The organism is Pseudomonas lactis (genome assembly GCF_001439845.1).
Taxonomy (GTDB): Bacteria; Pseudomonadota; Gammaproteobacteria; order Pseudomonadales; family Pseudomonadaceae; genus Aquipseudomonas; species Aquipseudomonas lactis.
In genome coordinates, this window is record NZ_JYLO01000010.1 from 109,686 (window position 1) to 167,117 (window position 57,432).

Below are 57,432 nucleotides of genomic sequence, written 5' to 3' on the forward strand. Positions count from 1 at the left end.
GTTGTTCGAGCTCATCATGGCTCCTGGCTATTATTGGGTGGTTCACGGATAGGGTTGATTCTAGCCGCTCCCACAGGGGATTGGCGCGATTGAATCAACCGTGATCAGCCCTTGAGCTTCTCTGCAATCCAGATGGTATGCCGCGTGCCCTTGTTGCCATGGGCAAATACTTGCACTTCCTCGGCCTTGAAGCCGGCCTTGCGCAGTTTGTCACTGAACAGCTTGTCGGCGCTGGCCGACCACACCGCCAGCACACCCTTGGGCCGCAGGGCCTTGGCGCACGCGGCCAGGCCACTGGCCGAGTACAGCCAACTGTTGGCTTTTTGCGTGAGTCCCTCGGGGCCGTTGTCGACGTCGAGCATAATCGCGTCAAAGCCTTGGGGTTCGGCCTGCAGTACCTTGGCCACGTCTTCCTGGCGGACCACGGTGCGCGGGTCCAGCAGCGGGCGACCGGATTTCTCCCCCAGCGGCCCACGGTTCCATTCCACGACGCCGGGCACCAGTTCGGCCACCACCACTTCGGCGCTCTTGCCCAAATGCTTGAGCGCCGCAGCCAAAGTAAAGCCCATGCCCAGGCCGCCGATCAGCACCCGTGAACCCGGGCGACCGGCCACCTTGCGGCAGGGAATCTCCGCCAGGGCATCTTCGGAGCCGTGCATGCGCGTGTTCATTAACTGGCCGCCGTCACCGCCCTGGATCTTGATGACGAAGTCCTCGCCGTATTCGAACAGGCACAAGGCACCGCCGTTGTCGGGGATTGGGGTGGTGTCCAGCAGTACGAAACGTTTCATGGAAATCTCATTGGGAAGGGCATTCTTGCGCGGTTGGGAGTAGCCTTAAGGCATTCCGGTCAGGCCATGGAGCCATCGATGAAGTGCAGCATTCTAACGGTCATTGTGTTGAGCGCGCTCGCATTGGGTACCGCGCAGGCTCAGGAGTTACAAACCGTACCGGTCGCGCCCACGCCAACCCCAGGCGCGCCGGGCACGCCAACGCCCACGTTGTACCCGCAAGTCACGCCGCCCGTTGCGCCCAAGACCCATAATGGCGCGCCACCGCTGGCGCCCATCGTGCTGCCGGCACCGCCCAAGGACCAGACGGTCCCTGGCCTGCAGCAGAACGACAGCAAGCCAAAGACGCCAGGCGGTTAGACCAGGCCGAGGGCCTTGAACACAAAGGCATATTCGAGGGCGACGTCACGTAGCCCCTGATAGCGCCCGCTCATGCCGCCATGGCCGGCGCCCAGTTCGGTCTTGAGCAGCAGCAGGTTGTCGTCCGTCTTGGTATCACGCAGCTTGGCCACCCACTTGGCGGCTTCCCAATATTGCACACGGCTGTCGTTATAGCCGGCGATCACCAGCGTGGCCGGGTAAGCCTGGGCGCTGACGTTCTCGTAGGGCGCGTAGGCCTTGATGCGCGCGTACACCTCGGGGTCTTCGGGGTTGCCCCATTCGTCGTACTCGGTGATGGTCAGCGGCAGTTCCGGGTCGAGCATGGTATTGAGCACGTCGACGAACGGTACTTCGGCAATCGCCGCCTGGAACAATTCCGGGCGCTGGTTGAGCACCGCGCCGATCAACAGGCCGCCGGCACTGCCGCCGCTGATCGCCAGTTGCCGGGAGGTGGTCAGGCCCTGGGCGATCAAATGCTCGGCGCAGGCGATAAAGTCGCTGAAGGTATTCTGCTTGTGTTCCTGCTTGCCGTTGCGATACCAGGCTTCCCCCAGCTCACCGCCGCCGCGCACATGGGCGATGGCAAACGCCACCCCGCGGTCGAGCAAGCTCAGGCGCGCATGGGAAAACCACGGGTCCAGGCTTGAGCCGTAGGCCCCGTAGCCATACAGGTACAGCGGCGTCGGCTTGCCGAGCTGGTCACGTTTGACCACCAGGCTGATGGGCACCTGGGTGCCGTCGGCGGACGTGGCCCACAGGCGTTGGCTGACGTAATCATCGGCGTTGAAGACGCCCAGCACCGGGGTTTCCTTGAGCACAACCTGCGCGCCTGTCGCCAGGTCGAGCTGGCGCACTTGGGCGGGACGGTTCAAGGCTTCATAGCGCAGGCGGATCTTGTCGCTGGGAAACTCCAGGCTGTTCTGCACGTAAAGGCTGTAGGCGGCGTCAGGCAATTGCACCCGATAGGCCGGCACGTTCTCGGGGTGTACTTCGATAACCGGCAGGCCACCAATGCGCAGGCTCAAGGTCATGGCGTTGGCGTTCAGGCTCACGCCGTCGAGCATGACCTCATCGCTGTGGGGGATCAGGTTCTGCCAGTCGGCTTCGGTGGGCGGCGTGCCGGTGTCGGCGGCCACGTACAGTGCATGGTTGATGCCGTCGCGGTTGCTGCGGATAAACCAGGTCCACTGGCCATTGCGCTTGCCGTGGTCGACATCGTATTCGTGGTCTTCGACCCGCGGCGCCAGGCAGGCGAAGGCCAGGTGCGGTTGCTCGGCGTCCAGCGCCCAGACTTCGCTGGTGGTCTTGCTGCCCAGGGCCAGCAACAGTTGGCGTTCGGAGCTTGAGCGGTAGCAATGCAGGAAGAAACGGCCGTCGGGCTCGTGGAAGACTTCCTGCGCGGCGGTGCCGTCCAGGCGATAGCGATACAGTTTGTGCGGACGATGGGTGTCGTCCAGCTCACCGAAAAACAGCGTCAGGCTGTCATTGGCCCAGGTCATGCTGCCGTCGCAGTTGTCGAACGCCAGTTCGCTGACCTTGTCGGACGCCAATTCCTTCACGAACAGGGTGTAAATCTCTTCGCCACTGGTGTCGAGGCTGTAGGCCAGGCGTTGGTGGTCGGGGCTGATGCTGAATGCGCCCAGGGAGAAAAAGCCGCCATTGGCCAGTACGTTAGGGTCCAGCAACAGTTCTTCGCTGCTGGCGTCCACGTGGTTGCTGTCATCGGCCGGGCGGCGGCAGCGGTAGTGGCGGGCGTATTCGTCGCCGGCGGTGGTGCGGGTGTAATACAAATACGGGCCCCAAGGGGAGGGCAGGGACAGGTCGGTTTCCAGAATGCGGCCCTTGATCTCGTCGAACAGGGTCTCGCGCAACGCCTGCTGATCGGCCAGTTGCGCTTCCTGCCAAGCGTTTTCGACCTTGAGGTAGTCGAGCACCTCAGGGTTGTCGCGTTCTTGCAGCCAGGCGTACGGGTCTGGGCCTGGGGCCTTGCGGGCAATCGGTGCGGTGGAAATAGGCATGGATAATTCCCTATCTGGCAGACGGTGGCAGGCATTGCAGCCGCGACACGCAAAAGCCGTTATCATAGCCGCCTGTTTGCCAACCTTGCCATGGACACCATGACCGAGAACGACTATCTGACCGCTTGGGGCCTTTACGCCTTCGCCGCTTTGGGCTGCCTGTTGGTGTGGTGGCGCATGACCCGCTGGATCTGGCGCTGGCTGCGCGAGCCCCTGCAATTGCTGATGGCGGTGTTGCTGCTCAGCCCGACCATCGTCGACCCGGTCAAGACCCAGTTTGCGCCGGCCGTGGCCATTACCGCCCTGGACCTGGTGCTCAAGGTCGGCAACAACGCCTGGCGCGCCATTTCCGACCTGTTCATGTACACGATGATCGCGTTTGCCCTGTACATCGTGTTTGTGCTGATCCGCTGGCCCATCGAGCGCGCCGCCAACGCTCGTCGTGAGCGCAAGGCGGCTGCGGATGCGGCTTTGGCCGCCGAGCCGGAAGACGACGAACCGTTCCGTCGCCCGGCGCCTGCCGGTGGTATGCGGGTCGAGCCGCGCCTTTAACGTTGTTTGCCCTGCAGCGAGAGCCCTGGCATGTGTGAATTATTGGGCATGAGTGCCAACGTCCCCACCGATATCGTGTTCAGCTTTACCGGGCTGATGCAGCGCGGTGGGCGTACTGGCCCGCACCGCGACGGTTGGGGCATTGCCTTCTATGAGGGCCGTGGCCTGCGCCTGTTCCAGGACCCGGCCGCCAGCAGCGAGTCGGAAGTCGCGTTGCTGGTGCAGCGTTACCCCATCAAGAGCGAAGTGGTGATCGGCCATATCCGCCAGGCCAATGTGGGCAAGGTCAGCCTGGCCAATACCCATCCGTTCGTGCGCGAGCTGTGGGGGCGTAACTGGTGTTTTGCCCACAACGGCCAACTGGCGGACTTCAATCCCCGCGCCACCTTCTACCGCCCGGTGGGCGATACCGACAGCGAAGCAGCGTTCTGCGACCTGCTCAACCGCGTGCGCGAAGCCTTCCCCGAGCCAGTGGACATTGAGCAGGTGCTGCCCGACCTGATCGCCGCCTGCGCCGAATACCGCAGCAAAGGCGTGTTCAACTGCCTGCTCAGCGACGGCGACTGGCTGTTCTGCTACTGCTCGACCAAGCTTGCGCAGATCACCCGGCGTGCGCCTTTTGGCCCGGCGCGCTTGAAAGATGTCGATGTGATCGTCGATTTTCAGGCTGAAACCACCCCCAATGATGTGGTAACGGTGATCGCCACCGAGCCGTTGACTGACAACGAAAACTGGACCCGCTACGAACCGGGCCAATGGAGCCTGTGGCGACGCGGTGAATGTGTCAGCCAGGGCGTTACCGAGTAAGGAATCGAGCATGTTGCTGAGCTATCTGCGGTTGGTATTGTTTGCCGTTGGCTTGTTGGTCGGCGTGCAGGTGCCTGGGTTTATCAATGACTACGCCAAGCGCGTCGAGGCCCACCTGATCGAGGCGCAGACCGGCTTGCGCGGTTTCGAGTCCACGGCGCAGCAGTTCTTCAACGGTGATATGCAAGCCTTGGTGGCGCATTACCGCGCCAGCGATGACCCGGTGTTCCAGAGCGACGCCAGCAGCCTGGGCGCCATGCTCGACCGCCAGCTCGAGCTGGACAAGCAATTCCAGGCCATGCAGGGTCCGTGGTACATCCGCGCCCTGCAAGTGGCCGTGGCTGCCGACCCGGATATCCGTTCGGAGACCTGGAATGGCTACAGCTACCAGATCTTGCTGACGCCCGAAGCCATGGGCTGGGGCCTGGGCGGGGCGATGCTGTTGTCGTTCGGCATCGAGTGCCTGTACCGCTTGATCGACTGGGTGGTGCTGGGTGGTCGGCGCCTGCGCCAGAGCCGGCCCATCGAAGAGCGGGACCTCAAGGGCCTCTAACGACCCACTGATCGTTCCCACGCTCCGCGTGGGAATGCTTTTTCTGACGCTCCGCGTCGCGCGTGAGGGCGCAGAGCGCCCTGTGCTGCATTCCCACGCAGAGCGTGGGAACGATCAGTCGGGTTTATTCAGTTGCATGCGTTCTGCACCGACTTGCTCGGCATAGCGGGCAACGACTTTCTGGCACAACCCCACAATCTCCTCCACCAACTCCACCCCCACACGCCACGACACCACCACCTGCAAGTTCGGCAGACGCTGGGCCATGGGCAGCATGACCAATTCCCCTCGCTGCAGTTCTTCGCTCACCAGCACCGGTGGCAGCGCGCCGATGCCGAAGCCATCGCGCAGCAACCGGGTGATCGCCGACACCGAGTTCACGCAGTTCATGCGCGGTGCGGCCACGCCATTGGCCTGCATCAAACTCAATACGTCCTGATGCGGGTGAGAGTTTTTCGAGTAGGTGATGATGCGTTCCTGGGCCAGTTCGGCGAGGGAAGCGTAGTCGCGGTTGTAGATCGACTGGCTGGCCACGATCCAGGCCATGGGGTGGCTGGCCAGTTCCAGGCTGCGCACGGTTTCCAGGCGCAGCAGGTCGGTTTGCAGGATCAGGTCGAGGAAACCTTTTTGCAGCTGATCGCTGAGGTTCAGCGCGGTATCGGCGACCAGCTCGATTTCCACCAGCGGGTACAGCTTCATCAGCTCAGCAACCAGGGGGCTGAGCCAGGTGTGGATCACCGTGTCCATCGCGCCAATCCGAATGCGCCCGACCTTGCTGCTGGTGGTCTCCAGGGACTGCTTCAAGCCCTGCATGGTCACCATCATCTGCTCGGCATAGTCGAGCACTTTCAAACCTTCCGGGGTCAGGCTCACGCCACGCGAATCACGCAGGAAAAGTTTCACCCCCAGCTCGCTTTCCAGCACCGCGATGCGGCTGGAGATCGAGGCTTGGGTGGTGAACAGCTTCTCGGCCGTCAGCCGGAAGCTCTTGAGCTTGGCCACCCAGACGAAGGTTTCGAGGAACTTCAAATTCATGGGATCAACTTTTTCTTATGCATGGATCGGTTTTTATTAGTTGGACGTCGCACCGGGTAAGCGCCAAAAATCGAGCTATTCCACGATAAGCGTCGTTGGGGTGTCAGGACAAGTTGCGAGTTCTGCGTAAAAAATCCCACACTACAAGAAAACAAAGCCTACAGGAGCGACCCCGTGAGCCGCATGCTACTGAACTGCGACATCGGCGAAAGCTTTGGCAACTGGACCATGGGTCTGGACGCCGAAGTCATGCCGTTCATTGATTGCGCCAACGTGGCTTGCGGTTTCCATGCCGGCGACCCGAGCATCATGCGCAAGACCGTCAGCCTGGCGTTCAAGCACGGCGTGCAAGTGGGCGCTCACCCGGCCTACCAGGACCTGCAAGGCTTCGGCCGGCGCTCCATGAATTACACGCCGCAGGAAATCCAGGACCTGTTGCACTACCAGATCGGCGCGCTGGACGGCATCTGCCGGGCCCAGGGCGGTCGCGTCAGCTATGTGAAACCCCATGGCGCGATGTACAACGACATGATGGCCAACCCGGCGCAATTGCGTGCGGTGATCCAGGCCGTGGCCGCCTACGGCGACCTGCCGCTGATGCTGCTGGCCACCCGCGACAACCGTGCGGCCCAAGCCTTGGGCGACGAATACGGCGTGACCCTGTGGTTCGAAGCCTTTGCCGACCGTGCCTATGACAGCAACGGCCATCTGGTGTCCCGCCAGTTGCCGGGCGCGGTGCACCACGATGCCGACACCATCGTGCAGCAGGCGCTAACCCTTTCCCGTGGCGAATCGCTGATTGCCAGCGACGGCAGCCCATTGGTGCTACAGGCCAATACCCTGTGTGTGCATGGCGACAACGCCAGCTCGGTTGCTGCCGTGCAGCGTATCCGCGAAGCGTTGAAAACAGCATGAACCCACGCATTGAAGTGGTGGCGATCGACTGCCTGATGGTGCGCCTGTTTGACGTGATCGCCGAAGCCAACATGCCGTGGATGCTCGCGGCTACCGAGCGCCTGCGCAACGGTTTTGACCCGGCCTTGGTGGACCTGGTGCCGTCCTACACCACCTTGATGGTGCATTACGATCTCACGGCGCTGACTCCGGCCCAGGCCCGGGCGCTGATCGACCAGGCCCTCACCGATCTGCAACCCCAGGCTCAGGGGAGTGGCCAGTGCCATGTGCTGCCAGTGTGGTACGACCTGAGTGTCGGCCCGGAACTGACCTTGCTGTCCCAGCGCAGCGGGCTGGCGGTGGAGGAGGTGATCCGCCGCCACAGCGCCCACGAATATCAGGTGTTCGCCCTCGGTTTTGCCCCTGGGTTTGCCTTTATGGGGCTGGTGGACGAAGTGCTCGCCACACCGCGCCTCAACACGCCGCGCAAACGCGTGGCCGCCGGCAGCGTCGGCATCGCTGAACGACAAACTGCCGCGTACCCGGTGGTGTCCCCAGGCGGCTGGAACCTGATCGGCCGCACCCCGGCCAAACTGTTCGACCGTGAGCGCGACGGCTACAGCCTGATGCAGCCCGGCGACACGGTGCGTTTCGCCCCGGTCAGCCACGCCGAATTCGTCAACCTGGGTGGCGATGACACGCCGCTGGAGGCGCAGGCATGAGCCGCTTGATCATCGAGGCCAGTACGCCGCTGTGCCTGTTGCAGGACGCCGGGCGGTTTGGCGTGCGTCATCTGGGCGTGACCCAGGGCGGCGCGCTGGATTGGGTGTCGATGGCCTGGGCCAACTGGCTGCTGGACAATGCCCTGGATGCCCCGGTGGTGGAAATCACCCTCGGCGGCCTTACCGTGCAGGCCGAGGACTATTGCCTGCTGGCCCTGGCCGGTGCGGATCTGGGCGCCTATGTCGATGAGCGTGCGATAAGCCCGGGTCGCAGTTTTATTCTGCAAAAGGGCCAACGCCTGCGCTTCACCCAACCGTTCAACGGGGCACGCGCTTATCTGGCCGCGCCCGGTGGCTTTGATGCGCAGGCTGTACTGGGCAGTTGTGCCACGGTCGTGCGCGAAGCGCTGGGCGGGGTGGACGGTTTCGGCAAGGCCTTGGCCGAAGGCGGGCGGTTGGCCTACTCCGGTACGGGCGGTGCAATGAAGGTGCTGGCCAAGCCGGAGTTGCAGTCCGGTGCCTCATTGGACGTGATCATCGGCGCGCAGATAGGCCAGTTCAGCGGGCAGAGCCTGTTCGATGCTTTCAACACCGAATGGGCTCTGGACAGCCGTGCAGACCGCATGGGCATGCGTTTGCTCGGTACGCCGTTGCAATACCAGGGGCCGTCGTTGATTTCCGAAGGGATTCCATTGGGCGCGATCCAGGTGCCACCGGATGGGCAGCCGATTGTGTTGCTCAATGACCGGCAGACGATCGGTGGTTATCCGCGGTTGGGCGCGTTGACGCCTTTATCCTTGGCGCGGCTGGCGCAGTGCTTGCCGGGGGAGAAGGTGCGGTTGGCACCGGTGGTGCAGGAGGCGGCGCATCGGCAGCACATCAAGTTTTTGCAGCGCTTTGCTGACTGCTAAAAGCATCGCAGGCAAGCCAGCTCCCACATGTTGATTGCATTTCAAAGTTGGAATGCATTCCTCTGTGGGAGCTGGCTTGCCTGCGATGAGGCCGGCCGGGACACCACCGCCTATTTGGAGAGAAAGCGCATACCTTCTTCCAGCCCGCGCAGCGTCAGCGGATACATCTGATCCTCCACCAACTCCCGCACAATCCCCGTCGACGCCGTATAGCCCCAGGTATCTTTTGGGTAGGGGTTAATCCAGATCAGCTTCTTGTACTTTGCCATGAAGCGCTGCATCCACACATACCCCGGCTCCTCGTTCCAATGCTCGACGCTGCCACCGGCCTGAGTGATTTCATAGGGCGCCATGGCCGCATCACCGATAAAGATCACTTTGTAGTCGGCGCCGTACTTATGCAGCAGATCCTGGGTGGACGTGCGCTCCGAGGTGCGACGCTGATTGTTCTTCCACACCGACTCGTACACAAAGTTATGGAAGTAGAAGTACTCCAGGTGCTTGAACTCGGTCTTGCACGCGGAGAACAGCTCTTCGCAGATCTTCACGTGGGCATCCATCGAGCCGCCGATATCGAACAGCAGCAACAGCTTGATGGTGTTACGCCGCTCGGGGCGCATCTGGATATTCAGCAAGCCGGCATCGCGGGCGGTGTGGTCGATGGTGCCGTCGATGTCCAGCTCTTCGGCCGCACCCTGGCGCGCAAACTTGCGCAGGCGGCGCAGGGCGATCTTGATGTTGCGCGTGCCCAGTTCCACCTGGTCGTCCAGGTTCTTGTACTCGCGCTGGTCCCAGACTTTTACCGCCTTGCCCTGGCGCTTGCCGGCGTCGCCGACGCGAATGCCTTCGGGGTTGTAGCCACCGGAACCAAAGGGGCTGGTGCCGCCGGTGCCGATCCACTTGTTGCCACCGGCGTGGCGTTCTTTCTGTTCTTCCAGGCGTTTCTTGAATTCCTCGATCAGCTTGTCGAGGCCACCGAGGGACTGGATCTGCGCGCGTTCTTCATCGCTCAAGGAACGTTCGAACTCCTTGCGCAGCCATTCTTCGGGGATCAGTGCCTGCAGGTGGTCGTCGAGCTTTTCCAGGCCGTTGAAATAGGCGCCGAAGGCCCGGTCGAACTTGTCGAAATGCCGCTCGTCCTTGACCAGGATCGCCCGGGCCAAGTAGTAGAACTCGTCCATGTCGGCGAAGGTCACGCGCTGTTTGAGCGCGTTGATCAGGTCGAGCAGCTCGCGCACCGACACCGGCACCTTGGCGGCACGCATCTCATTGAACAGGTTGAGCAGCATCAGCGATTACCGCGACGGCTCATGAACGCCAGACGCTCCAGCAACTGCACGTCTTGCTCGTTCTTAACCAAAGCGCCGGCCAGGGGCGGGATGGCCTTGGTCGGGTCGCGCTCGCGCAGCACCGCTTCGCCAATATTGTCGGCCATCAGCAGCTTGAGCCAGTCGACCAGCTCGGAGGTGGAAGGTTTTTTCTTCAGGCCCGGCACCTTGCGCACATCGAAGAACACATCCAGCGCTTCGCTGACCAGGTCTTTCTTGATGTCCGGGTAGTGCACATCCACGATCTTTTGCAGGGTGGTGCGGTCGGGGAAGGCGATGTAGTGGAAGAAGCAGCGGCGCAGGAACGCGTCCGGCAGCTCTTTTTCGTTGTTGGAGGTAATAATGATGATCGGGCGTTTCTTGGCCTTGATGGTCTCGTCGATTTCGTAGACGTAGAACTCCATCTTGTCGAGTTCTTGCAGCAGGTCGTTGGGGAACTCGATGTCGGCCTTGTCGATTTCATCGATCAGCAGGATCACCCGCTCTTCGGACTCGAAGGCTTCCCACAGCTTGCCCTTCTTCAGGTAGTTGCGCACATCGTGCACCTTGTCCACGCCCAGTTGTGAGTCACGCAGGCGGCTGACCGCGTCGTACTCGTACAGGCCCTGGTGTGCCTTGGTGGTGGACTTGATGTGCCAGGTGATCAACCTGGCACCGAAGGATTCGGCCAGTTGCTCGGCAAGCATGGTCTTGCCGGTGCCCGGTTCGCCCTTGACCAGCAGCGGCCGCTCCAGGGTGATGGCGGCGTTGACGGCCAGTTTCAGGTCATCGGTAGCCACATAGGCCTGGGTGCCTTCGAACTTCATCGGTCATTCCTCGAATTCATCAATGGCCTGACTATACCGCGCAGCCCCGGCGACTGTGAACGCAGACGGGGCATTCAGTCTCTGAATGGCGGGTCACATCAGCCCTGGCCCATGCAGGACGTGTGGGAGCTGGCTTGCCTGCGATAGCGGTGTATCAGCGACAGATTAGTTAACTGACCCACCGCCATCGCAGGCAAGCCAGCTCCCACAGGGTTAATCAGCGCTGGGCTTGGGCTGTTCGTAACGGGCATTGAACGCCTGGATAAACCCATTGCGCAGAATCGCGATCACCGCCGAAAACGCACTGACATTTTGCTGATGCACGCTACCGCTCAGCTCTACACGGGTGGCGAACTGGTTTTTACGCTGGTTTTTCAGCACGGTTTCGCTGGCGCCCACCACGGCTTCCCAGATCGAGCGGAAGATATTCTTGTCCTGGTTTTCAACGTCTTGTTGCCAGTCGAACACCTCCACATCGCGCAGCAGCGGCTTGATGTAGCCGGTGAGCCGGCCATTTTCCGCCTGGGCTTCGATCACCACATCGCCCGTGCCGGCCTTGAAGTCGAACTTGCCATAGGCCGATGCGAAGTCATTCATGCGCTTGAGTTGCAGGTCGCGGGCGCGGAAGCGGAACTCGAACTCTTCGAAATCGCTCAGCGGATCAAAGGTGGCGTTGGCCTCCAGAGGCGCCTGGCCTTGCAGGAGTGCCTTGCCTTCGAAGCGGGCGTCGCGCTTGCCTTTGACATCCACCACATTGGTCAAGTTATAGAAGCTGGCGTTGACCCCGGTGGCGTTGATATTCACCTGGGGCTTGGAGCTGAAGTTATGGAAGGCGATCTCACCGTCTTCGATGCGCACTTCGTTGAGGGTGATCGGTAACAGTTTGCGCAGTTGCTCCTGCCAGTCGGTGCCTTTACCGGTCTGGGACGCCTGCTTGTTGGCACCGCCATCGACAAAGTTGATCTGCGGGCGCACAAAATGCCCCTCGGCCACGACGGCATGGTCGTACCACAGCGAATGCCAGCTCACCGCGAACTCGATCAGCGGTGCCTTGACGAACGGCACCGGGACCTTGCCGTCCACCTTGACGATTTGCAGGCCATTGATCCGGTAGGCGCCGCGCCATAGCGCCAGGTCCACATCGGCAATCTCGCCACGGTAATCGCCCATGTTGGCGAGTTTGTCGTTCAGGTAGTTGCGCACCAGGTAGGGCAGCGCAAGGTGGATGGCAATCAAGACCAGCACCAGAGCGGCGATGGTCCCTAACGGCCAACTGTAGCGACGTTTCATAGGGCAGTTCTCCTTGCTTGTAGGAGATTGACTGTTCTGATGAACGCAACGTTCCTCCGTCTGGACGCTTGGGAGTACGCGGCATACCCTTGGGGCCTTTCCCAACGCCTCGACAATAGGAACCGCCATGAGCCGTATCTTTGCAGACAACGCGCACTCCATCGGTAACACGCCCCTGGTTCAGATCAACCGCATCGCACCGCGTGGCGTGACGATCCTGGCCAAGATCGAAGGGCGCAACCCGAGTTATTCGGTGAAGTGCCGCATTGGCGCAAGCATGGTCTGGGATGCAGAAAGCAGCGGCAAGCTCAAGCCGGGCATGACCATCGTCGAGCCCACTTCGGGCAACACCGGTATCGGCCTGGCCTTTGTCGCCGCTGCCCGTGGCTACAAGTTGCTGCTGACCATGCCGTCGTCAATGAGCCTTGAGCGCCGTAAAGTGCTCAAGGCTCTGGGCGCCGAGCTGGTGCTGACCGAGCCGGCCAAGGGCATGAAGGGTGCCATCGACAAGGCCGCCGAGATCGTCGCCAGCGACCCGGCCACCTACTTTATGCCGGCCCAGTTCGACAACCCGGCAAACCCTGCGATCCACGAGAAAACCACCGGCCCGGAAATCTGGAACGACACCGATGGCGCCGTGGACGTGCTGGTGGCGGGCGTGGGAACCGGCGGCACCATCACCGGGGTATCACGCTATATCAAGAACACCGCGGGCAAGCCGATTCTGTCGGTGGCCGTGGAGCCCATGGTTTCCCCGGTGATCACCCAGGCCTTGGCGGGTGAAGAGATCAAGCCCAGCCCGCACAAGATCCAGGGGATCGGCGCCGGTTTTGTGCCGAAAAACCTCGACCTGTCGATGGTCGACCGGGTGGAGCTGGCGACCGACGAGGAGTCCAAGGCCATGGCCCGGCGCTTGATGCTGGAAGAGGGCATTCTGTGCGGGATCTCCTGTGGCGCCGCCATGGCGGTGGCCGTGCGCCTGGCCGAGAAGCCGGAGATGCAGGGCAAGACTATTGTGGTGATCTTGCCGGACTCCGGTGAGCGCTACCTGTCGAGCATGTTATTCAGCGATTTGTTTACCGAACAGGAAAACCAAGCCTGAATCGACTGTAGGAGCGAGCTCGCTCGCGAAAAACCTGAGAACGCCACGTTGTATCAGTAAACCCGCGTTATCGTTGACGTTCTTCGCGAGCAAGCTCGCTCCTACAGGTGTTGATACAGGTCAGTCTGGTTTCCTGGGCCTTCTGCATAATGGTTCAAGTGTTTATCATGGCCGGCTGCTACGTCTGGTTTCCCATTGACGGAAATTTGCTGGCCAGGCGCTTATTTCCAGGAGTTGCTGCATGACCTTTTCTTTGGCCGCCAAACTGTCGGTGTTGCTGCTGTTCATCGGCAGCACGCTGTATGTGCACCTGCGTGGCAAGGCCCGTTTGCCGATGTTGCGTCAGTTCGTCAACCATTCGGCGCTGTTCGCCCCGTATAACGCCCTGATGTACCTGTTTTCCGCGGTGCCGTCCAAGCCCTACCTGGACCGCAGCAAGTTCCCGGAACTGGATGTGCTCAAGGACAACTGGGAAGTGATCCGCGAAGAGGCCATGCACCTGTTCGACGAGGGCTACATCCGCGCCGCCGAAAAGAACAACGACGCCGGCTTCGGTTCATTCTTCAAGAAGGGCTGGAAGCGTTTCTACCTTAAGTGGTACGACAAACCGCTGCCTTCGGCCGAGGCGCTGTGCCCCAAGACCGTGGCGTTGGTGAGCAGCATTCCTAACGTCAAGGGCGCGATGTTCGCGTTGTTGCCTGGCGGCAGCCACCTCAACCCGCACCGCGACCCGTTCGCCGGTTCCCTGCGTTATCACCTGGGGCTTGCCACGCCGAACTCTGACGACTGCCGTATCTTCGTCGACGGCCAGGTTTACGCCTGGCGCGACGGTGAAGACGTGATGTTCGACGAGACCTACGTGCACTGGGTGAAAAACGAAACCGAACAGACCCGTGTGATCCTGTTCTGCGACATTGAGCGCCCATTGAGCAACCGCGTGATGACCCGCATCAACCGCTGGGTCAGCAAGCAGCTGGGCCGCGCGACCGCACCGCAGAACCTCGATGACGAGCGCGTGGGCGGCATCAACCAGGCGTACGCCTGGAGCAAGACCTTCAGCGACAAGTTCAGCGGCCAGGTCAAGCAGTGGAAGCGCAAGCATCCCAAGGCCTACCGCATTGCGCGGCCGGTGCTGGCGGTGGTGGTGTTGGTACTGCTGTGGAAGTGGCTGTTCGGCTAAACCGCACACCATAAAAAGGCGCTGTATCGAAAGATACAGCGCCTTTTTTATGCCTGGAATGTGATCAAAACTGTGGGAGCTGGCTTGCCTGCGGTGGCGGAGTATCAGCTATAAAAAGGTTGACTGACCCACCGCTTTCGCAGGCAAGCCAGCTCCCACATTTGATCTGCGTTGCTCTTAAGAGGCGATCAACTGGCGCAGCACGTAGTGCAGAATCCCACCCGCCTTGAAGTACTCCACTTCATTCAAGGTATCAATCCGGCACAGCACCTCAACCTTCTCGCTGCTGCCATCCTCGCGAGTGATCACCAGCGTCAGGTTCATCCGCGGCTCGATCTCGGCAGCGGTCAGCCCGAGGATATCGATCTTCTCCTTGCCGGTGAGCTTGAGCGTCTTGCGGTTCTGATCCAGTTTGAACTGCAACGGCAAGACGCCCATGCCTACCAGGTTGGAGCGGTGGATACGCTCGAAGCTCTCGGCGATCACCGCCTTGACGCCCAGCAGGTTGGTACCCTTGGCCGCCCAGTCGCGGCTGGAGCCGGTGCCGTATTCTTGGCCGGCGATCACCACCAGCGGTGTGCCGGAGGCCTGGTACTTCATGGCCGCATCGTAGATCGCCATTTTCTCGCCAGTGGGGATATACAGCGTGTTACCGCCTTCTTCGCCGCCGAGCATTTCATTGCGGATACGGATATTGGCAAAGGTGCCGCGCATCATCACTTCATGGTTACCCCGGCGTGAACCGTAGGAGTTGAAGTCACGCGGCTCCACGCCCTGTTCGCGCAGGTAGCGCCCGGCCGGGCTGTCGGCCTTGATATTGCCGGCAGGGGAGATGTGGTCGGTGGTTACCGAATCCCCCAGCAGGGCCAGCACGTTGGCGCCCTTGACGTCCGCGATCACCGGCAGCGGGCCGGCGATGTCGTCGAAGAACGGCGGGTGCTGGATATAGGTGGAATCCGGCTGCCACACGTAGGTGGCTGCCTGCGGCACTTCAATGGCTTGCCACTGCTCGTCGCCGGCAAACACTTCGGCATATTCCTTGTGGAACATGCTGGTGCTGACTTGGGCCACCGCCTCGGCGATTTCCTGGCTGCTGGGCCAGATGTCCTTCAGGTACACCGGATTACCCTGCTGGTCATTGCCCAGCGGCTCGCTGCTGATGTCGATGCGCACGGTGCCGGCCAACGCGTAAGCGACGACCAGGGGCGGCGAGGCCAGCCAGTTGGTTTTCACCAGAGGGTGCACGCGGCCTTCGAAGTTACGGTTACCGGACAGCACCGACGCGACGGTGAGGTCGGCCTTCTGGATGGCTTTTTCGATCGGCTCGGGCAGGGGCCCGGAGTTGCCGATACAGGTGGTGCAGCCGTAGCCCACCAGGTCGAAGCCAAGCTTGTCCAGGTATTGGGTGAGGCCCGCCGCCTTGTAGTAGTCGGTGACCACTTTGGAGCCCGGCGCCAGGGAGCTTTTCACCCAGGGCTTGCGGGTCAGGCCTTTTTCCACGGCTTTCTTTGCCACCAGCCCGGCGGCCATCATCACGCTGGGGTTGGAGGTGTTGGTGCAGGAGGTAATCGCGGCAATCACCACTGCGCCGTTTTTCAGGCGATAGGTGTTGCCTTCGTATTCATAATCCGCCTCGCCGACCAGGTCCGCATTGCCCACGGCAACGCCGCCTCCGCCTTCGCTTTCCAGGCGGCCTTCTTCTTTGCTGGTGGGCTTGAATTGCAGGTCGAGAAAATCGCTGAACGCTTGGCCTACATTCGGCAGGGCGACACGGTCCTGGGGACGTTTGGGCCCGGCAAGGCTGGCCTCGACAGTGCCCATGTCCAGAGCCAGGGTGTCGGTGAAGATTGGCTCCTGGCCGGCATTGCGCCACAGGCCCTGGGCCTTGGTATAGGCTTCCACCAGTTTGACCGTCTCAGCCGGGCGGCCGGACAGGCGCAGGTAGTCCAGGGTCACTTTATCCACCGGGAAAAAACCACAGGTCGCGCCGTATTCCGGGGCCATGTTGGCGATGGTCGCGCGGTCGGCCAGGGGCAAATCGGCCAGGCCGTCGCCGTAGAACTCGACGAACTTGCCCACCACGCCTTTCTTGCGCAGCATTTGCGTCACGGTCAGCACCAGGTCGGTGGCGGTGATGCCTTCCTTGAGCTTGCCGGTGAGCTTGAAACCGATCACTTCCGGGATCAGCATCGACACCGGCTGGCCGAGCATGGCCGCTTCGGCTTCGATCCCGCCCACGCCCCAGCCGAGTACGCCGAGGCCGTTGATCATGGTGGTGTGGGAGTCGGTGCCGACCAGGGTGTCGGGGAAGGCGTAGGTGCGGCCGTCTTCCTCTTTGGTCCACACGGTGCGGCCCAGGTATTCGAGGTTGACCTGGTGGCAGATGCCGGTGCCCGGCGGCACCACGCTGAAGTTGTCGAAGGCGCTCTGGCCCCAGCGCAGGAAGGCGTAGCGTTCGCCGTTGCGCTGCATTTCGATATCGACGTTCTGTTCAAAGGCGCTGGTGCTGCCGAACTTGTCGACCATCACCGAGTGGTCAATCACCAGGTCCACCGGTGACAGCGGGTTGATGCGCTGCGGGTCACCGCCGGCCTTGGCCACGGCGGCGCGCATGGCGGCCAGGTCGACCACGGCGGGTACGCCGGTAAAGTCTTGCATCAGCACGCGAGCGGGGCGGTACTGGATCTCGCGGTCCGACTGGCGCGCCTTGAGCCAGGCGGCGATGGCCTTGAGGTCGGTGCCGGTGACGGTCTTGGCGTCTTCCCAGCGCAGCAGGTTTTCCAGCAGCACCTTGAGGGACATCGGCAGCTTGTCCAGGTCACCCAGGCTCTTGGCGGCTTCGGGCAGGCTGAAGTAGTGGTAGGTTTTGCTGTCTATGTGCAGTGTCTTAAGGGTTCTCAGGCTATCAAGGGATGACATTACATGACTCCTTATGGTCCGCACGGCTACGGACCTGACGGGACGAACAGAGCTATCACGTTAGCGCTGTTTTCATTAGCAGGCTAATAACTGGACTCTATCGCTGAGTCCAAGGTTCCGAACTCGGCTATCATGCGCGCGTTTTCATGACAGGTATTGCGATAGCGCAAGGCCAGTTGATTCACCAGGAGATTCAATGAACACCCTTTTTATGCACTGCCGCCCGGGTTTTGAAGGCGAAGTCTGTTCCGAGATCGCGGAGCACGCCGCGCGCCTGAACGTGTCCGGCTACGCCAAGGCCAAGACCGGCAGCGCCTGCGCCGAATTTGTCTGCACCGAAGAAGATGGCGCCCAGCGCCTGATGCACGGCCAGCGCTTTGCCGAGCTGATCTTCCCCCGGCAGTGGGCGCGCGGGGTGTTTATCGACCTGCCGGAAACCGACCGCATCAGCGTGATCCTCGCCCACCTGCGCGAATTCCCCGTGTGCGGCAGCCTGTGGCTGGAGATGGTCGACACCAACGACGGCAAGGAGCTGTCGAACTTCTGCAAGAAATTCGAAGTGCACCTGCGCAAAGCCCTGCTTAACGCCGGCAAGCTGGTGGACGACCCGAGCAAGCCGCGCCTGCTGCTGACCTTCAAGAGCGGCCGCGAAGTGTTCATGGGCCTGGCCGAATCGAACAACTCGGCGATGTGGCCCATGGGCATTCCGCGCCTCAAGTTCCCGCGTGACGCGCCCAGCCGTTCGACCCTCAAGCTGGAGGAAGCCTGGCACCACTTTATCCCCCGTGACCAGTGGGACGAGCGCCTGCACGGCGACATGACCGGCGTCGACCTCGGCGCAGCGCCAGGCGGCTGGACCTGGCAACTGGTCAACCGTGGCATGCTGGTGACCGCCATCGACAACGGCCCCATGGCTGAAAGCCTGATGGATACCGGCCTGGTGCAGCATCTGATGGCCGACGGCTTCACCTTCGTGCCCAAGCAGCCGGTAGACTGGATGGTCTGCGACATCGTTGAGAAGCCCGCGCGCAACGCGGCACTCTTGGAAACTTGGATTGGAGAAGGGCATTGCCGCGAGGCGGTGGTGAACCTGAAGTTGCCGATGAAGCAGCGTTACGCCGAAGTGAAGCGTTTGCTGGAGCGCATCGAAGAGGGCTTCAAGGCGCGCGGCATTCGTGTGGAGATTGGCTGCAAGCAGCTCTACCACGACCGCGAAGAGGTCACCTGCCACTTGCGTCGTCTGATAGACATAAAGAAATCTAAAGGCCGCTGATATTAAATGTGGGAGCTGGCTTGCCTGCGAAAGCGGTATAACAGTCGAAATTTATGTTGAATGTGCCCCCGTCATCGCGGGCAAGCCCGCTCCCACATTGCTGAGCGGTGCCAGTTTTAGGAGTGAAGTATGAGTCTTGAACCTGTTGACGGTACCCTCGACGCCACCGGCCTCAACTGCCCGGAACCCGTGATGATGCTGCACCAGCACATCCGCGACCTGCCGGCGGGCGGCCTGCTCAAGGTGATCGCGACCGACCCGTCGACCCGTCGCGATATCCCCAAGTTCTGCGTGTTTCTCGACCACGAACTGGTGGATCAGCAGGAAGATGCTGGCACCTACCTGTACTGGATCCGCAAGAAAGCCGATTAAGCCTGCGCCTTTTCGGCCCGGATGCGCCGGCGTGCACTGCGCGCCAGGCGCACCACCAGCATCCCCGCCGCACAGCTCAAGCCCACGATCAGCCCTTGCCATAAACCGCTCGGGCCGCTGGGCTCGCCGAGCCAGTTTGTCAGGCCCAGGGCGTAACCCACCGGCAGGCCCACGCCCCAGTAGGCGAACAAGGTCAGCACCATGGTCACCCGGGTGTCCTGATAGCCGCGCAATGCGCCCGCGGCGGTGACCTGGATCGAGTCGGAGAACTGGAACAACGCCGAGAACACAATCAGCATCGACGCCAAGTGGATCACCACCGGGTCAGGGGTGTAGATCGCTGCAATCTGCTCGCGAAACAGCAGCATCAAGCTGCAGGAAAAACACGCGTACGCCAGGGCGGTGCCCATGCCGACGCCGGCGGCGAAGCGAGCTTCCCGGGGTTCGCCGCGCCCCAACGCCTGGCCGACCCGCACGGTGACGGCCATGCTCAGGGAATAGGGGATCATGAACACCAGGGAGCTGACGTTCAGGGCTATCTGGTGACCGGAGACCACCGTGGCGCCCAGGCTGCCAAGCAACAGGGCAATCACCGCGAAAATGCTCGACTCGGCGAAGATCGCCACACCAATCGGCAGGCCTATGCCCAATATGCGCTTGATCACCGTCCATTGCGGCCAGTCGAAGCGCTTGAACAATTCGCTGCTTTGATAGGCCGCGCCCCAGCGCGTCCAGATGGCCAGGCCGATCATCATCACCCACATCGCAATGGCGGTAGCCCAGCCACAGCCCACGCCGCCCATGGCCGGTACGCCAAAGTGGCCGTAGATGAAGATGTAGTTCAGCGGAATATTCAGCGCCAACCCGCACAAGCCCATGACCATGCTCGGCCGTGTGCGGCCCAGGCCGTCACTGAAACAGCGAAACACGTAGTACAACGCAACCGCCGGCATACCGGCGGCGATGCCGTGCAGGTAGCCCATGGACGGCTCGATCAGGTCGGGCTCGACCTTCATGGCATGCAGGATCGGCTCGGCGCACAGCAACAGCAGCGCGCCGCAGAGACCGACCACCACGGCCAACCACAACGATTGGCGCACCAGAGGCCCGATCTCGGTGAGTTTGCCCGCGCCATAACGCTCGGCAACTTTCGGTGTGGTGGCCAGCAGAGTACCGGTCATCAACAGGTACACCGGGATCCAGATCGAATTACCCAGGCCCACCGCCGCCAGGTCCTGCGGGCTCACGCGCCCAGCCATCACCGCATCGACGAAGCTCATCGCGGTGGTTGCCAGTTGGCCAATCATGATCGGCAAGGCCAGCGTCAGCAGGCCGCGCACTTCCCGGCTGATGCGGGCGGGGCGGGAGAGGGTAGCGGTGGCAGTGTTCACGTACAGGTGTCCAATAAAAAGGCAGTCGCAAGGACGGCGGATTCTACGCGTTGACGCAGTGGTCAGGAAAAAACCTGTGTTAGGGATTTGTAAGCAATGCGCCCAGGCCAGCTCCTACACAGGATCTTCTGTACACTGCCAATCCGCCAAAGGAGCCTGCCATGCTGATTGTTGCCGACGAAAATATCCCGCTGCTCGATGCATTCTTCGAAGGGTTTGGCGAGATTCGCCGTGTGCCCGGCCGTTCCATCGACCGCGCCACGGTCGAGCAGGCCGATGTACTGCTGGTGCGCTCGGTGACCAACGTCAACCGCGCCCTGCTCGAGGGCAGTAAGGTGCGTTTTGTCGGCACTTGCACCATCGGCACCGACCACCTGGACCTCGACTACTTCAAGCAAGCAGGTATCCAGTGGTCCAGCGCGCCCGGCTGCAATGCGCGTGGGGTGGTGGACTACGTGCTCGGCAGCTTGCAGACCCTGGCTGAAATCGAAGGCGCCGACCTCAAGCAGCGCACCTACGGTATCGTCGGTGCCGGTGAAGTCGGCGGGCGGTTGGTCAAGGTGCTCAAGGGCCTGGGCTGGAATGTGTTGGTGTGCGACCCACCGCGCCAGGTCACCGAAGACGGTGATTACGTCAGCCTGCAGCAGATCATCGAGCACTGTGACGTGATCAGCTTGCATACGCCGCTGATCAAGTCCGGCAATGGTTCGACCTGGCACCTGTTTGATCGCCAGCGCCTGGAACAGCTCAAGCCGGGCACCTGGCTGATCAATGCCAGCCGGGGCGCGGTGGTGGATAACGCCGCCCTGCGCGAGGTGTTGCTGGCGCGCGAAGACCTGCAAGCGGTGCTGGACGTGTGGGAAGGCGAGCCCGAGGTGGATGTCGAGCTGGCAGACCTGTGCGTGCTGGCCACGCCCCATATCGCCGGCTACAGCCTCGATGGCAAACAGCGCGGCACCGCGCAGATTTACCAGGCGCTGTGCGCGCACCTGGGCCAGGAACCGAGTATTCACTTAAGTGATTTGCTGCCGGCCCCCTGGCTGGCCGAGATGCACCTTAACGCTACGACTGACCCGGCCTGGGCGCTGGCGACCTTGTGCCGCAGTGTGTACGACCCACGCCGTGACGATGCGGATTTCCGTCGCAGCCTCGTGGGCACCGTGCATGAGCAGCGCCAGGCCTTTGACCTGCTGCGCAAGCACTATCCGGAGCGTCGCGAGATCGATGGGTTGAAGGTGCGCATCAACGGGGAGTCGGCGGTGCTGTCGCAGATCGTGGCTGCTCTGGGCGCCGAACACCTATAACTGTAGGAGCGAGCTTGCTCGCGAAAAACGTCAACGATAACGCAGCGTTTCTGATTTAACGCGGCGCCCTCAGGTTTTTCGCGAGCAACCTCGCTCCTACAGGGGGCATAAAAAACCCGGCCACCTGGGCCGGGTTTGAAAGAGCGTGGGCGCTTCAGCCTTGCTGGGCAGGCTTGACCAGTCGCTGTTCCAGTTCGCTGCAGGCTTGCTGGATCATTTCTTCGGTAATCTGCACTTCCTGGCCTTTGGCATCGATATACGAGCAAGGCAGCTGTTGCGGCTGGCGGATCACTTCAATCTTGGCGTCGCTGCTATTTTGCAAGGTCATGGCCTGTCTCCTCATCAGGTTGTGTACCTACTTTAATTCCCCCGCATGAACGCGCCGTTACAACTCCTTACACGCTCATCGGTTTGAACACCCAGTCCACCAGAAACCGGTACATATTTCCAGATGAGGCTTAGACCGATAGCCTCTAGCGGCCTGCATCGGTGGGCATAATTAACCTGACTCATTGTTATTCGCGCAAGTTCCCCCAATGTTGGAGGGTACAGATTCCTCATTGGTGATACCTCCCATGTTCTCCATCCGTCAACGCCGTGCGATTCGCCTGGCCAGCCGCTTTATCGCGCCCTACCGCTGGCAGGCGCTTGGCGCACTGCTGGCGCTGATCGTCACCGCTGGCATCACCTTGTCCATGGGGCAGGGCATACGCCTGCTGGTGGACCAGGGCTTCATGACTCAGTCGCCGCACCTGCTCAACCAGTCCATCGGCCTGTTCATGCTGCTGGTGCTCGGCCTGGCCGTGGGCACCTTCACGCGGTTTTACCTGGTGTCGTGGATTGGCGAGCGGGTGGTGGCCGATATTCGCCGGCAAGTGTTCAACCACCTGATCTACCTGCACCCAGGCTTCTACGAGAACAACCGCAGCTCCGAAATCCAGTCGCGGCTGACCACCGACACCACCTTGCTGCAATCGGTGATCGGCTCATCGCTGTCGCTGTTTTTGCGCAATGCCCTTATGGTCATCGGCGGCATCGTGTTGCTGTTTATCACGAACCCCAAACTCACCAGCATCGTGGTGGTGGCGTTGCCGCTGGTGCTGGCGCCGATCCTGATTTTCGGACGTCGGGTGCGCAGCCTGTCGCGTTTGAGCCAGGACCGTATCGCGGACGTTGGCAGCTATGTCGCCGAGACCTTGGGCCAGATCAAGACCGTGCAGGCCTATAACCATCAGGTGCAGGACGAACAGCGCTTTGCCGTCACCGTCGAGGACGCCTTCATCACCGCACGTAAGCGCATCTTGCAGCGCTCATGGCTGATTACCCTGGTGATCATGCTGGTGCTCGGCGCGGTAGGCGTGATGCTGTGGGTGGGCGGCATGGACGTGATCAGCGGGCGTATTTCCGGCGGTGAGCTGGCGGCGTTCGTGTTCTACAGCCTGATTGTCGGCAGCGCCGTTGGCACCCTGAGCGAAGTGCTCGGCGAGTTGCAGCGTGCCGCTGGGGCGGCGGAGCGGATCGGTGAGCTGTTGCAGTCAGGCAACGACATCCAGGCGCCGGCCACTGGCGGTGTACGTTTGCCGGAACGGGTCAGCGGCCGCATGGAACTGCAAGACCTGCGCTTTTCCTACCCGTCACGGCCGGACAGCTACGCCATCGATGGCTTGAACCTGACCATCAACCCGGGCGAAACCCTGGCGTTGGTAGGGCCGTCCGGCGCGGGCAAATCGACGATCTTCGACCTGCTGCTGCGTTTCTACGACCCCCAGCAAGGCCGCATCCTGCTTGAAGGTCAACCGTTGACCGAGCTTGACCCGTTAGACCTGCGTCGCCATTTCGCCCTGGTGTCCCAGAGCCCGGCGCTGTTCTTCGGCAGCGTCGAAGACAACATCCGCTACGGCAACCCGTCCGCCACCACCGCCCAGGTGGAAGCCGCCGCGCGTATTGCCCACGCCCACGACTTCATCCTGCAAATGCCCGACGGCTACCAAACCCACCTCGGCGAAAGTGGCCAGGGCCTCTCTGGCGGCCAGCGCCAACGCCTGGCCATCGCCCGCGCCTTGCTGGTCGACGCGCCGATCCTGCTGCTGGACGAAGCCACCAGCGCCCTCGACGCTCAGAGCGAACACCTGATCCAACAAGCCCTGCCGCAGCTCATGCAGGGGCGCACCACGCTGGTCATCGCGCATCGTTTGGCCACGGTGAAGAATGCCGACCGCATTGCGGTAATGGACCAGGGCAAGCTGGTGGCGGTGGGCACGCATCAGCAGTTGATTGCGAGCAATCCGTTGTATGCGCGGTTGGCGGCGTTGCAGTTCAACGATGGAGATGAACAGGTGAAATAAAAAATGCCCGCATCTCTCGATGCGGGCAATGGCGCCTCTGTAGGAGCGAGCTTGCTCGCGAAAAACTCACAGGCGCCGCGTTTATCCAGGAAGCACGCGTTAGCGTTGACGTTCTTCGCGAGCAAGCTCGCTCCTACTGGTCGTCGAAGTACCGCTCATGCCAATCCACCAACGGTTGCGGTGAGTTGAGCTTCTGCCCGTAGATCACCGAATAAGACAGCACGTTCTGCACATACTGGCGGGTTTCGTCGAACGGGATGCTTTCCACCCACACGTCGAAACTCAGGTGGTCTGCGCCGCGCAGCCATTGGCGCACGCGGCCGGGGCCGGCGTTGTAGGCAGCGGAGGCGAGCACGCGGTTGCCGTTGAACTGGCTGTGCACCTGGCTCAGGTAGGCAGCGCCGAGCTGGATGTTTTTATCCGGGTCCAGCACTTGGGCCGGGGAGGCCAGGGGGATACTGAATTTGCGTGCGGTTTCCTTGGCGGTGCCGGGCATCAGTTGCATCAGGCCGCTGGCGCCAACGCCGGAACGGGCGTCATCCATAAACGCGCTTTCCTGGCGGGTGATGGCAAAGATCCAACTGGAGTGCAGGCCGCGTACCTTGGCTTCGCGCACCAGGGTGTCGCGGTGGGCCATCGGGAAGCGGATGTCCAGGTCGTCCCAGTACTGGGCCTGGCTGATGGTGCGGATCGCCGGGAAGTACCACTTCATGTCGTAGGCCAGTTTGGCCTGGGCCACCATCTCGTCACGGTTGAAATGACGGCTGACGTGGTACCACTCACGGCGACCGTCGACGATCTGGCCGCGGGCGTAGAACTCCAGGGCCCTGCGCACGCCTGGGGTGTTGCGGACCTTGTTGACCAGGGCCTGGCTCATCACCAGCGGCTTGTTGTTCAACTGATAAGGCGATTTGGAGCGGTCAGCCGCGAGGAAACCGTAGAAGTCCCGCTCCTTGGCGACGTTTTTGTACAGCACCAAAGCCTGCGGGTTTTTCGGCTCGGCCAGCTCCAGGCTGCGCGCCTGCCAGTAGCGCCAGCGGTTGGTGGTGGCCAGGTCTTGTGGGAGCTTGCGGGTCAACTGGTAGGCGTCTTCCCAGCGCGCCAGGCGCAACAACAGGCGCAGGCGCCATTCGGAGACCGTATTGTCGCGCAGTTCGGGGTCGTACTTGGTCATGACCTCCAGCGCGCGCGGGTCGAAGCGCTTGGCCAGGGTCAAGCCGATCTCGCGGGCAATCGACACTTTTTCGTCACGGGAGAAGTGCATGCTGCTGGCGTAACCGTCGAGCAGCGACATGGCTTTGTCCGGATCCTGGCGCGCCAGGCGACGCAGGCCCAGGCCCACGGCGTCAGCCATGGCCTCGGTGGCCGGCTGGAAGCGTGACGGGTCGCTGAGCATGTCGGGCTTTTGCGCAACATCCACCATCAAGCGGCCTTGGGCGCCGAGGGTGGGCAGGGTTTTCACCAGGCTATTGGCCAGCGCGTAGTTACGCGCTTCGGCGGCGAGCTTGGCGCGCTCCCAGATCTTCTGCTCGGTGAGTTGGCCGGCAGCGGCCCATTGGCCAAACGTGACGTCACAGGCGGCGGGCTGGGATTTGCCGGTCATCCACAGCTTTTCGGCAGTCTTGTAGCCTTCGGCTTTCAGGTTGTGGCTGAGCTGGTACTGGCCATGCAGGCAGTCCAGCTCGACGAAATTGAGCTTGGTGTCGTAGTACTTTTCAAAGGTCTGCCAATCGCCGCGTTCGGCCAGCCAGCGCAGCCAACGCAGTTTCATCCAGTTGGCCTGGGGCAGGTCGCCGTGTTTGGCGAGGAATTGTTCGATTTCCTCATTGCTCGCGGTTTTCAGGCGCGCGGTCAGCTCGTCATAGGCCAGGTAGGGCGTGAGCGGGTAATCGGCCAGGGCTTGGCTGTATTGCATGTAGGGGCCGCTGTCGCCCTTGGCCAGGGCGCGTTTGGCTTGATCGTAATACTGGCGTTGAGTGGTGAGGTCCACCGCCTGGGCGGATTGAACGGCAGTGGCGGAAAGAAGCAGACAAGATAAAAAGTTGAAAAGGCGACTGCGCATGAGACGTCCGTGCAGAGAAATCACGACTAGCACCGGCACTGCCGACACTGATTGCCCCTAGCTTAGCCTTTTGCCAGCGGCCCGCGAAAGCTTTGCCGGCTGGTTCGTTCAAGTTCGCCGGAAATGTCCTACAGAACGTGTCAATAGAGAAAATGCCGACCGCATCCCACCCTCACATCAGGTAGAATGCGCGCCCAGTTTTTGGAGAAGCGTATGACCCTGCTCAAATTCAGCGATGTGTCCCTTGCTTTCGGCGCCATGCCGTTGTTGGACAAGGTGTCCTGGCAGATCGCCCGTGGTGAGCGGGTGTGCATCATCGGCCGCAACGGCACCGGTAAGTCCAGCATGATGAAGCTGGTAAAAGGCGACCAGAAGCCCGATGACGGCTCTGTCTGGCGTGCCCCGGGCCTCAAGATCGGCGAATTGCCGCAAGAATTGCCGGTGGCCGACGGACGGACAGTGTTCGACGTGGTTGCCGAAGGCCTGGATGGCGTTGGCGAGTTGCTCGCGCAATACCATCACCTGGCGCAGAACTGCGTCACCGAGGAAGACCTCGACAAGCTGATGCACGTCCAGCAAGACCTCGAAGCCCGTGACGGCTGGCGCTTGCAGCAACTGGTGGACAGCACCCTGAGCCGCCTGCAACTGCCGGCCGACAAGACCCTCGCCGAATTGTCCGGCGGCTGGCGTCGTCGCGTGCTGCTGGCCCAGGCCCTGGTGTCCGAGCCGGACCTGCTGCTGCTCGACGAACCGACCAACCACCTGGACATTGGCGCCATCGCCTGGCTTGAAGAAGCCATCAAGGACTTCCAAGGCGCCGTGCTGTTTATCACGCACGACCGTGCTTTCCTGCAGAGCCTGGCCACGCGCATCCTCGAACTGGACCGTGGCGGCCTGATCGACTGGAACGGCGACTACGCCAGCTTCCTGGTGCACAAGGAAGCCGCCCTGGCGGCCGAAGAAACCGCCAACGCGCTGTTCGACAAGAAGCTGGCCCAGGAAGAAGTCTGGATCCGCCAGGGCATCAAGGCCCGTCGCACCCGTAACGAAGGCCGCGTACGTGCCTTGAAAGCCTTGCGCGTCGAGCGCAGTGAGCGCCGCGAGCGCACCGGCAAGGCCAATATCCAGCTCGATACTGCCGACAAGTCGGGCAAGCAAGTGATGGTGCTGGAGAACGTCAGCTTCCATCACCCGGACGGCCCGTTCCTGATCAAGGACTTCTCCATGGTCCTGCAGCGCGGCGACCGTATCGGCCTGCTGGGCGCCAACGGTACCGGCAAGACTACGTTGCTCAAGCTGATGCTCAGCGGCCTGCAACCGACCAGCGGCAAGGTCGAAGAGGGCACTCGCATCGACGTGGCCTACTTTGACCAGTTGCGCCACCAGTTGGACCTGGAAAAGACCGTGATCGACAACGTCGCCGAAGGCCGCGACTTTATCGACATCGACGGCCAGAGCCGCCACGTACTCAGCTACCTGGGCGACTTCCTGTTCAGCCCGCAGCGTGCACGTACGCCGGTCAAGGCGCTGTCGGGTGGTGAGCGCGCGCGCCTGCTGCTGGCCAAGCTGTTCAGCAAGCCGGCCAACTTGCTGGTACTCGACGAACCGACCAACGACCTCGACGTGGAAACCCTGGAACTGCTGGAAGAGGTCTTGCTGACCTTTAACGGCACTGTGCTGATGGTCAGCCACGACCGGGAATTCCTCGACAACGTGGTCACCAGCACCCTGGTCTTCGAAGGTGAAGGCAAGGTGCGTGAATACGTGGGCGGTTATCAGGACTGGCTGCGTCAGGGCGGCTCGCCGCGCCTGCTGGGCGTAACCGAGAGCAAGTCGGGCAAAGCAGACTTGAACACGGCGGTGGTGGCTCCGGTCGCTGCCGAAGCGCCTGCACCGGCGGCTGACGCTGCGCCGGCCAAGAAAAAGCTGAGCTATAAGTTGCAGCGCGAGCTGGAAGCCTTGCCGGGTGATATCGACGCCAAGGAACAGCAGATTGCTGCGGTCGAAGCGGAAATGGCTGACGCTGGTTTCTACCTGCGCCCTGCGGCAGAGACCGCCAAGGTCATCGCCTCTTTGGAGACGTTGAACCAGGAGCTGGAAGCGTTGGTTGAGCGTTGGGCCGAGTTGGATGCCTGAGTGATCTTGCAGCACTGAAAAGCCTGGCGTTCATTCCTATGAGCGCCAGGCTTTTTAATATGAAATGCGATCCAACTGTGGGAGCTGGCTTGCCTGCGATAGCGGTGTATCAGCCACCTGATGCATCAACTGACAGGCTGCTATCGCAGGCATGCCAGCTCCCACATTAGACCTTCATCGGTCTTACGAACTCTTTACCAGTTTGACGGCCAGTACATCGCACGGCGCGCCGTGCAATACATCATTGGCGGTCGAGCCCAGCAGCAAGGCCAAGCCGTGGCGCCCATGGCTACCCACTACGATCAGGTCACAACCCTGTTCCTTGGCCAAGTGGTGAATTTCCTGGCGCGGTTGGCCGTATGTCAGGTGGCAGTCTTCCTTTTTCAGGTGCGGGTATTTGAGAATCAAACGGTCCAGGCGCTCCTTGGCCTGGTCGAATTGTTGCTGCTGCAGCTGGGAAAGGTCCATCGGCACGTCACCACCAAAGGCCATCGCCATGGGCTCGACGATGTGCACCAGCGACAGTTTGGCGCCATTGGCAATCGCGGATTCCTGTGCGCGCTTGATCACTGGATCGCACTCTTCGGTCAGGTCGACAGCGACCAGAATATGTTTGTAGGGCATGAGGCGTTCCTCCAGGGGACTGCAATAAATTCAGTATGGCTGCTTTCAAGCGGATGGGGTTGCCGCAGATCAAATCCGCTCATCTAGAAATTCGGGAGTACACATATGACGGTCTGGATAGTGGTGTCAATCCTTGCGGTGGTTTTGAGCCCCCTGGTATGGCTGCGTCCTTCGCGCCAGCAGAGCGGGCGCATGGCCCTGCGCATGGAGGCACGCCGCATCGGGTTGGCCATGCAGTTGGCGCCTCAGGAGTGGCCGCACTGGCTCAAACAGGAGCCGCCGAGCCCTTGCGCGCAGTACTGCCGACCACGGCGTGGCAGCATGCCCGCGACCTGGAGTTACTGGCAGCTGGAGCCGGGGCTGTGGGTCAATCAGTGGCGTGAGCCTTGTGTGGATGAGAAGTTGTTGCCGCATTTTGCAACGCTGCCGGCGAACGTCTACAAGGTCGAGGCCGACAAACAGATGATTGCTTTGTATTGGGGCGAGAAGGGCGACGCAAGCGTACTCAAAGACATCGATACGCTGCTCAAGGCCCTGGCCTGACCCAAACCTTGTAGGCGCGAGCTTGCTCGCGAAAATCGCCAACGATAACGCGGATAATCAGGCTATACGCGGCGCTCTCCAGGTTTTCGCGCGGAAGCTCGCTCCTACAAAAAAGCCGAGCAATAAAAAGCCAGAAAAGCCGGGCAATAAAAAGCCCGACATCATCATCGGGCTGGAGGTGGCCAGGCAGGCCGGTAAATCTGTAGGTTGCCGCTAGCCTAGCCGGGTATTCCTTTCTGTACAGCCTTTTCCCACATCTTTTCTATTATTGATCCTGTGAATATTTGAATATTGACGGGTGGCCCGCCTGTGGGCCGGGTTCTGAAATGACTGGAAAGTCGCGTTTTTACTAGCCTTTGGAGCGATTGACAATTGCTCGGAATTGGATGAAGGTGGCGTACCCAAATCAAACGGGCGTATGAATTGAGCGTTTGCCTGTCAGACGACTCATACAAAACCCGACTATCGCACTGGCGGGTGTGCCTGGCGGATTGGCATGAGCATTGATTCAACTGTCAATGTCAAACCAGAGACCAGCGTCCAGTGTGTACTGTTCAGCTTCCATATCGTGGAGATCAGTTGATGATTTACGAAGGTAAAGCCATCACGGTTAAGGCTCTTGAAAGTGGCATCGTCGAACTCAAGTTCGACCTCAAGGGTGAGTCCGTCAACAAGTTCAACCGTCTAACCCTGAACGAACTGCGTCAGGCCGTAGACACCATCAAAGCAGATGCTTCGGTCAAGGGCGTGATCGTCTCCAGCGGCAAGGACGTGTTTATCGTCGGCGCTGACATCACCGAATTCGTCGACAACTTCAAGCTGCCCGATGCCGAGCTGGTGGCTGGCAACCTCGAAGCCAACAAGATCTTCAGCGATTTCGAAGACCTCAACGTGCCGACCGTTGCTGCCATCAATGGCATCGCGTTGGGCGGCGGCCTGGAAATGTGCCTGGCGGCAGATTTCCGCGTCATGTCCGCGACGGCCAAGATCGGCCTGCCGGAAGTCAAGCTGGGCATCTACCCAGGCTTTGGCGGTACCGTGCGCCTGCCGCGCCTGATCGGTGCTGACAACGCGATCGAATGGATCGCCGCCGGCAAGGAAAACAAGGCTGAAGACGCACTGAAAGTCGGTGCCGTCGACGCTGTAGTAGCTCCGGACAAGCTGGCCGAAGCCGCGCTGAACCTGATCAAGGGCGCCATCAGCGGCGAATTTGACTACAAAGCCAAGCGTCAACCGAAGCTGGAAAAACTCAAGCTCAACGCCATCGAACAGATGATGTCGTTCGAAACCGCCAAAGGTTTCGTGGCAGGCCAGGCCGGCCCGAACTACCCGGCGCCGGTTGAAGCGATCAAGACCATCCAGAAGGCCGCGAACTTCGGTCGCGACAAAGCCTTGGAAGTGGAAGCGGCAGGCTTCGTCAAACTGGCGAAAACCTCGGCGGCCCAGAGCCTGATCGGCCTGTTCCTGAACGATCAGGAACTGAAGAAAAAGGCCAAGGCCTACGACGAAATTGCCAAGGACGTGAAACAGGCTGCCGTACTCGGCGCCGGTATCATGGGTGGCGGTATCGCCTATCAGTCGGCGTCCAAAGGCACGCCGATCCTGATGAAAGACATCAACGAACACGGGATCGAGCAGGGCCTGGCCGAAGCCGCCAAGCTGCTGGTGGGCCGCGTTGATAAAGGCCGCATGACCGCTGCAAAAATGGCTGAAGTGCTTAACGGCATTCGTCCTACGCTGTCCTACGGCGATTTCGGCCACGTCGACCTGGTGGTCGAAGCGGTTGTCGAAAACCCGAAGGTCAAGCAAGCCGTGCTGGCTGAAGTGGAAGCCCAGGTCAAAGATGACACCATCCTGGCCTCCAACACTTCGACCATTTCCATCTCGCTGCTGGCCAAGGCCCTCAAGCGTCCGGAAAACTTCGTCGGCATGCACTTCTTCAACCCGGTGCACATGATGCCGCTGGTAGAAGTGATCCGTGGCGAGAAGTCCAGCGAGCTGGCCGTGGCCACCACCGTTGCCTACGCCAAGAAAATGGGCAAGAACCCGATCGTGGTCAATGACTGCCCGGGCTTCTTGGTCAACCGCGTGCTGTTCCCGTACTTCGGCGGTTTCGCCAAGTTGGTCAGCGCCGGTGTGGATTTTGTGCGTATCGACAAGGTCATGGAAAAATTCGGCTGGCCAATGGGCCCGGCGTACCTGATGGACGTGGTCGGCATCGACACCGGCCACCACGGTCGCGACGTCATGGCTGAAGGCTTCCCGGACCGCATGAAAGACGACCGTCGTTCGGCTGTCGACGCACTCTACGAAGCCAAGCGCCTGGGCCAGAAGAACGGCAAGGGTTTCTACGCCTACGAGACCGACAAGAAGGGCAAGCAGAAGAAAGTGGCCGACCCATCGGTGCACGAAGTACTCGCTCCGGTCATCTACGAACAGCGTGAGGTGTCTGACGAGGACATCATCAACTGGATGATGATTGCCCTGTGCCTGGAAACCGTGCGTTGCCTGGAAGACGGCATCGTTGAAACCGCCGCCGAAGCCGATATGGGCCTGGTGTACGGTATTGGTTTCCCTCCATTCCGTGGTGGTGCGCTGCGTTACATCGACTCCATCGGTGTGGCCCAGTTCGTTGCCCTGGCTGATCAGTACGCTGATCTGGGCCCGCTGTACCACCCGACCGCGAAGCTGCGTGAAATGGCCAAGAATGGCCAGAGCTTCTTCGGTTAAGTGCCCAGACGACTAGAGCGAGAATATTTATGAGCTTGAATCCAAGAGACGTCGTGATCGTCGACTTCGGTCGTACGCCGATGGGCCGCTCCAAGGGCGGCATGCACCGCAACACCCGCGCCGAAGACATGTCGGCGCATCTGATCAGCAAAGTGCTGGAGCGCAACACCAAGGTCGACCCGAACGAGGTCGAGGACGTGATCTGGGGCTGCGTCAACCAGACCCTGGAGCAGGGCTGGAACATCGCGCGCATGGCGTCGTTGATGACCCAGATCCCGCACACCGCGGCCGGCCAGACCGTCAGCCGCCTGTGTGGCTCCTCGATGAGCGCGCTGCACACCGCTGCGCAAGCGATCATGACTGGCAACGGCGATGTGTTCGTGGTCGGCGGCGTGGAGCACATGGGCCACGTCAGCATGATGCACGGCGTCGATCCTAACCCGCACATGTCCCTCTACGCGGCGAAAGCCTCGGGCATGATGGGCCTGACCGCGGAAATGCTCGGCAAGATGCACGGCATCACCCGTGAAGCCCAGGACGCCTTCGGCCTGCGTTCCCACCAGCTCGCTCACAAGGCGACTGTGGAAGGCAAGTTCAAGGATGAAATCATCCCGATGAACGGCTACGACGAAAACGGTTTTCTGAAACTGTTCGACTACGACGAAACCATTCGTCCGGACACCACCCTGGAAAGCCTGGCGGCCCTCAAGCCAGCCTTCAATCCAAAGGGCGGCACCGTGACAGCCGGTACTTCCTCGCAGATCACTGACGGTGCTTCGTGCATGATCGTGATGTCGGCGCAGCGTGCCCAGGACCTGGGTATCCAGCCGTTGGCCGTGATTCGTTCGATGGCGGTGGCGGGTGTGGATCCGGCGATCATGGGCTATGGTCCAGTACCGGCCACACAAAAAGCCTTGAAGCGCGCAGGCCTTTCCATCTCCGATATCGACTTCTTCGAGCTCAACGAAGCTTTCGCCGCACAGGCCCTGCCAGTGCTGAAAGATTTGAAAGTACTCGACAAGATGAACGAGAAGGTTAACCTGCACGGCGGTGCGATTGCCCTGGGCCACCCATTCGGTTGCTCCGGTGCGCGTATCTCCGGCACTTTGCTTAATGTGATGAAGCAAAATGGCGGCAACCTCGGGGTTGCAACCATGTGCATTGGTCTCGGCCAAGGCATCTCCACCGTCTTCGAACGCGTCTAAACGTTCGGTTGACGGAAGCCGGGGCCCAGTGCCCCGGTTTTTGTTTTTTGGAACTTTTAAATATTTTTTTTCAACAAATTTTGTACGAGGGCCAGAGCATGAAAGTCGAACCAGGGCTCTACCAGCATTACAAGGGGCCGCAGTACCGTGTTTTCAGTGTGGCGCGCCACTCTGAAACCGAAGAAGAAGTGGTGTTTTACCAAGCGCTGTATGGCGAATACGGTTTTTGGGTGCGCCCTTTGAGCATGTTCCTGGAGACCGTCGAAGTTGACGGCGAGCAGGTCCCGCGCTTTGCTTTGGTCACGGCCGAACCCAGTCTTTTTACAGGGCAATAACGGCAGGTCGCGCAGAATGCTGCGCTTGACCTCATCCGGTTGCCACTATATATAGCGTTGCCGCGTCAGGCGCCAACTGCCTTTCACTTCTCGAATTCAGGAATTTTCCGATCCATGGGCAAATCGCTGGTCATTGTGGAATCCCCGGCTAAGGCCAAGACCATCAACAAGTACTTGGGCAACGAGTACGTGGTGAAGTCGAGTATCGGCCATATCCGAGACCTGCCCACCAGCGGTTCGGCTAGCGCCAGCAAGGAGCCTGCCGCCAAGCGCGGCAAGGCCGCCGCGGGCGAAGGTCCGGTACTCACGCCTAAAGAAAAAGCGCGCAAGCAACTGGTTTCGCGCATGGGTGTGGACCCGGACCATGGCTGGAAGGCCAAGTACGAAATCCTTCCGGGCAAGGAAAAGGTCATCGAAGAGCTGCGCCGGCTCGCCAAAGATGCTGACACCATCTATCTCGCGACGGACTTGGACCGCGAAGGGGAAGCCATTGCCTGGCACCTGCGCGAAGCCATCGGCGGTGATGACAGCCGCTACAAGCGCGTGGTGTTCAACGAAATCACCAAGAAAGCCATCCAGGAAGCGTTCTCCAAGCCGGGCGAGCTGGATATCGACCGTGTCAACGCCCAGCAGGCCCGTCGCTTCCTCGACCGCGTCGTCGGCTACATGGTCTCGCCATTGCTGTGGGCGAAGATCGCCCGTGGCCTGTCCGCCGGCCGTGTGCAATCGGTAGCGGTCAAGCTGGTGGTGGAACGTGAGCGCGAGATCCGTGCGTTCATCCCTGAAGAGTACTGGGAAGTCCACGCCGACCTCGGCACTGCCAAGGGCGCCAATGTGCGCTTTGAAGTGGCCCGTGAGAAAGGCGAGGCCTTCAAACCGCTGAACGAAGCCCAGGCCATGGCCGCGCTGGAGAAGCTCAAAGCCTCCAGCTACAGCATCGTCAAGCGTGAAGACAAACCGACCAGCAGCAAGCCGTCGGCGCCGTTCATCACCTCCACCCTGCAACAAGCCGCGAGCAACCGCCTGGGCTTTGGGGTGAAGAAGACCATGATGATGGCCCAGCGCCTGTATGAGGCTGGCTATATCACGTATATGCGTACTGACTCCACCAACCTGTCGCAAGACGCGGTGGCGATGGCGCGTACCTATATTGAAAGCGAATTCGGCAAGACCTACCTGCCGGAGAAGCCGAACGTCTACAGCAGCAAGGAAGGCGCACAAGAGGCTCACGAAGCGATTCGTCCTTCTGACGCCAACACCACGCCTGCCAAGCTGAGCGGCATGGAGCGCGACGCTGAGCGCCTCTACGAGCTGATCTGGCGCCAATTCCTGGCGTGCCAGATGCTGCCGGCGCAATACCTGTCTACTACCGTCAGCGTGGGCGCGGGCGATTTCGAGCTGCGTGCCAAGGGCCGTATCCTCAAGTTCGACGGCTATACCCGTGTGATGCCGCAGATTGCCAAGCCTGGCGATGATGACGTGCTGCCGGACATGGCCCAGGGCGACACGTTGAAGCTGATCAAGCTCGACCCGTCCCAGCACTTCACCAAGCCGCCGGCGCGTTATTCCGAAGCCAGCCTGGTCAAAGAGATGGAGAAGCGCGGTATAGGTCGTCCATCGACCTACGCGGCGATCATCTCCACCATCCAGGACCGTGGCTACGTTGCGTTGCACAACCGTCGTTTCTATTCGGAAAAGATGGGTGACATCGTGACCGAGCGTCTGTCGGAGAGCTTCTCCAACCTGATGGACTACGGTTTCACCGCGGGCATGGAAGAGAACCTCGATGACGTGGCCCAGGGCGAACGCGACTGGAAAAACGTGCTCGACGAGTTCTATGGCGACTTCAAGAAAAAGCTCGAAGTGGCCGAGAACCCTGAGAACGGGATGCGCGCCAACCAGCCGGTGATGACGGATATCCCATGCACCACCTGCGGTCGGCCGATGCAGATTCGTACCGCCTCCACCGGCGTGTTCCTCGGTTGCTCAGGCTACAGCCTGCCGCCGAAAGAGCGCTGCAAGGCGACCGTCAACCTGGTGCCGGGCGACGAAATTGCGGCTGACGATGAGGGTGAATCCGAGTCGCTGGTGCTGCGCGGCAAACACCGCTGCCCGATCTGCAGCACGGCGATGGACGCCTACCTGCTGGACGAGAAGCACAAGCTGCACATCTGCGGTAACAACCCCGATTGCAACGGCTACGAGATCGAAGAGGGCACCTACCGCATCAAGGGCTATGAAGGCCCGAGCCTGGAATGCGACAAGTGCGGCAGCGAGATGCAGCTCAAGACTGGCCGTTTCGGCAAGTTCTTCGGTTGCACCAATCCGACCTGCAAGAACACCCGCAAACTGCTGAAAAGCGGGGATGCGGCGCCGCCGAAAATGGACCCGGTGAAGATGCCTGAGCTCAAGTGCGAGAAGGTCAACGACACCTACATCCTGCGTGACGGCGCTTCGGGGCTGTTCCTGGCTGCGAGCCAGTTCCCGAAAAACCGCGAGACCCGTGCGCCGCTGGTGATGGAGATCGTGCCGCACAAGGACGAGATCGATCCGAAGTACCACTTCCTGTGTGAAGCGCCGAAGAAGGACCCGGATGGTCGCCCAGCCGTGATCCGCTACAGCCGCAAGACCAAGGAGCAGTACGTGCAGACCGAAGTGGACGGCAAGCCGACTGGCTGGAAAGCATTCTACGACGGCGGCAAGTGGAAGGTCGAGGACAAGCGCCAAGGCGCTTGATCCGCTAGTCTGTTAACGCCAAAAGCCGTCTGTATAGACGGCTTTTGCTTACTGTAGGAGCGAGCTTGCTCGCGAAGATCGTTAACGAAAACGCCGGAAACCTGGCACCCTACGGTGCCTGGAGGTTTTTCGCGAGCAAGCTCGCTCCTACACAGCCAGCATCACGCCTATTCGTTGTGGAGATTGCCGTCATGGCCAACGAACTCTATACCCGTACCAATCAGAAAATTTACTTCGCGGGTTTATCCCTGGAGGCCCTTGGCCGTGCCGAGGAAGGGAAAGAGATGAATGCCATCGCGCTGGTACAGGCGGGGCGCGAAGCGGCGTTGTTCCACCTGTACGGTGCCTTGCTGGGACTGTGCCATGAAATCGCCGGGTTCTACCGCTTGCCCCAAGCGGGCGCGCCTCGGGCGGAAATGATCATGAATCGTGAAGTGTTGGATTCCATGGCGATCCCCGAGTTGGCCGAGTTGGTGGAAATGGCCCAAAGCCCTGACAGTTGGGTGGCGCGGCTGCTCAAGGCCCATGCGGATATGTTTCAGCCACCGCGTATTCCCCATGTGCCCAAGGGGGATGTTACCCAGCCGCTGATCGTCGCCGTGGCATTGGAGCAGGATGAGCCCAAGCCTTTGAGCCGTGAGGAATTGGAAGGCTGGCGCCAGGAACTGAAGAAGATGGCGCTGCGTTTTCGTGAAGGGTTGAACGAGTGCTGAAGGGTTTGCACTAAGCAAATGTGGGGGCTGGCTTCGGAGCGACGCTGAACCTGTGGCGAGGGAGCTTGCTCCCGTGACGACCGGACAGCCGACGCTTATGTACCTGACGCTCTAGGATCCATATGTGGGGGCTTGTCTGAAAGCCGATACCTATCGACCTGACGCCCCGCGATCAAACTGTGGGAGCTGGCTTGCCTGCGATGACGGCCTGCCAGCCGACACCTATCGACCTGATGCCCCGCGTTCAACCTGTGGGAGCGGGCTTGCTCGCGAAGGCGGTCTGGCAGGCGACCCTGTTATACCGAGTACATATCCATTCCTGCGGTTACGGCCACTTAGGGTTCCGCCTGACGGCAGGTCACTTTCGAAAAGCGCGAAAGTAACCAAAGCGCTCTTGCCCCTCCACTCGGCCCCTCGCCTAGGCTCGGTGTGCCCGAACACAGGCTTGAATCCGTGGGCCGCCGCCACGCGCCATCCATGGCGCGGGGCGGCTAACCCGGCGTCCTGCCGGGTTACCCACGAATTCAAGCCTGCGTTCGGCCAGCGTGGTTTAACGGGGCGCCTGAGATCAAGATCAAAAGCAGATCAAGAGCAGATCAAGAGCAGATCAAGAGCATATCAAGAGCTGCTCGCTTCGCATCGTGGTTACCGTTGGCTGCTACGGCTTACAAAGTTGTATAGATACTTATGCTGCGATAGCGGTGGGTCCGTTTGCTGATTATTTGCTGATACTCCGCCATCCCAGGCAAGCCAGCTCCCACATTGATTAGCGTGTTGCCCAGGGCACCATTCATCAAGCCGTCAACAAACCTGTCCATATCCTCTGCGAGGCTGGGTGGATGACTGATATAATCCCAGGCCTTTCGTGGAGAACAGACTTTTATGCCAACGTCCTTTCTGGAAATTGTTGAACTGCCTGACGGCCGAATCGAACTGCGCCGGGCGGAGGACGAGGGTTCTCTGGTTATTCTGGATTTCTCCGAAGACGCCAAAGTCTTCCTGCAAGGCCAGCACGTCGAAGTGGCTAAAGCCATGTTGAGCGTGGGCGTACAGATGGCAGGTCGCCTTGCCGAAGGCGAGCCGGAGAAAGAAGAAGGGCCGCGCGTTCTTCACTGAGTCCTTGGTGAAGGCTGCGTTTGTGGCGCGCCCGTCATTACCCCAATCGAATATTTAAACTCTGCGCATCACCCATGCGCGCAGCGCTGATCAGTTGCTGCTTGGCGCTTGCATTCAAAGGGTTCAACCAGCTCACCACCGTATGGCTACGGCCCAGACGCAAGGCTTCGCAGGTAAGCTGCTGGACGCTTTGCGCGCCGCGTGGTTGCAGCAACAGGATGCGCTCGCGGTTGAGCCCGGCGTCCCGCAGCCAGGCCTGGGTGAGGCTGGCGGGCGGGGCGATCAGTGTCAGCCAGCGGGCGTCCTGATCTTCGCTTAATTCGCGCAGGATAGGTGCCAGCAGGTTCAGGCAGCTCTCAGCCGCACCGCGCAACGACAATTCACTGAACGCCTCAGGTTCGCCGCCCCAGGGGGCTTCGACCGTTTCCTTGAGGATTGGCGCAAGGGGTTGGGCCATGAAGGCCTCGAACAGCGACAGTTGTGCGTGTTGTGGGGTGTGTACGAGCTGCATGATGCCTCCTTTAGCGGCGAATGACGCCGACACTCAAGCCTTCGATCACCAGGTCCTGGTCTTTCAGGTTGACTTCGATCGGGGCAAACTCAGGGTTTTCGGCCAGGAGCCAGACCTTGCTGCCTTCGCGTTTGAAGCGTTTGACCGTGACCTCGTCGCCGATACGGGCCACGACGATCTGGCCATTGCGAGCTTCGCGGGTGGTATGGACCGCCAGCAGGTCACCGTCAAAGATGCCCACGTCCTTCATGCTCATGCCGTGAACGCGCAACAGGTAGTCGGCGCGGGGATGGAAGAAGGTCGGGTTGATGTTGCAGGATTCCTCGACGTGCTGCTGCGCCAGGATCGGCGCACCTGCGGCGACGCGGCCGATGATCGGCAATGTCGACTCGTCGGCCTTGGCTTCGAAGCCAGGGATACGAATACCCCGCGAAGCACCTGGGGTCATCTCGATCGCACCTTTGCGAGCGAGGGCCTTGAGGTGTTCCTCGGCGGCGTTCGGGGATTTGAACCCCAGCTCCAGGGCAATCTCCGCACGGGTAGGCGGGTAACCATTGTCATCAAGGCAGCGCTTGATAAAAGCCAGAATCTCAGCTTGGCGTGGCGTCAGTTTTAGCATGTTGATCGCTCTGTCTTTTTATACAGTGACTGGGATTATATACAGTGAACTGCGCTTGGCAATCATCCTTTTTAGCGGCTCCGCTGGACGGTCATCCGTCAGCCGTCCTACACAGCAGATGCGGCGCTGCCTACAGAGCTGCGAGGATGTGATTAAATAGCGATGAAACAGATGACCGACCAGCCGCAAAGCGGACCTGCAGGCTTGACAAGACACACTCTGAAACGTATGTTTCAAACAAGTGTTTGTCAGGCGGAGTAGCCATGGCCCAGTCGGAAACCGTTGAACGCATTCTCGATGCTGCCGAGCAATTGTTCGCGGAAAAAGGATTTGCTGAAACTTCATTGCGGCTGATCACCAGCAAGGCTGGGGTCAACCTGGCTGCTGTGAACTATCATTTCGGCTCGAAAAAGGCCCTGATCCAGGCGGTATTCTCACGCTTTCTGGGCCCGTTCTGCGCAAGCCTCGACCGTGAGCTGGAACGCCGCCAGGCCAAGGCCGATCACAAGCCCAGCCTGGAAGAGCTGCTGGAAATCCTGGTGGAGCAAGCGTTGGTTGTGCAGCCTCGCAGTGGCAACGACCTGTCGATCTTCATGCGCCTGTTGGGCCTGGCGTTCAGCCAGAGCCAGGGCCACTTGCGCCGTTACCTGGAAGACATGTACGGCAAGGTGTTCCGCCGCTATATGCTGCTGGTCAACGAAGCGGCCCCGCGTATTCCGCCTATCGAACTGTTCTGGCGCGTGCATTTCATGCTCGGCGCCGCAGCCTTCAGCATGTCTGGTATCAAAGCGTTGCGGGCAATTGCCGAGACCGATTTCGGCGTAAACACTTCCATCGAGCAAGTCATGCGCTTGATGGTGCCGTTCCTCGCCGCTGGCATGCGCGCCGAAACCGGCGTCAGCGATCCGGCCATGGCCGCCGCCCAGTTACGCCCACGCAGCAAAACCGTACCGGTCGCCGCCAAGGTTTGATCGCTGCGGGTGGGCGCGGCCGCTTGCATCCGCTAAGCTAGCCGCCATGCCGATTTCAGCTATTTATTCGCAACCCGTCGTCCTTACCGTGCCTGGCAAGGACGACGGGTTGTGTGCGTTATTTAAGGAAGGTTTATGACTGCTGCCCTGCAAGGTTCTTTGATGGTCGACGTCGCCGGTACCTGGCTCACGGCCGAGGATCGTCACCTGTTGCGCCAACCGGAAGTGGGCGGCCTGATCATTTTTGCGCGCAATATCGAGCACCCGCGCCAGGTTCGCGAGTTGAGCGCAGCCATTCGCGCAGTGCGTCCGGATTTGCTGCTGGCCGTGGACCAGGAGGGCGGCCGCGTGCAGCGTCTGCGCCAAGGCTTCGTGCGCCTGCCGGCCATGCGTGCGCTGGCGGATAACCCCAACGCCGAATACCTGGCCGAACAATGCGGTTGGATCATGGCCACCGAAGTGCTTGCGGTGGGCCTGGACCTGAGTTTTGCCCCAGTGCTGGACCTCGACTACCAACGCAGCGCCGTGGTCGGCACCCGCTCCTTTGAAGGTGACCCCGAGCGCGCTGCCGTGCTCGCCGGTGCCTTTATCCGCGGTATGAACAGCGCCGGCATGGCCGCCACCGGCAAGCACTTCCCTGGCCACGGTTGGGCCGAGGCCGATTCCCACGTCGCCATTCCCAACGACGAGCGCAGCCTGGAACAGATTCGCGCCAATGACCTAGTGCCTTTCGCACGCCTGAGCAAGCAACTGGCCGCCGTGATGCCGGCGCACGTCATCTACCCGCAGGTCGATGCCCAGCCTGCTGGTTTTTCGCGTCGCTGGTTGCAGGACATTCTGCGCGGTGAGTTGCAGTTCGACGGGGTGATCTTCAGCGATGACCTGTCCATGGCCGGCGCCCATGTGGTCGGCGATGCGGCCAGTCGTATCGAAGCAGCGCTGACCGCCGGTTGTGACATGGGCTTGGTGTGCAATGACCGTGCGGCAGCCGAGCTGGCGCTCAGTGCAGCGCAGCGGATGAAGGTCACGCCCTCGGCGCGGATTGCACGTATGCGTGGGCAGGCGGTTGCCTCGACGGACTATAAGCATGACCCGCGTTGGCTGACAGCGCTTACTGCGTTGCGGGATGCGCAGTTGATCGGCTGAAGACCGCGGCGCGGCCATCGCAGGCAAGCCAGCTCCCACATTTTGATTTGTGAATACATTCAAGTGTGGGAGCGGGCTTGCTCGCGAAGGCGGCCTAACAGTCAGCGCTTCTCTTGCTTGTTGGGCAACGGCGCAAACAACGCCTCAATCTCATCATTGCCCAACTGCCAGTCCCCAGTCGTCCGCCCATCCAGCACGCCCGCCGCCAGATCGGACTTCTCCTTCTGCAAGTGCTGAATTTTCTCCTCCACCGTGCCTCGGGCAATCATCTTGTACACAAACACCGGCTTTTCCTGCCCGATGCGGTACGCACGGTCGGTGGCCTGGTTTTCCGTGGCCGGGTTCCACCAGGGGTCATAGTGGATAACCGTGTCGGCTTCGGTCAGGTTCAAACCTACGCCACCGGCTTTCAGGCTGATCAAAAAGATCTGCAGCTTGCCGCTCTGGAAGTCTTTCACCGGTGTACGTCGATCCCGGGTCTGGCCGGTCAACAGAGCGTAAGCAATCCCGCGTTTTTTCAGCTCAGCCTCGATCAGGCTCAGCATCGAGGTGAACTGTGAGAACAGCAGGATCCGGCGGCCCTCGGCAAACAGCTCGTCGAGCATGTCCATCAGGCTGTCGAGCTTGCCCGAGCTGCTGCCACGGGCGGGCAGGGTAGCGTCGTTGACCAGCCGCAGGTCGCAGCACACCTGGCGCAGTTTCAGCAGCGCTTCAAGGATGATGATCTGGCTGCGGGCCACGCCTTTGCGGGTGATTTCGTCGCGGACCTTTTTATCCATGGCCAGGCGCATGGTTTCGTACACGTCGCGCTGGGCCTCGTTGAGGTCGACCCAGTGGATAATCTCGGTCTTGGGCGGCAGTTCGGTTGCCACTTGCTCCTTGGTACGGCGCAGCAGGAAGGGTTTGATCCTGCCGTTGAGGTGCTGCAATCGCACCTCGCTGGCGCGTTTTTCAATCGGCACGCGGTAATCACGGTTGAAACTCTTCACGTCGCCCAGCCAACCCGGCAGCAGGAAGTGGAACAGCGACCACAGCTCGCCCAAGTGGTTTTCCAAGGGCGTGCCGCTCAGGCACAGGCGCTGGCGGGCATTCAGCTCGCGCGCGGCCTGGGCCGCCTTGCTGGACGGGTTCTTGATGTACTGCGCTTCATCCAGGATCAAGACGTGCAAGGGCAGGGCGGCGAGCTGTTCGATGTCCTTGGGCAGCAGGGCGTAGGTGGTCAGCAGCAGGTCGTAGTCATTCAGGTTGGCGAAATGTTTCTTACGCCCCGCGCCATAAAGTGCCTGCACTCTCAGCTGCGGGGTGAAGTGCGCAGCCTCATCGAGCCAATTCGGGATCAGGCTGGTAGGCATCACGACCATGCACGGCCGATCAAGGCGCCCGGCGATTTTCTCGGTAAGAATATGCGCCAGGGTTTGCAGGGTTTTACCCAGGCCCATGTCATCCGCGAGTATCCCACCCACCTCCAGTTGGCGCAGTGACTGCATCCAGCTCAAGCCTTCCAGCTGATAGGGGCGCAAGGTCGCATTCAAGCCTTCAGGCGCCGCGCAGGTGAAATCCTTGATATCGCGCAGGCGCTGGGCGAAGTTGCGGATCTTCTCGCCGCCTTCCCATTGCAGTGGCAGGTCTTCCAGCGGGTTGAGGCGTATGGCGTCGGCCTTGGCCAGGCGCAGCGCGGTGGTGCCGGCTTCCTGCAGGTAAAACTCGCCGAGGGTCGCCAGCACCGGCTTCAAGCGGCCGTAGGGCAGCGCCACTTGCAGCGGGCCGTGGCCGTTGGGCAGGCCAGGGATGTTCACCAGGATCAGCTCTTCATCGCGGCGCCGCGCGAGTTTCTCGGGGTTGAGAATCTCGGTGTGGGAGCGCATCAGGTTCAGCAGGATCGGCAGCAAGCTCAAACGTTCGCCGTTGACGATGATGCCCAGCTCCAGGTCGAACCAATCGCGTTCCGGCCCTTCATCGACGGTGGCATACCAGTCATCGACGGGGCTGAGGTCAAAGCCGAAGTCTTCATCGATCTGCAGCTCCCAGCCTTCGGCGCGTAAGGTGGGCGACACATTGAGGGTGAAGTTCAGCCAGGCGCTGTCATTGACCATCTCGAACAGCTCGCCGGCACTTTCCGGCAGGGCCTTGCTCTGGCGCGTGGCGATCTTGAAACCAAGCAGGCGCAGGTGTTCGCGATAGGCTTGTTCTTGCTCGGGATGGCGCTTGATCCGCAGGCTCTGCGTCTCCTGGCGCACAATGATGTCGGCATTCTTTTGCCCGCTGACATAGTTGCCCAGGTAGTTGAACGACAACGCCGCACGGTGCTGGATATAGCGCTGCATCTTGCCGTTGCGCGGCTCGAACGCGCTGAACTCCACGCTGGCCAGCCACAGGCGTGGCACCGGTTGCACGTCGTCCATCACCACCTGGGGCAGGACCACGCGGTTATCCAGCACTGCCTGGAGCTTTTCCAGCAGTTGCGCATCCTGGGCCGCTGCCGGGTAGGCCAGGGTTTCCTGGACCTTGAGCAGCACCGCCGCGATGTGTTTGCAGTTGGTGTGCACCGGGCACGTGCAGCGGCTGTCCACCAGGATCAGCAGGCCCTTGGCCGATTCGCGCAGTGAGATGGTCTGGCGGTAAACGTTGCCGCCCGAGCCTTCGCAACTGGCGGTGATGGTGCTGTCGCCGCACTCGACGATGCGCACGCGGTTTTCCAGGGCGTAGCGCCGCCCGCGCTCAAGGCTTTGCTCTTTGAAGCGGTTGGCCCACGAAGGGGCCAGGGGTTTGGTCAACGACGACGTCAGGGGCATGGCGCGCAATCAGTCCTGAAGGTCGGGCGGTGGTGCGCTGGGTGGCTTGGCGGTCAGCGAGGTGATCTTGATCAGCAGCGCCAGGTGGCCGCCGTCCAGGTAGTTGAGCTGGTTGTTCTTGGTGCGCACGTCTTTCTGGCTCAAGTGTTCGCTGTTAATCACGCTGCCGTTGCCGTCGAACTGGTTGATCCAGAAATCCGCGTCGATATCGGTAAAGCGCCCCAGTTGCAGGCTCAACACCCCTTCGATAGGGAACTGGCCGAATTGCTCCTGGCCATCGGTGATCGCCACCTTCACCGGTTGCTCGCCCAGGTTCTGTTCCCAGGCTTTGTGGGCGAGCACCGTGTAGTTGGCGTCGGCGCGCAGCTTGTCGACGATATTACCCAGGCGCGGCGGGCTCATTCGCTCACCCAGGCGCGGCGCGCCCGCATCCCAGTTTTCCGGGGCGGCGCGGCTGTTGATCACCGGTTCCGCATTCTGGCGCACCAGGATCATTTCCACCTGATACAGGCTGTCGGCAAAGGCCGAAGGTGCGAGTACCACCAACAACAGGCTCAAAATGCGGAACACGCGCATGGGGGCGTCCTTAAACGGATTTCGGAATGAGGCGTTCAAACAGCGCCTCCAAGGTGTTGAAGCGTTCTTCGGCACGTTCCATCGGCACCATGAACTTGAACAGCGTAGCCCCTTCGAACTTGTAGCGGTTGGGCTGGCCCTGGATCAGCTTGATCAGCACCAACGGGTCGACCGGCGTCTGCGCTTCGAACTCGATACGCCCGCCTTGCGGCCCGGCGTCGACTTTCTTGATGCCCAACTGCTCGGCCTGCAACTTGAGCAGGGTGAGGCGCACCAGGTTCTTGGTCGGCTCCGGCAGCAGGCCGAAGCGGTCGATCATCTCTACCTGCAAGTCCTTGAGGCCTTCTTCGTCGGCCGCCGAGGCAATGCGCTTGTACAGGATCAACCGTGCATGCACATCCGGCAGGTAGTCTTCGGGAATCAATGCCGGCAAGCGCAGGTTGATCTCCGGGCCGCCGCCCAAGGGTTGGTCGAGGTTCGGTTGCTCGCCTTTGCGGATGGCTTTCACCGCGCGTTCGAGCATCTCCATATACAGCGTGAAACCCACCGCCTGGATCTGCCCACTCTGGCCATCGCCGAGCAACTCGCCGGCACCCCGGATTTCCAGGTCGTTGGTGGCCAGTACAAAGCCCGCGCCGAGGTCCTGGGTATTGGCGATCGCTTCCAGGCGTTTTTCCGCATCGGAAGTGATCTGCTGGCGCGGTGGTGTCAGCAGGTACGCATAAGCCTGGTGGTGACTACGCCCGACGCGGCCGCGCAGTTGGTGCAACTGCGCCAGGCCGAACTTGTCGGCACGCTCGATGATGATGGTGTTGGCGCTCGGCACGTCGATGCCGGTCTCGATGATGGTCGAGGCGATCAGCACGTTGAAGCGCTTGTGGTAGAAGTCGCTCATCACCTGTTCGAGTTCGCGCTCGCGCATTTGCCCATGGCCGATGGCGATGCGGGCCTCCGGCACCAGTTCGGCGAGGTCGGCGGCGCATTTCTCGATGGTTTTCACATCGTTGTGCAGGTAATACACCTGGCCGCCGCGCAGCAGTTCGCGCAGCAGGGCTTCCTTGACCGTGCTCTTGTTCTGCTCCATCACGAAGGTGCGCACCGACAAACGACGCGCCGGTGGCGTGGCGATGATCGACAGGTCGCGCATGCCCGATACCGCCATGTTCAGCGTGCGCGGAATTGGCGTGGCGGTGAGGGTGAGGATGTCGACTTCACTGCGCAGGGCCTTGAGCTGTTCTTTCTGGCGCACGCCAAAGCGGTGCTCTTCGTCGATGATCACCAGGCCCAGGTTCTTGATCTTCACATCGTCCGACAGCAACTTGTGGGTGCCGATGACGATGTCGATCTTGCCCTCGGCCAGATCGGCGACGGCGGCATTCACTTCCTTGGCGGACTTGAAGCGGCTCATTACCTCCACGGTCACTGGCCAGTCGGCAAAGCGGTCGCGGAAACTGTTGTAGTGCTGCTGGGCGAGCAGGGTGGTGGGGACCAGGATCGCGACTTGGCGACCGCCGTGTACTGCAATGAAGGCTGCACGCATGGCCACTTCGGTCTTGCCAAAGCCCACGTCGCCACACACCAGGCGGTCCATCGGCTTGGGCGCGAGCATGTCGGCGCGCACCGCTTCGATGGTGGTTTGCTGGTCGGGGGTTTCTTCGAAGGCGAAGCCGGCGCTGAAGGTGGCGTAGTCGGCTTTCGGGTCGGCGAACGCATAGCCTTCGCGGGCGGCGCGACGGGCATAGATGTCGAGCAGTTCGGCGGCCACGTCGCGCACCTGTTCGGCGGCCTTGCGCTTGGCTTTCTGCCAGGTCTCGGAGCCCAGGCGGTGCAACGGCGCCAAGGCGTCGTCGCTGCCGGTGTAGCGGGCGATCAGGTGCAGGTTGGCCACCGGCACGTAGAGCTTGGCGCCCTCGGCGTATTCCAGGGTGAGGAATTCGGCGGCCTGGTTGTCGATCTCCAGGGTCTGCAGGCCCAGGTAGCGGCCCACGCCATGGTCGATATGCACCACCGGCGCGCCTTCGCGCAGCTCGGTGAGGTTTTTGATCACTGCGTCGTTGTTGGCGTCGGCGCGTTTTTCCCGGCGTCGGCGCTGCATCACGCGCTGGCCGAACAGCGGGCTTTCGGCGATCAAGGCCAGCGCCGGGTCATCCAGCCGCAGCCCTTCGTCCAGCGGCGCGATGGTGATCGCCAGGCGCTCTTTGCTGGCGACAAAATCCGGCCAGCTGTCGAAGGTTTTTGGCCGCAGCTTCAGGCGTTCCAACAGCTCCAGCAGCACTTCGCGGCGCCCGGCGGATTCGGCGGTGAACAGTACGCGGCCGGGGAAGTCGCCGAGGAAGTTGGACAACGCTTCCAGCGGTTGCGTGGCCTTGGCCTGGATCGCCAAATCGGGCAGCGCGCTCGCCGGGAAACGCTCGCGGCCACTACCGGCGTCCACGTCCTGCTGGCTGGCGACCACACGTGGCCAGTTTTTCAGGCGCGCGAAGCAGTCTTCCACCGGCAGAAAAAGTTCAGCGGGCGGCAATAAAGGCCGGGACGGATCGACGCGGCGTTCTTCATAGCGGTTGCGCACGTCGTTCCAGAAGTTTTCCGCCGCCTGTTCGATACCCGGCAGCGAGAACACCTGGGTGTCCTGGGGCAGATAGTCGAAGAGGGTGGAAGTTTCGTCGAAGAACAACGGCAGGTAGTACTCGATACCCGCAGGCGTGATGCCGCTGCTCAAGTCCTGGAAGATCGGGCAGCGACGGAAATCCACGTCGAAGCGTTCGCGAAAGCGCGCCTTGAAGCGCGTGACCGCGTCTTTTTGCAGCGGGAACTCCCGCGCTGGCAGCAGCTTGATCGAGTCGACCTTGTCGATGGAGCGCTGGTTCTCTGGATCGAAGGTGCGCAGCGTCTCGATCTCGTCATCGAACAGGTCGATGCGGTACGGCAACTTGCTGCCCATCGGGAACAGGTCGATCAAAGCGCCGCGCACCGCGAACTCACCGTGTTCGTACACGGTGTCGACGCAGCGGTAGCCGCTGGCTTCCAGGCGCGTGCGCATCTGCTCCACATCGAGCTTCTGGCCGACGTCCAGCACCAGGCTGCTGCCGAGCAGGAACTTGGTCGGCGCCAGGCGATGCAGGGCAGTGGTGATCGGCACCACCAGCACGCCATGGGCCAGTTCCGGCAAGCGGTACAGGCTGGCGATACGCTGGGAGATGATGTCCTGGTGCGGCGAGAACAGATCGTAAGGCAGGGTTTCCCAGTCGGGAAAATGCAGCACCGGCAAATCCGGGGCGAAGAAGCTCAGCTCCTGCTCCAACCGTTCGGCACTTTGGCTGTCGGCGGTGAGCAGCAGGGTAAAGCGCTTGGCTGCGCTGGCAGCCTCGGCAATGGCCAGGCTCAGGGCGGCACCGGGCAGGTTGCCCCAGTGCTGTTTACCTGCCGCGGCAGGGAGTAGCGGTAGACGCAGAACGGGCACGGAAGGTTGAGCTCCAAGCGTTGCGACAAAGTCGGTAATTGTAACGGCCCCAGGTGCCGCCTGTCAGTTGCTGACTGTGCCTATTACGGTTTGTAGGAAATGTAGTGGCTAAGACAAACAATGGCGGGTTTTGACTCAATATGTAGTGCCAAAATGCGCGAATGTTTAGGAGGGTTACGGACAAGTCGGCCTGCTCGCCAAACTAGTGGCCTTCTGGAACCCGCGTGTTTCCTGGGCTGTAGCGCGGTGGTATTTTTTTGCAAGGGCTTTTTGTTGCCCTTGGCGCATTGCTCAACGCTCAGTCGGGCGACATAATGTAGCCCCTTTTTTCTGCCCCTACATGTGGAAGGTTCCCGTGACTCAGAAGCCCGACCAGTGTCTTGGTGAATGGATCGACCGTGAAGCACTCGCTGAAGCGATGATTCCGCTTATCGGTCAGCTGTACCGCAATAACAATGTGGTGAGCTCGATCTATGGCCGCAGCCTGATCAACCAGTCTGTCATCGCGATTCTCAAAGCCCACCGCTTTGCGCGCCATCGCTCCGCCGACGACAGCGAACTCTCCGTCCACGAAACATTCCCACTGCTCAAAGCCATGAGCGAGCTCAAGCTCGGCGCGGCTTCGGTAGACCTGGGCAAGTTGGCGTACAAATTCCGCAAAGAAGGCGCTGGCCGCACCGCCGAGCAGTTCGTGCGTGAAGAAATGGCCGATGTGGTTGGCCAGCAAAACGCTGCCGCCCGCAAAGGCACCGACGTGGTGTTGTACGGCTTTGGCCGTATCGGCCGCCTGCTGGCGCGCATCCTGATCGAGAAAACCGGTGGCGGCGACGGTCTGCGCCTGCGTGCCATCGTGGTGCGCAAAGGCGCCGAGAACGACCTGACCAAGCGCGCCAGCCTGCTGCGTCGCGACTCGGTACACGGCTCGTTCAACGGCACCATCACCATTGACGAAGAAAACAACACCATCACCGCCAACGGTAACCTGATCCAGGTGATCTACGCGAAGAACCCTACCGAGGTGGATTACACCCAGTACGGCATCCAGAACGCCCTGCTGGTGGACAACACCGGCGTATGGCGTGATGCCGAGGGCCTGGGCCAGCACCTGGCTTGCCCGGGTGTTGACCGCGTTGTGCTGACCGCGCCTGGCAAGGGCAAGCTCAAGAACATCGTGCACGGCATCAACCATGCTGAAATCACCGCTGACGACAAGATTGTGTCCGCCGCGTCCTGCACCACCAACGCCATCGTGCCGGTGCTCAAGGCCGTGAACGACAAGTTCGGCATCATCAACGGCCACGTTGAAACCGTTCACTCGTACACCAACGACCAGAACCTGATCGACAACTTCCACAAAGGCGATCGCCGTGGCCGTAGCGCCGCGTTGAACATGGTGATCACCGAGACCGGTGCTGCCACTGCCGCTGCCAAGGCCCTGCCTGAGCTGGCCGGCAAGCTGACCGGTAACGCCATCCGTGTACCGACGCCGAACGTGTCGATGGCCATTCTCAACCTGAACCTTGAGAAAGCCGCCACCCGTGAAGAGATGAACGAGTACCTGCGCTACATGGCGCTGCACTCCGACCTGCACAAGCAGATCGACTTCGTCAATTCCCAGGAAGTGGTCTCCACCGACTTCGTGGGCTCGCGCCATGCTGGTGTGGTGGACGCCGAAGCGACCATCACCCAGGACAACCGTGTTGTGCTGTACGTGTGGTACGACAACGAGTTCGGCTACAGCTGCCAGGTGGTTCGCGTGATGGAAGACATGGCTGGGGTCAACCCGCCTGCGTTTCCGCGCTAAGCCTTTGCGCTGAATGAAAAAGCCCCGACTGGTTCGGGGCTTTTTTATGCCTGTGGGTTTTGTGGTGTCTGGGAGGGCCTTATCGCAGGCAAGCCAGCTCCCACAATTGAAATGCATTTACCTGTGGGAGCGGGCTTGCCCGCGATGACGATGGAAGGGTCAACACCTCCATCACTTGAGTAGCGTGTTGCGCAAACTGTCCGACAGCCCTTTGGGCGCCAGCCAGATACCCAGGTAGGCCTTCGCTAATTCAGCGTCCGGGCTGCTGTACACCACCTGCCCATTAATCTCCAGATTCAACCCGCGCCCCGGACAAAAATCCAGCGCATAGCGATCGCCGCTGCGAATATCCCGAAAGCGCGCGTGCAGCTTGGCTATCTCCGAGTTCAACCCGGCATTGGCCTGCTGGCGTTCCAGGGTGACGGTGGCCGCCTTGATCACATCATTGCGGTCGATGTCGCGAAAGTAATACAGCGCCAGGCGCACAGCCTCCTGCTGGTCCCAGGCCTGCTTTGCCGGCAGTTCAGCCGGGGCATACAGCGCCGCCGCATATACATCCGCCCACAGATAGTTGAATACCGCCTGGTTTTTCAGGGCCAGCCCCTCGACCTGTGCGGGGAAGCTTGCCTGCTTGAGCCGCTGCGCATCGTTGGCGTGCGCCGTGAGCGACACCATCAGCATCAAACAGAAAAATAGTTGTCGCATAATGGCTCATCCTGAATTCGGCGCTGGTTTGCGTCCTGTAGTATGGCAACACTGGCCTACGACGCGACCAAGGGTTAATGTTCGCGGCGCTCGGGCTTCTATAGACTGTGCCCCGGTTCACACACACTTGAGCCAAATTGTCCTTCATGCACGCTGGCCGCGGCATGATTTAGCCCGGCGTCCAACCGTACGCCTGGCCTGTTCTGAGGAGTACGCATGGCTGTCTACAACTACGACGTGGTGGTACTGGGTTCCGGCCCAGCTGGAGAAGGTGCGGCGATGAACGCTGCCAAAGCAGGGCGCAAGGTGGCGATGGTCGATAGCCGTCGCCAGGTCGGCGGTAACTGCACCCACCTGGGTACCATCCCGTCCAAGGCGTTGCGTCACTCGGTACGGCAGATCATGCAGTTCAACACCAACCCGATGTTCCGGGCCATTGGTGAGCCGCGCTGGTTCTCGTTCCCGGACGTATTGAAAAGCGCTGAAAAAGTCATCTCCAAGCAAGTCGCCTCGCGCACCGGCTACTACGCCCGTAACCGCGTCGACCTGTTCTTCGGCACCGGCAGTTTCGCCGACGAGCAAACCGTCGAAGTGGTCTGCGCCAATGGCGTGGTCGAGAAGCTGGTGGCCAAGCACATCATCATCGCCACCGGTTCGCGCCCGTATCGCCCGGCGGACATCGATTTCCACCACCCGCGTATCTACGATAGCGACACCATCCTGAGCCTGGGCCACACCCCGCGCAAACTGATCATCTACGGCGCCGGCGTGATCGGCTGTGAATACGCCTCGATCTTCAGCGGCCTGGGTGTACTGGTGGAGCTGGTGGACAACCGTGACCAGTTGCTCAGCTTCCTCGACTCGGAAATTTCCCAGGCGTTGAGCTACCACTTCAGCAACAACAACATCACCGTGCGCCACAACGAAGAGTACGAGCGGGTCGAAGGCCTGGACAACGGGGTGATCCTGCACCTCAAGTCCGGCAAGAAGATCAAGGCCGACGCCTTGCTGTGGTGCAACGGTCGTACCGGCAACACCGACAAGCTGGGCATGGAAAACATCGGGGTCAAGGTCAACAGCCGTGGCCAGATCGAAGTGGATGAGAACTACCGCACCTGCGTGCCGAACATCTACGGCGCCGGTGACGTGATCGGCTGGCCAAGCCTGGCCAGTGCCGCCCATGACCAGGGCCGCTCGGCCGCTGGCAGCATTGTCGACAATGGCAGCTGGCGCTACGTAAACGACGTGCCGACCGGGATCTACACGATTCCCGAGATCAGCTCGATCGGCAAGAACGAGCACGAACTGACCAAGGCCAAGGTGCCTTACGAAGTCGGCAAGGCGTTCTTCAAGAGCATGGCGCGTGCGCAGATCGCCGGTGAGCCGCAAGGCATGCTGAAAATCCTGTTCCACCGCGAAACCCTGGAAGTGCTCGGCGTGCATTGCTTCGGCTACCAGGCCTCGGAGATCGTGCACATTGGCCAGGCGATCATGAACCAGCCGGGTGAGCAAAATACCCTCAAGTATTTCGTCAACACCACCTTCAACTACCCGACCATGGCCGAAGCCTATCGGGTAGCGGCCTACGACGGCCTCAACCGGCTTTTTTGAGCGGCTCCGGCCGGTGGCCTGAGCCGGCCGGGGAGACCGATTTCAGTAATTCTCGAGGGTGGCAGTGGCCAAACCGGGAAAGTCTGTAATCAGGCTATCTACGCCGAAGTCGGCGAGCCTGCGCATCAGCGCAGGTTCGTTGACTGTCCACACGGACACATGCAAGCCCTGGCGCTGGGCTTTTTCCAGCCGCTCGGGGGTGCACAGCGTCCAGTTCAATGCCAAGTACTCACAGCCGTAGTTCTGCGCGACCTTCAGCGGGTCGAGCCAGGCGTATTCGGCGACCAGGCCGCGTGACAGGTCTGGGGTGAGTTCCACGGCGGCCTTGAGCACTTCCCGCGAGCTTGACGTCACCGTGACCTTGTCCATCAAGCCAAAGCGCACGGCCATTTCGCGAATCGCCAGCACGGTGGTCGCGGCGCGGGTACGCGAGGCGCTTTTGACTTCCAGTTGCCAGTGATCGAAGTCGCACTGTTCGAACAACGCCTCCAGGCGCGGGATCGGGCAGGGGCTGACCCAGCCTGGGCCGCCTTTGCGCGCGTCCATTTTCACCAGGTCGGCCGCCGAATACTCGACGACTTTGCCGCGCCGGTCGGTGGTGCGCTTGAGGGTCGGGTCGTGGATGACCATCAACTCGCCGTCCATGGACAGGTGCAAGTCCAGCTCGCAGCGGCGTACGCCGTGCTTGAGGCATTCCTGAAAGCTGGTCAGGGTGTTTTCCGGTGCTTCGCCTTTGGCACCGCGGTGGCCGTAAATCAGGGTCACAGTTGCTCCTTTGCGCCAGGATGGCTGGCGTCGTGAATACGTATTCAGAGGTCTTCGCTTTGTTCTCGCGCCAGGCGGCGTTCCTGGGCCTGTTTCTGCAGGATATAGCGCGCCAGCAGTTGGCGTTGGGCATCGGTCATGGACTCGAATTCCGTGCCCACATCAAAGCCGTCGCCCTTGGGGTCGCAATGGGTCACCCGCGCGCGTAGCAACAGACCGAGCGCCTGGGGCATCAGCACCAGCTTGACCGCTAGGTGAGTGTCGGCGGCCAGCGGCGTGGGGTGCTGGAAGTCGATGCCGCCTTCGGAGAGGATCACCGGTTGCGGCGCACCTACCTCGTTCAGCAAACCGCGAGCCATGACCTGGCTGAGCAGGTCCAGGCGTTTGTTCTGCACTTTGAGGAAGGCCGCCAGGCTGCGGTCTTTCTCGTTGATCTGGCGCAGCAGGTGCTGGGCTTCGAATTCGCTCAAGTGCAGCTCGCTGAGCAGATTGAACAGCGGCGAATCATCCAGCAACACTTCCTTGCTCGCCGCGTCGGGGCCAGACAGGGGTTTGATTTGAAGTGCGATCATGTCGTCGATACGGTAGTATTCGCGGCGCTCTTCTTCATCTAATGTCGACATGGCGAACCCCAGGTAACGGTAATGGTCTGAGTGTAAAGCTGCTGACCAGACCCCGCCACCGGGACGTCTTCTTTTCCTCCGAACAAGCCCCGACATGTTCAGACCTCTCTTCGTATTTATCGGCACGCGTTATACCCGTGCAAAGCGTCGCAATCATTTTGTGTCGTTCATTTCCTTGACCTCGATGATCGGTCTCGCCCTGGGCGTGGTCGTGATGATCGTGGTGCTGTCGGTGATGAACGGCTTCGATCATGAGATGCGCACCCGCGTGCTGGGCATGGTGCCCCACGCGACCATTGAAGGCGATGCGCCGATCAATGACTGGCAAAGCCTGGCCGCCAAGGTCCAGCAGAACCCCAAGGTGGTGGCGGTCGCGCCGTTTACCCAGATGCAGGGGTTGCTGACCAACGACGGCAAAGTGCAGAAGATCCTGCTCAATGGCATCGACCCGGCCCAGGAGCACAACGTCTCGATCATCGACAAGTTCATGCTGCAAGGTAAGCTCGACGCACTGGCGCCGGGCAGCTTCGGCATCGTCATCGGTGACAAGGCCGCGGCCAAGCTGGGCGTGGGGGTTGGCGACAAGCTGACCTTCGTCGCCCCGGAAGTCACCGTGACCCCGGCCGGTATGTTCCCGCGCATGAAGCGCTTTACCGTGGTGGGCACCTTCCACGTCGGCGCTGGCGAGATCGACGGTTACATCGGCCTGACCAACCTCACCGACCTGGCCCGCCTGCACCGCTGGCAGCCCGACCAGGTGCAGGGCCTGCGCCTGAAATTCAACGACCTGTTCGACGCCCCGCGCGGCGCCTGGGAAATTGCCCAGCACCTGGGTGAGACCGAGTATTACGCCCGCGACTGGACCCGCACCCATGGCAACCTGTACCAGGCCATCCGCATGGAAAAAGCCATGATCGGCCTATTGTTGCTGCTGATCGTCGCCGTGGCGGCCTTCAACATCATCTCCACGCTGGTGATGGTGGTGAACGACAAGAAGGGCGACATCGCCATCCTGCGCACCCTGGGCGCTACGCCGGGGCAGATCATGGCGATCTTCATGGTGCAGGGCACCGTGATCGGCGTGGTCGGCACCCTGATCGGCACGGCGGTGGGCATTCTGGCCGCGCTGAACGTCAGCGCCGCCATTGCCCTGCTTGAAAAAGTGATCGGCCACAAGTTTCTCAACGCCGACGTCTACTTCATCGATTACTTGCCGTCCCAGGTGCAAACCCAGGACGTGCTGATGGTGGGCGGCGCCGCGTTGGTCCTGAGCTTCCTTGCCACCCTGTATCCAGCCTGGCGCGCGGCACGTACCCAGCCAGCACAGGCATTACGTTATGAGTGAATCGGGCATGAGTGAAAAAGCAATCCTGAGCTGCCGCAACCTGGGCAAATCCTACGAGGAGGGCCCGGAGTCGGTGGTGGTGCTGTCCAACCTGCAGCTTGAACTGCACCCTGGCGAGCGCGTGGCGATCGTCGGCAGTTCCGGTTCCGGCAAAAGTACCTTGCTCAACCTGTTGGGCGGCCTCGATACGCCGTCCCAGGGCAGCGTCTGGCTGGCCGGTGAAGAACTGTCGGCCTTGAATGAAAAGGCCCGTGGCCAACTGCGCAACCGCTCGTTGGGCTTTGTGTACCAGTTCCACCACTTGCTGCCGGAATTCACCGCCCTGGAAAACGTGTGCATGCCGCTGTTGATCGGCAAGACCGCGATTCCTGAAGCGCGCCAGCGTGCCACGGCGTTGCTTGAGCGCGTCGGCCTGGGCCACCGCCTGGAGCACAAGCCAGCAGAGTTGTCCGGTGGTGAGCGCCAGCGCGTGGCGATTGCCCGTGCCCTGGTGAACAACCCCGGCCTGGTGATGCTCGACGAGCCGACCGGTAACCTCGACTCCCACACCGCCCAGGGCATCAAGGACTTGATGCTGGAGTTGAGCACCCAGATGCGCACCGCGTTCCTGGTGGTCACCCATGACATGAGCATGGCCCGGCAGATGGACCGCGTACTGCATTTGCAGGAAGGTCATCTGGTCGCTATCTGACCTGTTGCAAGCCCGGTTTTTTGAGGCCGGGCTTTTTCATTTTTCCAACGGTGCCCGCGAATGTTCAGACCGTTATCGATTTTTATCGGCACGCGCTATACCCGCGCCAAGCGCCGCAACCGTTTTGTCTCGTTTATCTCGATGACCTCGATGATCGGCCTCGCCCTGGGCGTGCTGGCGATGATCGTAGTGCTCTCGGTGATGAACGGCTTTCAGCGTGAAATGAGCTCGCGCATCCTCGGCATGGTGCCCCACGCCACCATCGTCGGCGTAAAGCCGATTGATGATTGGCAGCCGGTGGCCGCCGCCGCGATGAAGAACCCGCAAGTTACCGCCGCCGTGCCCTTCACCCAGATGGATGGCATGTTTTCCTATAAGGGCGCGATGCAGCCGATCGAGATCAGCGGCGTCGACCCGGCCCAGGAAGGCAAGGTGTCGATCGTGGCCCAGCACATCGTGCGCGGCAAACTCGACGACCTCAAACCCGGCGAGTTCGGGGTGGTGGTCGGTGATATCACCGCACGCCGCTTTCGCCTGAGCGTGGGCGACAAGCTGACCCTGATCGTGCCGGAACTCAGCAGCGCGCCGGGCGGCATCACCCCGCGCATGCAGCGCCTGAATGTGATGGGTATCTTCAAAGTCGGCGCCGAGTTGGATGGCTCCATGGCCCTGATCCACATGGCCGACGCCGCTGAAATCCAGCATTGGCAGCCCAATCAGGTGCAAAGCGTGCGCCTGGCGGTGAAGGACCTGTACGCAGCGCCCAAAGTCTCGGCAGATATCGCCGCCAGTCTGGGCGCGGCTTACAAGCCGGATGACTGGACCCACACCCAGGGCAGCCTGTTCAGCGCGATGAAAATGGAAAAGACCATGATCGGCCTGCTGTTGCTGATGATCGTCGCCGTGGCCGCGTTCAACATCATCGCTACCTTGATCATGGTGGTGAACGACAAGGGCGCGGACATCGCCATCCTGCGCACCATCGGCGCCACGCCTCGGCAGATCATGGCGATCTTCATGGTGCAGGGTACTGTGATTGGCGTGGTCGGCACCTTGATCGGCGGCGTGCTGGGGGTGATTGCGGCGCTGAACGTAAGCGAGCTGGTGGGCTGGCTGGAGCGGGTGAGCGGGCAGCATATCTTCAGTTCGGATGTGTACTTTGTCAGCAACCTGCCGTCGGAGCTGCAAGGTGGGGATGTGTTGCTGATTTGCTCGGCGGGGTTTGTGTTGAGCTTCTTGGCGACGATTTACCCAGCGTATCGGGCGGCGAAGATTGAGCCGGCGCATGCGCTCAGGTATTCGTAACCTGATCGTTCCCACGCTCTGCGTGGGAATGCCTCACCGGACGCTCCGCGTCCGCTGTTAGGACGCAGAGCGTCCTGGACTGCATTCCCACGCGGAGCGTGGGAACGATCAGCAGTCGCCCTTAGGCAACTCAATCACAAACCGGGTCCAGCCCGCCTGCGACTCACAATAAATCCTGCCCCCATGGGCCCGCACAATCGACTGGGTAATCGCCAACCCCAACCCTGCATGTTCACTGCTACCTGCACGCCTCGACGGATCGGCTCGGTAGAACCGGTCAAACAGCCGCGGCAATAACGGCGCAGGAATACCTTCCCCGCTGTTCTCAACCGTC

General features: G+C 61.0%; 50 protein-coding genes (2 of these 50 running past the window's edge). 29 read left to right on the forward strand and 21 right to left on the reverse strand.

Going from position 1 to position 57,432, the window contains the following annotated elements:
- Positions 1-15, reverse strand: partial view of a YajD family HNH nuclease gene (locus TX24_RS18485; protein WP_003189609.1) — the 5' portion only. 360 nt of this gene lie to the left of the window's left edge; only the first 15 of its 375 coding nucleotides appear in the window; it begins with the start codon at positions 13-15; the stop codon falls past the left edge of the window.
- 89 nt (positions 16-104) lie between these two features.
- Positions 105-791, reverse strand: a complete 687-nt coding sequence (locus TX24_RS18490; RefSeq protein WP_003189610.1) for a spermidine synthase — start codon at positions 789-791, stop codon at positions 105-107.
- Between the two features lie 78 nt (positions 792-869).
- On the opposite strand from TX24_RS18490, the gene TX24_RS18495 reads away from it, so the two are divergent.
- Complete coding sequence (locus tag TX24_RS18495) at positions 870-1,151, forward strand: hypothetical protein (protein WP_057710843.1); 282 nt, start codon at positions 870-872, stop codon at positions 1,149-1,151.
- On the opposite strand, the gene TX24_RS18500 is transcribed toward TX24_RS18495, so the two are convergent.
- Positions 1,148-3,190, reverse strand: coding sequence for a S9 family peptidase (locus TX24_RS18500; protein WP_003189612.1), 2,043 nt, complete (start codon positions 3,188-3,190; stop codon positions 1,148-1,150). The genes TX24_RS18495 and TX24_RS18500 overlap by 4 nt on opposite strands.
- A 24-nt stretch (positions 3,191-3,214) precedes the next feature.
- Between TX24_RS18500 and TX24_RS18505 the strand changes: the two genes are divergently transcribed.
- From TX24_RS18505 to TX24_RS18515, 3 genes are read left to right on the forward strand one after another with little or no spacing between them, the layout of a single operon-like run.
- On the forward strand, positions 3,215-3,742 hold the full coding sequence (locus TX24_RS18505) for a hypothetical protein (protein WP_034126627.1): 528 nt from the start codon (positions 3,215-3,217) through the stop codon (positions 3,740-3,742).
- Positions 3,743-3,772: 30 nt separating this feature from the next.
- Positions 3,773-4,549, forward strand: coding sequence for a class II glutamine amidotransferase (locus tag TX24_RS18510; protein WP_003189615.1), 777 nt, complete (start codon positions 3,773-3,775; stop codon positions 4,547-4,549).
- 10 nt (positions 4,550-4,559) lie between these two features.
- Positions 4,560-5,102 carry a DUF2937 family protein gene (locus TX24_RS18515; RefSeq protein WP_014717492.1) on the forward strand — a complete coding sequence of 181 codons (543 nt, stop codon included), beginning with the start codon at positions 4,560-4,562 and terminating at the stop codon, positions 5,100-5,102.
- Positions 5,103-5,216: 114 nt separating this feature from the next.
- Here TX24_RS18515 and TX24_RS18520 read toward each other — a convergent pair whose 3' ends face one another.
- On the reverse strand, positions 5,217-6,137 hold the full coding sequence (locus TX24_RS18520) for a LysR family transcriptional regulator (protein WP_057710844.1): 921 nt from the start codon (positions 6,135-6,137) through the stop codon (positions 5,217-5,219).
- A gap of 174 nt (positions 6,138-6,311) precedes the next feature.
- Here TX24_RS18520 and TX24_RS18525 point away from each other — a divergent pair, with 174 nt between their 5' ends.
- Genes TX24_RS18525 through TX24_RS18535 form a run of 3 tightly spaced genes read left to right on the forward strand, consistent with a single transcriptional unit; the run spans position 6,312 to position 8,664 of the window.
- The gene (locus TX24_RS18525; RefSeq protein WP_003189620.1) at positions 6,312-7,052 is read left to right on the forward strand and encodes a 5-oxoprolinase subunit PxpA; all 741 of its coding nucleotides are present in this window, start codon (positions 6,312-6,314) and stop codon (positions 7,050-7,052) included.
- The gene (gene pxpB / locus TX24_RS18530; RefSeq protein WP_057710845.1) at positions 7,049-7,753 is read left to right on the forward strand and encodes a 5-oxoprolinase subunit PxpB; all 705 of its coding nucleotides are present in this window, start codon (positions 7,049-7,051) and stop codon (positions 7,751-7,753) included. The genes TX24_RS18525 and pxpB overlap by 4 nt, the downstream gene beginning before the upstream one ends.
- Positions 7,750-8,664 (forward strand): 5-oxoprolinase subunit C family protein, encoded by a 915-nt coding sequence (locus TX24_RS18535; protein WP_003189623.1) that lies wholly within the window; start codon positions 7,750-7,752, stop codon positions 8,662-8,664. Before pxpB ends, TX24_RS18535 begins: the two co-directional genes overlap by 4 nt.
- 110 nt (positions 8,665-8,774) lie before the next feature.
- On the opposite strand, the gene TX24_RS18540 is transcribed toward TX24_RS18535, so the two are convergent.
- The 3 genes from TX24_RS18540 to TX24_RS18550 form a co-directional block, all read right to left on the reverse strand.
- Positions 8,775-9,953, reverse strand: coding sequence for a vWA domain-containing protein (locus TX24_RS18540; protein WP_003189625.1), 1,179 nt, complete (start codon positions 9,951-9,953; stop codon positions 8,775-8,777).
- Entirely contained in the window at positions 9,953-10,798 is an 846-nt protein-coding gene (locus TX24_RS18545; protein WP_003189627.1) for an AAA family ATPase, read from the reverse strand. The genes TX24_RS18540 and TX24_RS18545 overlap by 1 nt, the downstream gene beginning before the upstream one ends.
- 213 nt (positions 10,799-11,011) lie before the next feature.
- A complete protein-coding gene (locus TX24_RS18550; protein ID WP_003189629.1) occupies positions 11,012-12,088 on the reverse strand; it encodes a DUF748 domain-containing protein in 1,077 nt (358 codons plus the stop codon).
- A 127-nt stretch (positions 12,089-12,215) separates the two neighbouring features.
- Here TX24_RS18550 and cysK point away from each other — a divergent pair, with 127 nt between their 5' ends.
- Both cysK and TX24_RS18560 read left to right on the forward strand, forming a co-directional pair.
- The gene (gene cysK, locus TX24_RS18555; protein WP_003189630.1) at positions 12,216-13,190 is read left to right on the forward strand and encodes a cysteine synthase A; all 975 of its coding nucleotides are present in this window, start codon (positions 12,216-12,218) and stop codon (positions 13,188-13,190) included.
- A gap of 241 nt (positions 13,191-13,431) precedes the next feature.
- On the forward strand, positions 13,432-14,370 hold the full coding sequence (locus TX24_RS18560) for an aspartyl/asparaginyl beta-hydroxylase domain-containing protein (protein WP_003189633.1): 939 nt from the start codon (positions 13,432-13,434) through the stop codon (positions 14,368-14,370).
- 177 nt (positions 14,371-14,547) lie between these two features.
- On the opposite strand, the gene acnA is transcribed toward TX24_RS18560, so the two are convergent.
- Complete coding sequence (gene acnA, locus TX24_RS18565; protein ID WP_057710846.1) at positions 14,548-17,289, reverse strand: aconitate hydratase AcnA; 2,742 nt, start codon at positions 17,287-17,289, stop codon at positions 14,548-14,550.
- A 196-nt stretch (positions 17,290-17,485) separates the two neighbouring features.
- Between acnA and rlmM the strand changes: the two genes are divergently transcribed.
- A complete protein-coding gene (gene rlmM, locus TX24_RS18570; RefSeq protein ID WP_003189635.1) occupies positions 17,486-18,562 on the forward strand; it encodes a 23S rRNA (cytidine(2498)-2'-O)-methyltransferase RlmM in 1,077 nt (358 codons plus the stop codon).
- A 129-nt stretch (positions 18,563-18,691) separates the two neighbouring features.
- Positions 18,692-18,934 (forward strand): sulfurtransferase TusA, encoded by a 243-nt coding sequence (gene tusA, locus TX24_RS18575; protein WP_003189637.1) that lies wholly within the window; start codon positions 18,692-18,694, stop codon positions 18,932-18,934.
- Here tusA and TX24_RS18580 read toward each other — a convergent pair.
- Positions 18,931-20,325, reverse strand: a complete 1,395-nt coding sequence (locus TX24_RS18580) for an MATE family efflux transporter (protein ID WP_003189639.1) — start codon at positions 20,323-20,325, stop codon at positions 18,931-18,933. The genes tusA and TX24_RS18580 overlap by 4 nt on opposite strands.
- A gap of 161 nt (positions 20,326-20,486) precedes the next feature.
- Between TX24_RS18580 and pdxB the strand changes: the two genes are divergently transcribed.
- Positions 20,487-21,629, forward strand: a complete 1,143-nt coding sequence (gene pdxB, locus TX24_RS18585) for a 4-phosphoerythronate dehydrogenase PdxB (RefSeq protein ID WP_057710847.1) — start codon at positions 20,487-20,489, stop codon at positions 21,627-21,629.
- Positions 21,630-21,783: 154 nt separating this feature from the next.
- On the opposite strand, the gene TX24_RS32180 is transcribed toward pdxB, so the two are convergent.
- Positions 21,784-21,957, reverse strand: a complete 174-nt coding sequence (locus tag TX24_RS32180) for a PA1571 family protein (protein WP_003189642.1) — start codon at positions 21,955-21,957, stop codon at positions 21,784-21,786.
- 247 nt (positions 21,958-22,204) lie between these two features.
- Between TX24_RS32180 and TX24_RS18595 the strand changes: the two genes are divergently transcribed.
- Positions 22,205-23,974: an ABC transporter ATP-binding protein/permease gene (locus TX24_RS18595; RefSeq protein WP_032892853.1), complete on the forward strand. Its 1,770-nt coding sequence runs from the start codon at positions 22,205-22,207 to the stop codon at positions 23,972-23,974.
- Positions 23,975-24,107: 133 nt separating this feature from the next.
- Here TX24_RS18595 and TX24_RS18600 read toward each other — a convergent pair whose 3' ends face one another.
- Complete coding sequence (locus TX24_RS18600) at positions 24,108-26,036, reverse strand: transglycosylase SLT domain-containing protein (protein WP_057710848.1); 1,929 nt, start codon at positions 26,034-26,036, stop codon at positions 24,108-24,110.
- A gap of 213 nt (positions 26,037-26,249) precedes the next feature.
- On the opposite strand from TX24_RS18600, the gene TX24_RS18605 reads away from it, so the two are divergent.
- Entirely contained in the window at positions 26,250-28,172 is a 1,923-nt protein-coding gene (locus tag TX24_RS18605; protein ID WP_003189646.1) for an ATP-binding cassette domain-containing protein, read from the forward strand.
- Positions 28,173-28,355: 183 nt separating this feature from the next.
- Here TX24_RS18605 and TX24_RS18610 read toward each other — a convergent pair whose 3' ends face one another.
- Positions 28,356-28,796 carry a universal stress protein gene (locus TX24_RS18610; RefSeq protein ID WP_003189647.1) on the reverse strand — a complete coding sequence of 147 codons (441 nt, stop codon included), beginning with the start codon at positions 28,794-28,796 and terminating at the stop codon, positions 28,356-28,358.
- Positions 28,797-28,901: 105 nt separating this feature from the next.
- On the opposite strand from TX24_RS18610, the gene TX24_RS18615 reads away from it, so the two are divergent.
- The 8 genes from TX24_RS18615 to TX24_RS18650 all read left to right on the forward strand — a co-directional run bounded on the left by TX24_RS18615 (position 28,902) and on the right by TX24_RS18650 (position 38,174).
- Positions 28,902-29,339, forward strand: coding sequence for a hypothetical protein (locus tag TX24_RS18615; RefSeq protein ID WP_032900468.1), 438 nt, complete (start codon positions 28,902-28,904; stop codon positions 29,337-29,339).
- Between the two features lie 22 nt (positions 29,340-29,361).
- Positions 29,362-29,556, forward strand: coding sequence for a hypothetical protein (locus TX24_RS32185; protein WP_057710849.1), 195 nt, complete (start codon positions 29,362-29,364; stop codon positions 29,554-29,556).
- A 365-nt stretch (positions 29,557-29,921) separates the two neighbouring features.
- Positions 29,922-32,069 carry a fatty acid oxidation complex subunit alpha FadB gene (fadB, locus tag TX24_RS18625; protein ID WP_003189649.1) on the forward strand — a complete coding sequence of 716 codons (2,148 nt, stop codon included), beginning with the start codon at positions 29,922-29,924 and terminating at the stop codon, positions 32,067-32,069.
- A gap of 29 nt (positions 32,070-32,098) precedes the next feature.
- The gene (gene fadA / locus TX24_RS18630; protein WP_003189650.1) at positions 32,099-33,274 is read left to right on the forward strand and encodes an acetyl-CoA C-acyltransferase FadA; all 1,176 of its coding nucleotides are present in this window, start codon (positions 32,099-32,101) and stop codon (positions 33,272-33,274) included.
- Between the two features lie 98 nt (positions 33,275-33,372).
- On the forward strand, positions 33,373-33,609 hold the full coding sequence (locus tag TX24_RS18635) for a DUF1653 domain-containing protein (protein ID WP_003189651.1): 237 nt from the start codon (positions 33,373-33,375) through the stop codon (positions 33,607-33,609).
- A gap of 114 nt (positions 33,610-33,723) precedes the next feature.
- On the forward strand, positions 33,724-36,345 hold the full coding sequence (topA, locus tag TX24_RS18640) for a type I DNA topoisomerase (RefSeq protein ID WP_003189652.1): 2,622 nt from the start codon (positions 33,724-33,726) through the stop codon (positions 36,343-36,345).
- 191 nt (positions 36,346-36,536) lie between these two features.
- Positions 36,537-37,058, forward strand: a complete 522-nt coding sequence (locus tag TX24_RS18645) for a DUF6586 family protein (RefSeq protein WP_003189653.1) — start codon at positions 36,537-36,539, stop codon at positions 37,056-37,058.
- Positions 37,059-37,940: 882 nt separating this feature from the next.
- Positions 37,941-38,174 carry a hypothetical protein gene (locus TX24_RS18650; protein ID WP_003189656.1) on the forward strand — a complete coding sequence of 78 codons (234 nt, stop codon included), beginning with the start codon at positions 37,941-37,943 and terminating at the stop codon, positions 38,172-38,174.
- 37 nt (positions 38,175-38,211) lie between these two features.
- Here the strand turns inward: TX24_RS18650 and sulA are convergent, their stop codons facing one another.
- The gene (gene sulA / locus TX24_RS18655; protein ID WP_057710850.1) at positions 38,212-38,685 is read right to left on the reverse strand and encodes an SOS-induced cell division inhibitor SulA; all 474 of its coding nucleotides are present in this window, start codon (positions 38,683-38,685) and stop codon (positions 38,212-38,214) included.
- Positions 38,686-38,695: 10 nt separating this feature from the next.
- Positions 38,696-39,304 carry a transcriptional repressor LexA gene (gene lexA, locus TX24_RS18660; RefSeq protein WP_003172575.1) on the reverse strand — a complete coding sequence of 203 codons (609 nt, stop codon included), beginning with the start codon at positions 39,302-39,304 and terminating at the stop codon, positions 38,696-38,698.
- Positions 39,305-39,567: 263 nt separating this feature from the next.
- Between lexA and TX24_RS18665 the strand changes: the two genes are divergently transcribed.
- Complete coding sequence (locus TX24_RS18665) at positions 39,568-40,275, forward strand: TetR/AcrR family transcriptional regulator (RefSeq protein WP_003189661.1); 708 nt, start codon at positions 39,568-39,570, stop codon at positions 40,273-40,275.
- A 135-nt stretch (positions 40,276-40,410) separates the two neighbouring features.
- Positions 40,411-41,421 carry a beta-N-acetylhexosaminidase gene (gene nagZ / locus TX24_RS18670; RefSeq protein ID WP_057710851.1) on the forward strand — a complete coding sequence of 337 codons (1,011 nt, stop codon included), beginning with the start codon at positions 40,411-40,413 and terminating at the stop codon, positions 41,419-41,421.
- Positions 41,422-41,522: 101 nt separating this feature from the next.
- Here nagZ and TX24_RS18675 read toward each other — a convergent pair whose 3' ends face one another.
- From TX24_RS18675 to mfd, 3 genes are read right to left on the reverse strand one after another with little or no spacing between them, the layout of a single operon-like run.
- Positions 41,523-44,213, reverse strand: a complete 2,691-nt coding sequence (locus tag TX24_RS18675) for a DEAD/DEAH box helicase (protein WP_003189664.1) — start codon at positions 44,211-44,213, stop codon at positions 41,523-41,525.
- A 9-nt stretch (positions 44,214-44,222) separates the two neighbouring features.
- Positions 44,223-44,789, reverse strand: a complete 567-nt coding sequence (locus TX24_RS18680) for a CsiV family protein (RefSeq protein ID WP_034135101.1) — start codon at positions 44,787-44,789, stop codon at positions 44,223-44,225.
- A 10-nt stretch (positions 44,790-44,799) separates the two neighbouring features.
- Entirely contained in the window at positions 44,800-48,249 is a 3,450-nt protein-coding gene (gene mfd, locus TX24_RS18685) for a transcription-repair coupling factor (protein WP_057710852.1), read from the reverse strand.
- Between the two features lie 340 nt (positions 48,250-48,589).
- Between mfd and TX24_RS18690 the strand changes: the two genes are divergently transcribed.
- A complete protein-coding gene (locus tag TX24_RS18690; RefSeq protein ID WP_057710853.1) occupies positions 48,590-50,053 on the forward strand; it encodes a glyceraldehyde-3-phosphate dehydrogenase in 1,464 nt (487 codons plus the stop codon).
- Between the two features lie 171 nt (positions 50,054-50,224).
- Here TX24_RS18690 and TX24_RS18695 read toward each other — a convergent pair whose 3' ends face one another.
- A complete protein-coding gene (locus TX24_RS18695) occupies positions 50,225-50,758 on the reverse strand; it encodes a chalcone isomerase family protein (protein WP_057710854.1) in 534 nt (177 codons plus the stop codon).
- A 216-nt stretch (positions 50,759-50,974) separates the two neighbouring features.
- On the opposite strand from TX24_RS18695, the gene sthA reads away from it, so the two are divergent.
- A complete protein-coding gene (gene sthA / locus TX24_RS18700; protein ID WP_003189670.1) occupies positions 50,975-52,369 on the forward strand; it encodes a Si-specific NAD(P)(+) transhydrogenase in 1,395 nt (464 codons plus the stop codon).
- A gap of 42 nt (positions 52,370-52,411) precedes the next feature.
- Here the strand turns inward: sthA and TX24_RS18705 are convergent, their stop codons facing one another.
- Positions 52,412-53,134, reverse strand: coding sequence for a glycerophosphodiester phosphodiesterase (locus tag TX24_RS18705; RefSeq protein ID WP_003189671.1), 723 nt, complete (start codon positions 53,132-53,134; stop codon positions 52,412-52,414).
- Between the two features lie 44 nt (positions 53,135-53,178).
- Positions 53,179-53,757: a PilZ domain-containing protein gene (locus TX24_RS18710; protein WP_003189673.1), complete on the reverse strand. Its 579-nt coding sequence runs from the start codon at positions 53,755-53,757 to the stop codon at positions 53,179-53,181.
- Between the two features lie 94 nt (positions 53,758-53,851).
- Here TX24_RS18710 and TX24_RS18715 point away from each other — a divergent pair, with 94 nt between their 5' ends.
- From TX24_RS18715 to TX24_RS18725, 3 genes are read left to right on the forward strand one after another with little or no spacing between them, the layout of a single operon-like run.
- Positions 53,852-55,102 (forward strand): lipoprotein-releasing ABC transporter permease subunit, encoded by a 1,251-nt coding sequence (locus TX24_RS18715; RefSeq protein ID WP_003189676.1) that lies wholly within the window; start codon positions 53,852-53,854, stop codon positions 55,100-55,102.
- Positions 55,103-55,109: 7 nt separating this feature from the next.
- Positions 55,110-55,793 carry a lipoprotein-releasing ABC transporter ATP-binding protein LolD gene (lolD, locus tag TX24_RS18720; RefSeq protein ID WP_019818240.1) on the forward strand — a complete coding sequence of 228 codons (684 nt, stop codon included), beginning with the start codon at positions 55,110-55,112 and terminating at the stop codon, positions 55,791-55,793.
- Positions 55,794-55,853: 60 nt separating this feature from the next.
- Positions 55,854-57,098: a lipoprotein-releasing ABC transporter permease subunit gene (locus TX24_RS18725; RefSeq protein ID WP_057710855.1), complete on the forward strand. Its 1,245-nt coding sequence runs from the start codon at positions 55,854-55,856 to the stop codon at positions 57,096-57,098.
- Positions 57,099-57,206: 108 nt separating this feature from the next.
- Here TX24_RS18725 and TX24_RS18730 read toward each other — a convergent pair whose 3' ends face one another.
- Positions 57,207-57,432, reverse strand: the 3' end of a protein-coding gene (locus TX24_RS18730) for a heavy metal sensor histidine kinase (RefSeq protein WP_057710856.1). 1,124 nt of this gene lie beyond the right edge of the window; the window shows 226 of its 1,350 coding nt (coding positions 1,125-1,350); the start codon falls outside the window, past its right edge; the stop codon is at positions 57,207-57,209.

Bases quoted from the DNA above. Each gene is read 5' to 3' on its own strand.
- TX24_RS18490 (WP_003189610.1), bottom strand. From the start codon at position 791: ATGAAACGTTTCGTACTGCTGGACACCACCCCAATCCCCGACAACGGC.
- TX24_RS18495 (WP_057710843.1), top strand. From the start codon at position 870: ATGAAGTGCAGCATTCTAACGGTCATTGTGTTGAGCGCGCTCGCATTG.
- TX24_RS18500 (WP_003189612.1), bottom strand. From the start codon at position 3,190: ATGCCTATTTCCACCGCACCGATTGCCCGCAAGGCCCCAGGCCCAGAC.
- TX24_RS18510 (WP_003189615.1), top strand. From the start codon at position 3,773: ATGTGTGAATTATTGGGCATGAGTGCCAACGTCCCCACCGATATCGTG.
- TX24_RS18515 (WP_014717492.1), top strand. From the start codon at position 4,560: ATGTTGCTGAGCTATCTGCGGTTGGTATTGTTTGCCGTTGGCTTGTTG.
- TX24_RS18520 (WP_057710844.1), bottom strand. From the start codon at position 6,137: ATGAATTTGAAGTTCCTCGAAACCTTCGTCTGGGTGGCCAAGCTCAAG.
- pxpB (WP_057710845.1), top strand. From the start codon at position 7,049: ATGAACCCACGCATTGAAGTGGTGGCGATCGACTGCCTGATGGTGCGC.
- TX24_RS18535 (WP_003189623.1), top strand. From the start codon at position 7,750: ATGAGCCGCTTGATCATCGAGGCCAGTACGCCGCTGTGCCTGTTGCAG.
- TX24_RS18540 (WP_003189625.1), bottom strand. From the start codon at position 9,953: ATGCTGCTCAACCTGTTCAATGAGATGCGTGCCGCCAAGGTGCCGGTG.
- TX24_RS18545 (WP_003189627.1), bottom strand. From the start codon at position 10,798: ATGAAGTTCGAAGGCACCCAGGCCTATGTGGCTACCGATGACCTGAAA.
- TX24_RS18550 (WP_003189629.1), bottom strand. From the start codon at position 12,088: ATGAAACGTCGCTACAGTTGGCCGTTAGGGACCATCGCCGCTCTGGTG.
- cysK (WP_003189630.1), top strand. From the start codon at position 12,216: ATGAGCCGTATCTTTGCAGACAACGCGCACTCCATCGGTAACACGCCC.
- TX24_RS18560 (WP_003189633.1), top strand. From the start codon at position 13,432: ATGACCTTTTCTTTGGCCGCCAAACTGTCGGTGTTGCTGCTGTTCATC.
- acnA (WP_057710846.1), bottom strand. From the start codon at position 17,289: ATGTCATCCCTTGATAGCCTGAGAACCCTTAAGACACTGCACATAGAC.
- rlmM (WP_003189635.1), top strand. From the start codon at position 17,486: ATGAACACCCTTTTTATGCACTGCCGCCCGGGTTTTGAAGGCGAAGTC.
- tusA (WP_003189637.1), top strand. From the start codon at position 18,692: ATGAGTCTTGAACCTGTTGACGGTACCCTCGACGCCACCGGCCTCAAC.
- pdxB (WP_057710847.1), top strand. From the start codon at position 20,487: ATGCTGATTGTTGCCGACGAAAATATCCCGCTGCTCGATGCATTCTTC.
- TX24_RS32180 (WP_003189642.1), bottom strand. From the start codon at position 21,957: ATGACCTTGCAAAATAGCAGCGACGCCAAGATTGAAGTGATCCGCCAG.
- TX24_RS18595 (WP_032892853.1), top strand. From the start codon at position 22,205: ATGTTCTCCATCCGTCAACGCCGTGCGATTCGCCTGGCCAGCCGCTTT.
- TX24_RS18600 (WP_057710848.1), bottom strand. From the start codon at position 26,036: ATGCGCAGTCGCCTTTTCAACTTTTTATCTTGTCTGCTTCTTTCCGCC.
- TX24_RS18605 (WP_003189646.1), top strand. From the start codon at position 26,250: ATGACCCTGCTCAAATTCAGCGATGTGTCCCTTGCTTTCGGCGCCATG.
- TX24_RS18610 (WP_003189647.1), bottom strand. From the start codon at position 28,796: ATGCCCTACAAACATATTCTGGTCGCTGTCGACCTGACCGAAGAGTGC.
- TX24_RS18615 (WP_032900468.1), top strand. From the start codon at position 28,902: ATGACGGTCTGGATAGTGGTGTCAATCCTTGCGGTGGTTTTGAGCCCC.
- fadB (WP_003189649.1), top strand. From the start codon at position 29,922: ATGATTTACGAAGGTAAAGCCATCACGGTTAAGGCTCTTGAAAGTGGC.
- fadA (WP_003189650.1), top strand. From the start codon at position 32,099: ATGAGCTTGAATCCAAGAGACGTCGTGATCGTCGACTTCGGTCGTACG.
- TX24_RS18635 (WP_003189651.1), top strand. From the start codon at position 33,373: ATGAAAGTCGAACCAGGGCTCTACCAGCATTACAAGGGGCCGCAGTAC.
- topA (WP_003189652.1), top strand. From the start codon at position 33,724: ATGGGCAAATCGCTGGTCATTGTGGAATCCCCGGCTAAGGCCAAGACC.
- TX24_RS18645 (WP_003189653.1), top strand. From the start codon at position 36,537: ATGGCCAACGAACTCTATACCCGTACCAATCAGAAAATTTACTTCGCG.
- TX24_RS18650 (WP_003189656.1), top strand. From the start codon at position 37,941: ATGCCAACGTCCTTTCTGGAAATTGTTGAACTGCCTGACGGCCGAATC.
- sulA (WP_057710850.1), bottom strand. From the start codon at position 38,685: ATGCAGCTCGTACACACCCCACAACACGCACAACTGTCGCTGTTCGAG.
- lexA (WP_003172575.1), bottom strand. From the start codon at position 39,304: ATGCTAAAACTGACGCCACGCCAAGCTGAGATTCTGGCTTTTATCAAG.
- TX24_RS18665 (WP_003189661.1), top strand. From the start codon at position 39,568: ATGGCCCAGTCGGAAACCGTTGAACGCATTCTCGATGCTGCCGAGCAA.
- nagZ (WP_057710851.1), top strand. From the start codon at position 40,411: ATGACTGCTGCCCTGCAAGGTTCTTTGATGGTCGACGTCGCCGGTACC.
- TX24_RS18675 (WP_003189664.1), bottom strand. From the start codon at position 44,213: ATGCCCCTGACGTCGTCGTTGACCAAACCCCTGGCCCCTTCGTGGGCC.
- TX24_RS18680 (WP_034135101.1), bottom strand. From the start codon at position 44,789: ATGCGCGTGTTCCGCATTTTGAGCCTGTTGTTGGTGGTACTCGCACCT.
- TX24_RS18690 (WP_057710853.1), top strand. From the start codon at position 48,590: ATGTGGAAGGTTCCCGTGACTCAGAAGCCCGACCAGTGTCTTGGTGAA.
- TX24_RS18695 (WP_057710854.1), bottom strand. From the start codon at position 50,758: ATGCGACAACTATTTTTCTGTTTGATGCTGATGGTGTCGCTCACGGCG.
- sthA (WP_003189670.1), top strand. From the start codon at position 50,975: ATGGCTGTCTACAACTACGACGTGGTGGTACTGGGTTCCGGCCCAGCT.
- TX24_RS18710 (WP_003189673.1), bottom strand. From the start codon at position 53,757: ATGTCGACATTAGATGAAGAAGAGCGCCGCGAATACTACCGTATCGAC.
- TX24_RS18715 (WP_003189676.1), top strand. From the start codon at position 53,852: ATGTTCAGACCTCTCTTCGTATTTATCGGCACGCGTTATACCCGTGCA.
- lolD (WP_019818240.1), top strand. From the start codon at position 55,110: ATGAGTGAAAAAGCAATCCTGAGCTGCCGCAACCTGGGCAAATCCTAC.
- TX24_RS18725 (WP_057710855.1), top strand. From the start codon at position 55,854: ATGTTCAGACCGTTATCGATTTTTATCGGCACGCGCTATACCCGCGCC.